The following is a 57,671-nucleotide window of genomic DNA, read 5'->3' on the forward strand; positions in this document are numbered from 1 at the left end:
AATCATCGTCAAATAGAATAGAATCCTTTAACTATTTTATCCATTAATACCCTTTATACCTATTATTTTCTATTATTATTAACATAGTATTCCTCTACATGATAGTTTATACAGGAAATCGCTTTCTATTACAGTAGTGAAATATTCTTGACGCAGGATATTAAAGTTCCTGTTATTGAATTGAGATTTTACTATGTTAGTATTTTCCCTGTTAGCAAAAATAAATATACCGCTAGCTACATAAGGAGGAATTTTTCTATGAAACTAAAAAAATCGATTATTTCTGTGGCTGCATTTACTACACTTGCAGTGTCTGGTGGAGCTAGCGCTTCAGCACAAGACATCGAAGTTAATAAAGGTGACACTTTATGGGGAATTGCGCAGGAATACGGTACATCAGTTGATCAACTCATGAAATGGAACAATTTAAATTCACACTTAATCTATCCTGACCAAGAACTCAAGGTATCATCCAAAGAATACTATACAGTTAAAAAAGGTGACACACTCTGGGGAATTTCTTCACAATATGGAATTTCCGTTGACAGTTTAATTGGCTGGAACGCACTTGAGAGTGACCTGATTGTCCCAGGACAAGAGTTAGTCATCAATTTAGAAGATAAAAAAGCACCTTCAGCTACTGCAAATACTTCTGAGCAAGCAGCAGCTCCTGCTCAAGAAGAAGAAACAGCAGAAGTAGCTCCAGAAGCTGAAGCGCCTGCAGCAGAACCAGCTGAGGCACAACCTGCTGAAGAAGAACCGGCAGCAGAACCAGCTCCACAAGAGGAAGCTGTAAAGGAAATCACTGTAGAAGCAACTGCTTACACGGCAAGTTGTGAAGGGTGCTCAGGTACGACAGCAACTGGCGTAAACCTTTTAGAAAACCCAGATGCAAAAGTAATTGCCGTAGACCCGGATGTCATTCCTCTGGGATCAAAAGTATATGTTGAAGGATACGGCTATGCAACTGCTGAAGATACAGGTGGAGCGATTAAAGGAAATCGAATCGATGTGTTCATCCCATCAAAAGATCAAGCAGTTGATTGGGGCAGAAAATCAGTTAACGTAAAAATCCTTGAAAGTAAATAATAGTTCGGAACCACTGAGAATTCATTCTCAGTGGTTTTTTGTTTTTCAATACATTTATAATTGCTTATCTCTTTAACACATGATGCAAAAGGAATAACTTTCTTAATAGTCTCTTCATTACCAATTTCCTTCTCATTCATCTCCGCTTTTCAACTAACATTTTCCTTCAAATGAAAGAGTTTGAAACAATTCCAGCTGAATCGACAGAAAACAAAAAATATTACATGCTTGTCATCTAATTGTTATCCGTTTATAAACACTTTGTTATATGTCTGAGGTAAGTCTATGTTACTATTTCAACTGTTGGTTTCATAGACCAAACACAAAAGGAGGAATTTCACAAGATGAAAAAAGTATTATTTTCCATATTTTCCTTCACAGTTTTTCTAACAATCGGACTTACTTCTGCCTCTGCAGATTCAGACGATACTGCAATGAATGATTATCATAATATAGAACAAGGCGATATTCTTTGGGAGATTGCAAATCGATATCATGTTTCGATAGATGAGGTTGGTACTCGCCAACAACTTTTAGAAGAAGGTTATACTGTGAATAACGTACAAGAAGAAGGACAAGCTGTTAAATCCGCTGATACGGAAACTTCAGGGGACAACGTTGTAAAAGAGGTTAACGTAACGGCTACGGCGTATACAGCATATTGTGAGGGGTGTATAGGCATTACAAAGACGGGGGTGGACTTAATCGAGAACCCTGATGCCAGAGTCATTGCCGTCGATCCAAGTGTCATCCCACTGGGGTCTAAGGTATATGTAGAAGGATACGGTTATGCCCGTGCGGAAGATACAGGTGGGGCAATCAAAGGAAAACGTATCGACATTTATATGGAAAAAGAAAAAGATGCCCTTAAATATGGTGTACAGGATGTCAAAGTGAAAATTATTGAAGAGTAACGAATAAGAAAGGACGCCGACTTAGGCGTCCTTTTTGTATCAATAAACTATTTCCCTTGAACTTCAGAACCTTTTCTAGCAGAAGGAGCTACGGACTTTATCTCAACTTCCTCACCCATTTGTTGTTGAGCTAATTTTTCAGCTGTTTCATGTTGCGATTTGTTTTGTTTGTTTTTCATGACTGGACCTCCCCCGTACATTCTTTTTATTAACATTCACCGATACATGAAAATTACTACAAGAACTTTATCCAGAATTCCCAATTAAAACTTCAAATGATTTAGAGGAAACCATTAATTATATCCTTCATAACGCCTATTCTCCCAACATAAATGTTAAGCCTTATTTGTCAAACCATGTTCGACTTAACGGATAAATAAAAGGAAGTTATTTCCAGTTTTCCATACAGAAAAATTCCTGAATGCACTTTCAAGTCAAAAAAAGAATTGGAATGAAAACGTTTAAATGACAAACACTATAAAAAAATATAATGGTTATCACTTGCAAAGTTAAACTTTTTTCTGATAGGGTAACAAATGTTGGTTTTATGAGAGTGTCGTGAGGGAATAGGTAATAAGTAATCATTCCTCCACTATCCTCAGAATGCACATATTCCCATCTGCATTAACTGAGACTCTTTCACGATGAAGATTATTGCCGCTGGTGTACATACTAAGACAAACACCCTTAATCCGGCTGTCGTTACCTTCATACAGAAAAGAGCAAAAAAACATTGAAAATGGAAAGGAGAATTTTATGAAGAGGATATCAAATGTTTTCTGGATTACCGTTGCATTGGTTGCAGCTTCTGTTGCCTATGGTGTCATCGCGCCAAAGTCATTCGAAAATGTAACAGCTGATATGCAAAGCTTTATTACCTCAACATTCGGTTGGTATTATCTTATTTTAGTAACAGTGATTGTTATTTTCTGCGTATTCTTGATCTTTAGTCCAATCGGAACGATTAGATTAGGAAAACCAGACGAAAAACCTGAATACACGAAAGGAACATGGTTCGCCATGTTATTTAGTGCAGGGATGGGAATCGGTTTAGTATTCTGGGGGGCAGCGGAGCCGCTGTCACACTATTTGACGCCTCCACTTGCTGAAGGTGGAACGAATCAGGCGATCAAGGAATCAATGCGTTATACGTTCTTCCACTGGGGAATACATGCTTGGGCGATCTATGCGATTGTCGCTTTAGCACTCGCTTATTATAAATTCCGTAAAGATGAGCCTGGTTTAATCTCAGCTACGTTGAGACCGATCTTTGGAGATAAAGTGAACGGTCCACTGGGAACGGTCATCGATGTACTGGCTGTATTCGCCACTGTTGTCGGTGTTGCCACAACGCTTGGGTTCGGTGCAGCACAAATTAACGGAGGACTTTCATATCTACTGGGAGTTCCAAACAATTTCACCGTTCAGTTCATTATCATTGCGGTTGTAACCGTCCTATTTATGATATCGGCATGGTCAGGATTAAGTAAGGGAATTAAATATCTATCTAATACGAATATGGTATTGGCAATTGCACTGTTCGTGTTAATGTTCTTTATCGGACCTACATTGCTCATCCTTAATATGTTCACTGATACAATCGGTGCTTATATCCAAAACATCGCTGCGATGAGTTTCCGGATTGCCCCATTAAATGAAGAGCATCGCGGCTGGATCAATGGCTGGACGATTTTCTATTGGGCATGGTGGATTTCCTGGTCTCCATTTGTCGGAATCTTCATCGCACGTGTATCACGAGGCAGAACCATTCGTGAATTCTTAATCGGTGTGCTCCTGCTGCCTGCTTTAGTCAGTTTCATTTGGTTCGCTACTTTTGGTACATCTGCCATTGAAATTCAACAAGCAGGAACAGATATATCAGGACTAAATACAGAAGAGGTATTATTTGCTGTATTTAATGGATTTGAATGGTCAACGATTCTTTCGGTCATTGCCATCACATTGATCGGAACCTTCTTCATTACATCTGCTGACTCAGCTACTTTTGTTCTGGGGATGCAAACAACTTATGGATCATTAACTCCGCCAAACTATGTGAAGTTAACTTGGGGACTTGCTCAGTCTACTGTTGCATTAATCCTGCTCTATAGTGGAGGACTACAGGCATTACAAAATGCATTAATTGTCGCAGCGTTGCCATTCTCAGTCATTATGGCGCTGATGATGCTGTCTCTGTATAAATCACTGAATCAAGAGAAGAAAGAGCTTGGATTATACATCAAACCTAAGCCAAGAAAAACAAAAGAACCTAAAGAGCACATGTAAATTCGTTTAGCGCCTGGAATTTTTCCAGGCGTCTTTTTTCATATCAAGCACTTCCCATCTAGACATTTTACTCATTTTCCGCCCCACCTTTATATGCAAAACCCACTGTTCATAGGCAATCTGTTCCTGGTGCATTTCATAGTTAAAAAGAGAATGATGATTTTAATTAACCTACAATTTGTCCTCTACATACATTAATATCGTAGTAAGATAACTGGAGGTGACTGATGATGTATGGATATGGATACCCTGGATATGGATATGGCTGCGGTGGTGGTGGCTACGCTGGTGGCTTTGCGTTAATCGTAGTTTTATTCATCCTATTAATTATCGTTGGAGCAGCGTTTGTTTGTTAATAATAAATGAATGATGGCTAGGTGACCTCAACTGAGTCAATGATTTCTCTACCAACATCCGGTGAAGAGAGAAGTGACTACTGGGGGGTCATCTTTTTTTATACATATTGATTGTCACAGAGTTGTTCTCGTATTAGAATACAAGAGGAATCAATACTCTTGTAAAGGATCGAGCCCCGATGACTAAAAAATTCGCACAAAAAAAGCGTCCCAGTAAGAAAAAACGATCCTCACCATTTAAGATCGTCCTTATACCCATCATCGTCATAGCTGTTTATTATGCCGTAAATAATGAAGAAACCACTTATAACCTGTCCTCATTGGGTAAAGAAGAGGTACCGTCCGAATATATTCCCATTTATAAAGCAGCTGAAGAGGAATACGGGGTACCATGGTATTTACTGGCTGCCCATCACCGGGTCGAAACAAAATTTTCCACCATGAAAACTCTTGTGTCTCCTGTGGGAGCAGAAGGACACATGCAATTCATGCCATGTACATTTGTCGGTTGGTCACACCCGAGTTGCTCAGGCTTAGGAAAAGGGAATATTCCACAAAGCCAAAAAACAGACCCTGAAGTCATTGAAAAGTATGGTGGTTATGGGGTCGATGCAAATGGAGATGGAATAGCCGATCCATTTCAAATTGAGGATGCAGTATTTAGTGCTGCAAACTATCTGGAACGAAATGGAGCGGCTGACGGAAAAATCGAACAAGCAGTATTTGCCTACAATCATAGCGACAAATATGTAGAAGATGTTTTGTACTATGCAGATCGATTTGTAGAAGATGAAGAAGAAGAGTCAGGCGAGGCTATGTAATTTTTAAATATATGGAGAAGAGCCGGAATGTAATATCGGTTCTTTTTTATTTTTTTAAACAGATTTGAAAAAAGGAGGGGCATATTCCCAATAACCCAATAATTATATACACTCCCATAATAAATTGATATGATAAGGTTCGTGAATTTTTACGTTTGGCAAAGGTGATTCAGATGAAAACGACAGAAATGATAGAAGAGTGGCAAATCGCTCTGGATATGGAAATACTACAACTAAAAAAACAGGAAACATCTGGAGTTATGATAGAGGAGGGCAGATGTATCCGCAAAGAAGAAAATGCCTATATTTATTGGTTCACCCTTAGTTATCCTGCGTCTTTACCAGAAGGAGGGGGCGTAGTTTTTAAGAGAAAGCAATCAAGAATCACAGGGGTTGTGATTAGTTCAGAGGATCGGGAGTGCATGATTGAGCTCGATCAATTCATTGGTGACACCATTTCTTATGGTCAAATATTGCATGCCCCATGGGAGATATTAGAGAAGTTAATAGAAAGATTAGACGAAGCAAAAGAGCGCCACGAAAAAACAGAGCGTATTCATCATGTGATGAATCCAATACAAGAAATACGGCATCCGAAGACTACGTTTAAAAACCCTTTACACGAAGCATATGTTCGCAGTAAGTATAATCCTGTTACCTATCTGTGGGGACCACCTGGAACAGGAAAAACCTATACACTTGCCAGAGTAGCTGCTTATCATTATTCTGAAGGAAAAAAAGTGCTGCTTCTTTCCCATAGTAATGCTGCAGTTGATGTCTTAATAGAAGAAATGCATCACTTTCTCAGCAGTCATGACCGGTGGAAGACAGGCGAAGTCATCCGTTATGGTACCAACCGGAAATCGTATAGTGAAGAAGTTACAGATTTAAGCGTGCTCCAATTATTAGAACAGCTTGACCCCAGCCTTGCAGAGGAGAAAGGAAAGGTCGAAACCTACCGGAGGAGGTTAAAAAATAAACTTGCTAAAACGTACTCAAGTTATGATTCAGAGAGGTTGTCTCAACTAGAGGTTCATTACCAAAAAATCAAAGAAAAGTTTAAACGAAGAGAAGGTGAACTTGTCATAGACGCAAGGGTCATCGGTACGACTCTATCTAAAGCTGCGATTGATGGCATTCTTTATGAAGAAGAGTTTGACCTTGTTATCGTGGATGAGGCGAGTATGGCCTATATACCTCAGATAGCATTTGCTGCATCCCTTGGTAAAAAGGTCATTATTTGCGGGGATTTCAAACAGCTCCCGCCTATTTCTACGTCCTTTCATCCGATGGTAACCAAGTGGCTGAAGGAAGACATCTTCCATTCGGCTCAGGTGGCACATGCCGTTGATAAGGGCAAGGACCACCCTCAGTTATTATTGCTTCCAGAACAGCGGCGAATGCATCCAAGCATTTCTGCATTTACCAATCACTATATCTACCATTCGAAGGTAGGTAATCACCATTCGGTAGAATTGATGAGAGCGGGGATTACAAATAAAATGCCTTTTCCTTCACATGGAGCGGTATTATTTTCACTCAATGAAGGTACCGAGTGGGCAGAGACTCAAAAAGGCTCACGTTGGAACGTCCTATCCAGTTTAGTGACGATCCATCTTACTCTGGAAGCGATCGAGGATGGGATGCAATCTATCGGGATCGTGACCCCCTACCGTGTCCAGGCCAAATGGTATAACCTGTTATTGGACGAATTGGTAAGGAACTCACATCCTCATTTGAATTTATACGCCGCTACGGTTCATGGCTTTCAAGGTTCGGAAAATGACATGATCCTTTTTGATCTCGTTGATGGAGCTTCCCATGGGAAACCGGGGGCACTCCTTACTCGGAAAGGAAGCGATAGGTTACTGAATGTAGCGATTACGCGAGCGAGAGGGAAGTTCGTTCTTATTGGCAACGATCAATTTATTCAGGAGAAGACCCATTCTTCCCAACCCATCCATCAGTTTATACGACATCTTCAAGAGGAAGGGCATAAGGGAACAAGTTCCTCACTCAGTCCTTCCTCGACTAAGAAAATGAAGTGGACTGATGTAAGTGATCGAAACAGACTGGTGAAAGATTTTAAGGCAGCTAAACAAAAAATCGTAGTGAACGTTGGACATGTGACAGATATCCCTCAAGAGATATTGATCATATTACGCAAAGTATCCACTGAGAAAAACGTCATTATCCAATGTAAGGACAGCAGCGCTTCCCAATCTGGAATCAGCTTCAAAATTAAAAAAGCAACAACTGATATTCCATTCATCGCCTTAGATGAAAAAGTCATCTGGTTCAATTCTTTTGCCAAAGAAAGGAACCGGTTTCCTTATCATGTGAGGATTTTATCGAAGAGAATCACTGGCCAATTCCTCAAACTGACTGAAGAGAAATAAGCGGTGGTCCTTTTGAAAGTTAGTAGCTTGAAATCTACTTCTCTCAAAAGGAGTCGCCGCTTAATTATTTTTCAACCAGTATACTCCATTTTTGCTTCGTCAGCACCCGACCAATTATTCTAGCTGATATCGAGTGAAGTCCTAACACCTCTATATACTTTTCCGCTTCACCCTCAGGCAAACTTACTAATAATCCTCCTGAAGTAATCGCGTCACATACAATCCACTGATCTTCCATGGTGATACTCGGATCATAGTGCACTTTGTCTTCAAGCCACTGATGGTTCGCTTTCGACCCACCAGGAATGACTCCTTTGGCTGCTAATTCCTTCGTCCCTTCTAATAGGGGAATGGAAGAGTATGAGAACTCTATGGACACATCACTGCCTTTAGCCATTTCAAAGGCGTGACCCATTAAGCCAAAGCCTGTTACATCTGTCACTGCATGCGGATGAAAGTCTTGTAAAACTTCTGCTGCAGATTTATTTAACATGCTCATGACTTCGATCACATCTTTTTCTTGGTCTGCCGACACCATCTTACGCTTAATACCTGTCGTTAAAATTCCTACACCCAGTGGTTTTGTAAGAACCATAACGTCTCCTTCTTTGGCACCGTTGTTTGTCCAATATTTTTTCGGGTGAACGATTCCAGTAACACTCAAACCGAATTTCGGTTCTTGATCGTCAATGGAATGGCCGCCGACCGTCACAGCACCAGCTTCGATTACTTTATTTTGTGCACCGGACAGAATTTCAGTAAGTATTTCACTTCCGAGCTTTTTGATTGGAAACCCTACAATGTTTAAAACCGTTTTAGGCGTTCCACCCATAGCATAGACGTCACTTAGTGCGTTTGCCGCTGCTATTTGACCAAATTGGTAAGGATCATCCACGATCGGGGTAAAATAATCTACGGTTTGTACCATAGCCAGATCATCTGTCAGTTGATAAATACCACCATCGTCAGATGATTCGCTCCCTACTAACAATGCTCCATTAAATGGTTGAGGGGGTAGTTGACGCAACACTTGCGTCAAGTCACTAGGACTAAGTTTGCAGCCTCAGCCAGCTTTTGAAGAAAGTTCTGTTAAACGGATAATTTCTTCCCTGCTCATTCACTTCACCCCTTTATGTATGAATATTCTAATTGTACAGGATAAAAATACAATCGGGCAAAGGAGAAGTGACGGATGGGTAAAAATCAGGAGGGGAGAAGGAGAATTTGCATTTGTAATTTTACTAAATTAGGCTTTCACCTTAAAAACAGGATTATTATTAGATGATAGGGATCAAAACAGCACTGCAGATAGAAAAAAGGTAAGTATTTGGAGAAAAATAGAAGCTATGGTATTATGCACACAGGAAAATATATAAATAAAGGAGGAACATAAGATGAAAAAGGTCTCGATTACAATTGAATTTTGCATGATGTGAAACTATGCACCTAAAGCCGCGAGTTTCGCGGAACAACTGTTTACCCATTTTCGTTCAGACATTAAAGAACTAAAGTTAATACCATCCTCAGGTGGCGCTTTTGAAATTTCAGTAGGAGGAGAAAAGGTTTATTCTAAATTAGATACAGGGGTGTTTCCTGACATAAACCTCATCATTTCTTCGATTGAATCCCTATAAACATGGTTAAAGGTCTGAATTTTTCACTTCAGACCTTTTCATCTATTTATAGAGGGTGGTTACTCATTAGATAACCCCTGAACTCGGATGACGAAGGAAGTGGGGGTGGGACATTCTTTTTTTGGGACATTGATTTCGATGGTATGATGCTCGATTGAGTAGGTGATTGCCCGTTGCTTTAAACAAAAGGGAAAGCGAATGGTTCGATTCCTCACCTTGATTTCGTCCTTCATCAGTATCGATACGATTAATTGAGTGTTATTTTTCTTAATGATTAATTCCTCTGGATGAATATTTTCTGTTTCAATTTCTACGATGAACGCTTCCGTTGTATCCAGAAAGTCGACTCTAAATTCTTGTTCATCCAATTGAACCGTAGCAGGATCCAATAGCCAATCCTTCATATTCTCCTCCCAGTTCTCTAAATAGAAATCCTCCCTTTCCTTGCTCATTTACACCTGACCCCCAACTTATTCTTTTACACATTGTATTCTTTCTAATTTAAATGGTGAGGGTGTTATAATCAGTATAAAGAATAAAGGAGGGTTCATTGTGAAACAACTCGTCAGACACATTCCGCCCATCTACCTACTACAACAATCCAATCAATTCCATACTCTCCTTAATAAGCATGACCTCACTAAAGAAAGAGGGACGGACCTATTAAAAGAGGTGATTACATGCTGTCGGAATTCCCTGCTAAATGAACAATGGCAAGGACCTCATCCATCAACAGACGAATTTGTTAAAGAAGTGTTTGCACAAGCGGATACCTTGATGAAAGAATCGCATTCTCTTTCTCTTCGCAAGGTTATTAATGCAACCGGAACCATATTGCATACGAATTTAGGACGGGCCAGATTGGGACAAGATGCCATTGAACATGTCCAAATGATTGCAGGTCACTACAGTAATTTAGAATACGATATTGAGGGGGGGAATAGAGGTTCGAGGCATACCCATGCTGAAAAGTTCATCTGTGAGTTAACTGGAGCGGAAGCGGCCATGGTTGTGAACAATAATGCAGCAGCTGTTTACCTTATTCTCACTGCCCTTGCGAAACATAAAAAGGTGATTGTCTCCAGAGGGGAGCTCGTGGAAATCGGAGGATCATTTCGAATTTCTTCCATCATGGAAGAAAGTGGTGCTCTGCTCTCTGAGGTTGGAACGACCAACAAAACCCACTTAAGGGATTATGAAGAAGCACTATGTGAAGAAACAACCATGATCATGAAAGTCCATCAAAGTAATTTTGTGATAAAAGGATTTACATCATCCGTTTCCACTGATGAACTTGTTCAGTTATCCCACCGACATCCCCATATCCTATATTATGAAGATTTAGGGAGTGGTGCTCTTTACGACTTTGAAAAAATGGGGATCGGAAATGAACCTGTGGTAAAGACTGTCATTGAAAAAGGGAGCGACCTCGTTTCTTTTAGTGGAGATAAATTATTAGGAGGGCCCCAGGCTGGTATCATTGCAGGAAAAAAACAATGGATTGATCAGCTTAAAAAGCATCAGCTGGCCCGGGTACTGCGTGTAGACAAAATGACACTGGCAGCTTTAGAGATGACACTCATGCATTACATAAAAGGGGAGGAACAGGATAAAAATCCGACCATTGCATCCATTACCCGCAAAAAAGAAGAGGTTTTTCAGCAATCTACACATTTCGTAGAAGAAGGCAATTCCCTGAAATCGAATTTCTTATTTAAAATAATTGAAGGAAAAAGCCAGATTGGTGGAGGGACGATGCCTGACGTTGAATTAGATACTTATCTCGTTTCAGTTACTCATGACAAATTGTCTGCCCAGGAAATTCATGAGAACCTTAGAAAAGGGAACCCTTCAATCTTAACAAGAATTCAAGAAGAAGCCGTTCTCTTTGATCTGCGGACCGTCTCCTTCCTTGAACAAATGGACATTCTCCATGCATTAGAGAATCTGCAATAGAGGATAAAAGGGAGTGCGGATTGTGTTATCACAACCCCTGCACTCCCTTATTTATTGGTTACATATCGTGATGGCTATGTTGCTTTTGGCGAGTATGGTTACGATTCTTCACTTTATGTGATCCACTTAAAGGTTCCTGCTGCCCAGACTGCTTCGGAGCATTTTTACGCATATCTTTGCTATCATTTTTGTTCATAAAGCATCCCTCCTGTTATTAGAATGCTTTGCTCTAAAACAGTTTATTCATGGGTATATTTTTCAGCCTATCTGACCATACTAAAAAAGCTAATTTCAGAATAAGGAGAGATTATCCATGCCTTACCATAAAGACAAACAACAAGCGTACCAAGCTGCAGAGCAAAGCGTTACTGAAATACAGAATACAATCAATGAACTTGTTTTAGATGGAGCGAGTTACGGTTCACAACTGGCTCATTTAAAGAATGAGGTAAACGAAGCGTATCAACAAATTGAAAATGCACTTGAAGTGGCATCTGAAACACAAAGAGCACAGCTCCAACAATTCAAATCAGACTTGTCTTCGATCGTCAATGAAGTAAATGAACAATCATAAAAAATCAGAAGAAACAAAACCCGCTCTGCTAAACATTCGCAAAGCGGGTTTTGTTTTTGGACAAACGGGGTAGGGGAAGAGAGATGAAGATATTTACATAAATGACGGTGATTAAACCAAACTGAGTATGTTTATAAACCTCGTTCGTTTAACCACCGATCATTTGAACTACTGATTGGTTTTGCGTTTTTTATTAAACTGACGTTGAGCTTCAGTTAATGGTTCATTTGAATATTCTTCATTGTACCCGGCACCTTTTCCTTGTGCCTTCGCTGCATTCATCCCGTTGATTACATGATTTGCTTTACGTTTAGCCATTGTAGGACACCTCCATATGGATAGAATGCCACCATCATCAATCCTTTATAAGAGGGAAAGGCTAGCAGATTTATTTTATCACGATAATATTTTTATGAAACTGACACGTTTTGACATGGGGGAAAATGTTGATTTACCAATATTTTTCTAGAAACCTAAAGGAGTTTATTATTTTAGATAAGAAAAACTTATCAAAAACAATAACTTTATTGTTATTTACTTATGTAATCGCTTGTATTAAGATGTAAATGTGAGAAAAGTTCGTTAGTTTTTTAGAACGAAAACTTTTCGACTTATTGTTTGATGTAGTTTAGAGGGGGAATTCGAAATGGCAAAGAACGATGTATTTAATGCACGATCTTCTTTCGAACTAGAAGGAAAACGTTATCATTACTATCGTTTAAAAGCGCTTGAAGAAGCAGGAGTAACAAAAATCAATCGTTTACCTTACAGTGTAAAGGTATTGCTCGAGTCTGTACTTCGTCAGTTTGACGGACGCGTGATCAACAAAGACCACGTTGAAAATTTAGCAAACTGGGGCTCAGCTGAAGTGAAAGATGCGGAAGTTCCATTCAAACCTTCCCGTGTCATCCTTCAAGATTTTACTGGGGTACCAGCAGTAGTTGACTTAGCGTCTTTACGTAAAGCAATGGCTGATATTGGTGGAGATCCACAAAAGATCAATCCTGAAATTCCAGTTGATCTTGTAATTGACCACTCCGTACAAGTAGATAAATATGGTACAGTCGGTGCTTTACAAGCAAATATGGATCTTGAATTCGAACGAAACGCTGAGCGTTATCAGTTCCTTAGCTGGGCTCAAAAAGCATTTGAAAACTATCGTGCTGTACCGCCGGCAACGGGTATCGTACACCAGGTTAACCTAGAGTATCTAGCGAATGTCGTTCACGCTGTTGAAACAACAGATGGCGATTTTGAAACATATCCGGATACATTGGTCGGTACTGACTCTCATACCACTATGATCAACGGTATCGGCGTGTTAGGTTGGGGTGTAGGTGGAATCGAAGCAGAAGCAGGAATGCTTGGTCAACCTTCATACTTCCCAATCCCGGAAGTTATCGGGGTAAAAATGACAGGTGAACTTCCTAATGGAGCAACAGCTACTGACTTAGCTCTTAAAGTTACACAAGTATTGCGTCAAAAAGGTGTAGTAGGGAAATTTGTTGAATACTTCGGAACAGGAGTAGCAACATTACCACTTGCCGACCGTGCAACAATTGCCAATATGGCTCCTGAATACGGTGCGACATGTGGTTTCTTCCCAGTTGATTCAGAGTCTTTAGACTACCTTCGTTTAACAGGCCGTGACGAAGACCACATCAAAATGGTTGAGGAATATTTAAAGAAAAATGATATGTTCTTCACTCCTGAAAAGGAAGAACCAACATATACAGATGTAGTAGAAATTGACCTTTCTGTAGTGGAACCTAACCTCTCCGGACCTAAACGTCCACAGGATTTAATTCCGCTATCTGATATGAAAGAATCTTTCAATAAGTCAATTACAGCTAAAGAAGGCGTTCAAGGCTTCGGTTTAGATGCGTCTGAAATTAATAAAACGGCAAAGTACACAACGGAAGATGGTAAAGATGTTGTTATGCCTACCGGAGCGATTGGTATCGCTGCCATTACATCTTGTACAAATACATCTAACCCTTATGTTATGCTGGGTGCTGGCTTAGTAGCGAAAAAAGCAGTAGAGCTCGGAATGAACGTTCCTGATTACGTAAAAACTTCTCTGGCTCCAGGGTCAAAAGTTGTAACTGGTTACCTTAGAGATTCAGGTTTACTATCTTACCTTGAAGATATCGGCTTTAACCTTGTAGGGTATGGTTGTACGACTTGTATCGGTAACTCTGGTCCATTACGTCCGGAAATTGAGAAGGCTGTATCAGACGCTGATTTACTCTTAACTTCAGTACTTTCTGGAAATCGTAATTTCGAAGGTCGTATTCATCCATTAGTGAAAGCAAACTACCTTGCTTCACCACCACTGGTTGTTGCTTATGCATTAGCTGGTACAGTGGACATTGATCTTCAAAAAGATTCTCTGGGTAAAGATAAAGACGGAAATGATGTATTCTTCAGAGACATCTGGCCTTCTCAAGATGAAGTCAAGGATGCTGTGAAATCTACTGTTACTCCTGAGTTATTCCGTAGAGAATACGAGCATGTTTTCTCTGAAAACGAGCGTTGGAACGAAATCAAAACAAGTAATGAGCCACTTTATAGCTTCGATGATCAATCGACATATATCCAAAATCCATCTTTCTTCACTGGATTAGCAACTACTCCAGAAGATATCCAAGGATTAAATGGACTGCGTGTTGTTGGTAAATTTGGTGACTCAGTAACAACTGACCACATTTCTCCTGCAGGCGCGATCGGTAAGGATACGCCAGCTGGTAAATACCTGCGTGCTAACAATGTTGAACCACGTGATTTCAATTCATACGGTTCTCGTCGTGGTAACCATGAAGTGATGATGCGCGGTACATTTGCAAACATTCGTATTCGTAACCAAATTGCTCCAGGAACAGAAGGTGGTTTCACAACCTACTGGCCTGACAATGAAGTTATGGCAATGTACGATGCTTGTATGAAATATCAACAAGATGGTACTGGACTAGTTGTTCTTGCAGGAAAAGATTACGGTATGGGATCTTCCCGTGACTGGGCAGCAAAAGGTACAAACCTTCTTGGTATCAAAACGGTTATCGCTGAAAGCTATGAGCGTATTCACCGTTCGAACCTTGTCATGATGGGAGTGCTTCCACTTCAATTCAAAAAGGGTGACAGCGCTGAATCTCTAGGTTTAACAGGTAGAGAAACGATTTCTGTCAATGTGACAAACGATGTTAAACCTCGTGATATCTTAACGGTTACAGCTGTAGCTGAAGATGGAACAAAAACAGAGTTCGAAGTACTGGCTCGATTTGATTCAGATGTAGAAGTAGACTACTACCGTCATGGTGGAATTCTACAAATGGTTCTACGTAATAAATTACAGGCATAAAGTATGCTTTCAAGCCCCGGGTCTTCCCGGGGCTTTTTTTGTGTTCAACAATTAAGGCTAAATATCACTTGAAATTCCATGACTAAATAGAGACAAGCTATCATAAGATGATAGTACTATCATTCCTATGAGAGGAGCACTCCTTTGAAATCTATCTTTGGCATGTTGCTTGTAACTTTATTAGTATTCACGTTCTATATGGAAAATAAGTCAGAGCCCACTTCTTTTTCAGAAAGCACGTTCGGTCAAGCTACTGAGTATGATCAATTAATCGATATAGAAGAAGGAGAGGTGTCGGAAACTACCCCTGCAGAGAACTATCCTGGCCCGAATGTCGGGGACAAGGCCATCGACTTTAAATTGGATACCCTTTCCGGGCAATCAATCACTTTATCTGAATTGAAGGGAAAGAAAGTGGTTCTCAATTTCTGGGCTACTTGGTGTCCACCGTGTAAAGAAGAAATGCCGATCATGCAGGAGTTCTATACGAAATACGGGAAGGACGTTGAAATCCTGGCAATCAATATCGATCCCCAATACAACGTAAAAGAATACCAAAAAGCAATGGGACTCACATTCCCGATCCTATTAGACAAAGACGACAAAATCAACAACGCATATGACATCCTAACAGTTCCAACCACCTTCATCATCAACGAACAAGGAATCATCACCCACAAACAAATCGGCGCCATCACCAGCCTTGAATCCTTCACCGCGCTAATCAAGTGAGGGACGGACCTTCAAACTGCTTTAATTATGAAATACCGTTGACTGGGGACGGACCTTCAAACTGCTTTAATTATGAAATACCGTTGACTGGGGACGGACCTTTAACTTTAGATTTTTCGAAATTCAATTATCCAATTCCCAAAATCCGTTCAGAAAAACCATCTCTACTATTGTGACCTTTGTTTAAAATATCTGACATTTGGATATACTACTTATAACAAACCACAATTGAGAGTGAGGGGATTGGATTGCGCAGACCGAGAAAAAAATCATTCGCGGATCTTGTGAAAGAAAACAAAAAGCAGCTTCTTCTAGATCAGGATGCCATTGACGCCATTGAAGAACGAATCGATGCCAGACTGGAAATAAAGCGCCCTATAGGCAAAGCCGAGTAAGGAATTACGAGGCTTATTTTTTTTTCCCCTGAAATAATACTGCCAATTATTACGCCTATTCTTCCTTCCCATTTTGGTAATCATACTAGTAAGGAGGGGAAGTTTATGAGTAATTCAAAGGGAAGTCCGAATCATTTTGCACCAAACCATATTGGTACTCAATCAAGAGCAGCAGGCGGAAACAAAGGAAAACAAATGCAAGATAAGTCAGGTAAGCATGCGCAAGTCATCCAAACTAAGGGTGAATAACACTTACCTATGGGACGATAAATGTAAAGGGACCGGCCTTAAGGTCCGTCCCTCAATTCAAATAGCAGGAGGAATGAAGGATGGCATGGGATAAACCGAATCCGGATGATCGTAGTGATAATGTAGAGAAGCTTCAAGGCATGGTTCAGCATACGATTGAGAATATGGAGAAGGCTGAGGAGTCTATGGCTTTCACAGACAGTGAAGAGCAGCTTCAGTCTATTAAAGCGAAGAATGAGCGTCGAAGAGAAAGCCTGGAAGCTTTCCGTAATGAAATCAAAGACGAGTCTCATCAAACAGAGCAATAACACCTGGAACCCGAACGGAGAAGGCTCTTAAGAGAACCTGTCTGTTCGGGTTCTTTCATCAATAAAACGTTAGCAGGCTTCACTCACTTTTAAGCCTATTTATTCAATGCCATCTCCAATCTATGTTAAAATGAATAAGGATACTGATTAGATGAAGAGGGTGTAAAGGATGCATATTGCTGAAAAAACCATAGAGGTACGATACGCAGAAACCGATCAAATGGGTGTTGTGTATCATGCGAATTATCTTGTATGGATGGAATTAGGAAGAACGCAGCTTATAGAAGATCTCGGCTTTAAGTACGCTGATATTGAAAAAGAAGGAATTCTATCTCCAGTTATAGATCTCAATGTCAGCTATAAATCACCGGTTCGATACGGTGAAAAAGCGTTTATAAAAACGTGGGTTGAAGAATATGATGGGCTCCGCATTACATATGCTTACGAAATCTATAATGGTCAAAACCAGCTTGCCATCACGGGACAATCGAAGCATGTTTGTGTCAAACAGGAAAACTTCCGTCCGATTTCCATCCGTAAACTGTTCCCTCATTGGCATGAAGCATACGAGAAGGCGAAGAAGTAGTGTATACATAATGGAGAGGTCCCTTGAAAAATATTTTAAAGAGGCAAGACGGAAAGGAAGATCTCCATGGCGTTCGGCTTAACCAAACACGAATTACACGCATGGAAGCAGCGTGTGAAGCGGGGAGAGATTGCCTTTCTCACTCACTATTGGCTAGATGACCGATTTCCTCATGCACGATCTGTCACGAAAGTGGGCTGCTGTGATCTCGATGCATTAACTCAGTGGGGAGATAAGTACGGGTTGAAAAAAGAATGGATCCATGAGAGGGAAGACGGTTTTCCTCATTTCGATCTACTGGGAGATATTCAATATGACATTCTTCATAAAGAGGGGCTCGACGACCATATCTCACGCTTCCTTAAAAGTAAATAATAAGGCTGGCGAATGCCAGCCTCTTCCATGAAACGTTACTTCTTGTACTCATATGAAGGTTCTTGAAGCTTATCGTCAAACTCGACGTATAAATCATGACCATCAAAAAACCATAAATCTCTCTCTTCAATAAAAAATTCCCTGTTCTCGATTTCAATTCGTTCACCGAGATCAACCGGTTCGTCTTTATTCACTCCTAATGAAAAACTATCATGCAGAGGACTGGAACCTCCATAGCGTACATAAAAACGAACTTGATCGCCTTCCTCTACAAGCATTTCGTTCATAAACCACGTTAGGGCTTCTTTTGAAATATGTATCTTCATCGATGAGACTCCTTTCTCTACAGGTATTCCTCCAGAGTGTTTCATGTTTCTTTACAAAGAAGGTTTCATTTCATATTATATACATAGAAAAGAAGGAACATCTACTAATACGCATAAAGGATGAGATGAATGAATACACAAGCATTATTATACTACATAGGTGCATTTATATTTGGCGGATTAAGTGTATTGACTTTCCTGCAATTACACGATGCGAAATATCAGATTGAAGCCGGCACCTTTATTATCATTGCTGCTCTCATTTATTATGGGATGGTCACTCTATTTTTTAAGGGCAGCCGTAAAACTTTCTTGATGGCCAACGCCTTATTGGCTGTATTAGCTCTTGGAGGCATATTCTTTAATTCATTGCTATTCGGTGGACATTAAAAAACGAGCTTCCCGTAGTGGAGGCTCGTTTTTTTCAACTTAGAAAATTAAGGTGTTAACACATGTCTAGATGACTTTAGAAATGTCACCTTCAGCCGGCCTCAAATTATTCAGGCAGGCCATTCACCATATGCGAGACCATTTCTTCTTCTGAATAACCAATCAGCCCATTCTTCTTAGCAAACTCCAGAGGGTAGATTCGGTAGTTATTGTAATGATTTTCTGAAACAAAGGTTGGCTGAAATTCAATGGAAGGGTACGCAATCTTGGAACTTCCCGGCTTCATCGTTTTTTCTACTTGAACCGTAACCATTCCTCCAATATCTTTGAAATCATCTTTCTGTCCTGAAAGAAAATTCCCTAATGAATAGATTACTACAGCATCCCTGCCATCGCTCGTTTTGTATGTTTGGATTGGCTGCAGAACGTGTGGATGATGGCCAAAAATGATATCAACACCATTTTCCGTTAACACATTTGCCAGTCTTTCCTGTTCCTCAGTAGGGAAGCGTTGGTACTCATTTCCCCAATGCAAACTCAATACGACTAAATCAACCTTCATACTTTTAGCTTTCTTGACTTCTTGAATCATGTTTTGCTCATCGATTAGATTGACTAAATAGTCTTTCCCTTTTGGCACAGGGATGCCATTTGTTCCATATGTGTATGAAAGCAGGGCAAAATTGATTCCATTTACATTGAAGGTACGAATTCGCTCCTTGTCTTCCTTACTTTTAAATGCACCCACATATGTCATGGATATCTTCTCATAATAGTCGATTGCACTCAGAAGACCTTTTTCGCCTTGATCCAATGAATGATTATTGGCGGTCGTGACAGCATCCACCCCCACGTCTTGTAAAGATTTCACAATCTCTTTCGGACTATTGAAGAGCGGGTAACTGGAAACGCCAAGTTCCACTCCAGCCGGGGTTGATTCCTGATTTGCAATTAGAAAATCAGGGGCAGCCAGCATGTCCTTTATAGGTGCAAACATAGGGCTGAAGTTATACCCATTTTCATCTTTTGCATCATTATATACTGTATCATGGAGAAGAATATCTCCGATGGCGGCAAGTGTTGCATTAGACTTTATCGATTTCCCTGAAGCTTGAACTTCTTTTGTTGTATGAAGCAAAGAGGAGAGGTTCTTATTCTGTTCTCCTTCAGCAGAGGTGTTCCAGTCTGCATATTGCTTATTTACAAGAAACCCGATCACTAAGAGTAAAGGAACACAAAGGAATACTCCTATCATTATTCGCTTTTTATTCATATTCATCATCCTTTATATATACACTACCTCTATTTTACAAAATAACAGGGGAAAGCGGGACATATTTATGAAAATATTGAGGAATATTCTCGTATTTTTGTGAAATTTGAATTATTTCGTTCAATCATGATCATATTTGTCTTTTTATATCCATCATCTTTCTCAAAGGGATGGAAGGCTATACCTATTTGATTTTCTAGCACCATAAAAAAAAGCCACCTCTACAGCCAGAAACTCTCCAATAGAATAAGGGAGAGTCTGTCTCTTAGGTCGCTTTTTTATTAGAGCCACTTGATTTTAGGTTCCGTTTTGTTTTTGATTCGGACAATATTCGCACGATGTCTATAAACAACGAAAATGGTCAGGATTCCTACGACAATAATGAGTGGTATATCTCCTGTGAAGATTGAGTACGTAAAGGCGAGCACTGCTGCTATCATAGAAGAGAGTGATACATACTTGGTTGCATACAAGCAAATAAAAAAGACTGCCAGTAAAATTAAAAATAAGATGTAATTATAGCCCAGAAGAACACCCGCAGAGGTTGCTACCGCTTTTCCTCCTCTAAAGTTTGCAAACACGGGATACATATGACCAATCACAGCAAATACCCCAGCCAATAACATATGTACATCACTTTCAAATAGCAAAGGTAAGAGAGTGGCTACCGTTCCTTTTAAAATATCCATGATAGTGACAATCATCCCGGCCTTCACACCCAAGGTTCTGAACGTGTTGGTTCCGCCAAGGTTTCCACTCCCGTGCTCACGGATGTCTTTTCCGTAGAATGTCTTCCCAATCAGTAACCCTGAAGGGATGGAGCCTAATAAATAAGCTAATACAAGTATAAGGGCAAAAATCATCATCACTGCTCCTTTTAAATAACTAATCCGTTCTTATTTTAACATGTTTTCCATAGGATGGGGAGAAAATAAGCAAAAAAATTAGTACCTGTTCATAAAAGTAGATAATATCTTTTATTACACTTAAAACTGATTCACAAAGTGAGAAGTATGTTAAAATAAACACACTTTACATAGTTGAAATGAAGGTGTACACATATGCAATTACTTTTATCGGCGTTTCAATGGGTGGCCTTTATGATCGCAGGCTCAATTGCCGCTCCCATTGCCATAGCTGACTTGTTTCAATTGTCTCAAGCAGATACGGCAGGGTTCATTCAGCGGACCATCTTTGTATTAGGAGCCGCCAGTCTTATCCAAGCATTGGTTGGTCATAAACTTCCCATTAATGAAGGACCGGCTGGACTGTGGTGGGGAGTTTTCGCCATCTATGCAGGTTTTTCAGGAACCCTTTACAACAGTCACGAAGAAGTGCTGACCGTTTTACAAGGGGGGATGATTGTTAGCGGTGTGATTTTCTTTATTCTGTCTGCAACAGGACTACTAAAGAAATTATCATCTTTATTTACACCAGCGATTACATTTATTTACTTAATGCTTTTGATTCTCCAATTAAGCGGATCTTTTATCAAAGGGATGTTCGGGATACAGCATGAAGGACAATCCCTTCAGCCATTTGTCTTATTAGGAAGTATCATAACCATCCTTTTGGCATTATACTTTTCCGGTCATAAACGAAAGTGGATCCAACAGTACTCCATTATTCTTGCCCTCATCTCGGGCTGGCTAGTCTTCATTCTCATGGGACTGAGTGAAAGCGTGACTGTTTCTGACAGCTGGTTTACATTACCGGATATGTTCGTCTTTGGAGCACCTGTATTCGATACCGGTGTCATTGTGACATCCATTTTCATTACATTCTTGTTAACGACCAATATGATTGCTTCCATTCGAGTGATGGAAGAAGTTATGAAGGCAAAGGGGCAGCCCACATATGAAAGGTTTACGAAGAGCGGCTTTGCTTCGGGACTGAATCAGCTGTTCGGTGGAATATTCTCAGCCATTGGATCTGTACCCATTTCCGGGTCTGCCGGGTTTGTTGCCGCTACAGGGATGTACTCGATTATTCCCTTTATCCTTGGGAGTGCGATCATTATGATCATCAGTCTGATCCCAAAAGTAATGAACCTATTCGCAAGTCTTCCAGCTCCGGTTGGCTATGCCGTTACAACGGTCATCTTCATCAAAATGGTCGGCCTTGCCCTCGGAGAGTACAGAAAAGAAGAGAACGTCGAAAGAATTCATTTTGTCGCAGGCATCTCTCTCATTATAGGGGTAGGAGCCATGTTTGTGCCCCCATCCGCTTTTAAAGACATGCCTGTAGTGGTCGCCTCCATATTGAACAATGGATTGATACTCGGAACCATCACAGGAATCATCGTAGAACAATATATTCTGTTTAAGAACAAACATCACACTGAAGCCAGCAAACAATAGTTTGCTGGCTTTTTCTTGTCTTTTACAGCAAGAAGTATCTTGTATGAGGAATCCACATTATTCATACACTAAAGCAACAAAGGCAATTTCTTGGACAACATGTTTACCTTTTGTATAATGAGGGTAACCCTTCTATGTTTAGAAAATTTTCTCAGTTCATAAAGCAGGTGGAAAAATGATTGAATTTAAGAATGTAACGAAAGTCTACGAAGATGGTACAGAAGCCATAAAGGGTATCAACCTGACGATTCCAAAAGGAAAACTTGTTGCCTTGATCGGACCAAGCGGATGTGGGAAAACGACCACGATGAAAATGATCAATAAGCTCATTTCTCCATCCAGCGGAACGATTCTCATTAATGGTAAAGATACTTCCCAAACCGATGAAGTGGAGCTCAGGCGTAATATCGGCTATGTCATACAGCGCATAGGATTGCTTCCACACATGACAATCGAAGAGAACATTAGCCTGATTCCCCGTTTAAAAGGATGGAAGAAGGAACAATATGAAGGCCGGGTTGATGAGCTTCTAAATCTAGTCGGACTTGAACCTAAAGTGTATCGTAAACGATACCCGCTTGAGCTCAGTGGTGGACAACAGCAACGGGTTGGCGTCATTCGTGCCCTGGCAGCTGAACCGCCTATCATTCTGATGGATGAACCTTTCAGTGCCCTTGACCCGATCAGCCGGGAGCAGCTTCAGGATGAATTGAAAAGCATTCAAAATACAATACATAAAACGATCGTGTTTGTCACACATGATATTGATGAAGCGTTAAAGATCGCGGATGAGATTGCAGTGATGCGTGATGGAGAAATTGAACAGATCGCTACCCCATCAGAGCTTTTGTCCCAACCTGCAAATGAATTCGTTCGGGCATTTATCGGTGAGGACCGCCTGAACGCTCGACAAACTCAGATGCAAGTAATCGACATGATGGAAGACAATACAAATTACGTGCACTATGAAGAATCGGAATATACTTTGATACCTTATGACGCTACGGTCCAGGAAGCTGCAAGAATACTACTTGAGACTGGAAAACCCTATCTCATGGTCATTAAAGACGGCAAAAAGACAGGAAGCGTCACGGCCAGAGGGATTCTTCGTGCAGTAGCCTCGGAAGGGAAAAAGGAGGCACGTTCGGTATGAATACATTTTCGCTATTGTTTATCAACACCATTTCAAATCGCTCGGATGCCATCTTAAACGGATTATTTGAGCACCTGTATTTATCATTCGTATCCATTTTCATAGCAATTGCCATCTCTTTGCCGCTGGGTATATACATATCACGAAAAAAGCAAACAGCTGAATTCTATATCGGAATAACAGCCATTTTCCAAACCATCCCCAGCTTAGCACTATTTGGTTTCCTCATTCCCCTATTAGGTACAGGCAGTATCACAGCGATTATTGCTCTGACCGTATATGCACTCTTACCGATTCTCAGGAACACGTACACAGGGATCATCGGTGTTGATGAGGGAGTCATAGAAGCCGGCAGAGGGATGGGGATGACAAACTCACAGCTTCTGTTTAAAGTGGAGCTTCCTCTCGCCCTGCCGTTCATTATGGCGGGTATCAGAACCGCAACTGTCTTAACGGTGGGAGTCGCGACGCTTGCAACCTTTGTAGGCGCGGGGGGACTAGGTGATCTCATTTACCGGGGACTATCCACCTGGAATAATTCTTTAGTACTTGCAGGGGCTATTCCTGCTGCCTTACTTGCACTTTCTTTCGACTTTTTATTAAAGCTTCTTGAAAGAATGACAACACCTAAAGGATTAAAAGCACGGAAATAAAGCATATTCAAAGGAGAGTAAGAATGAAAAAGATATTAAAACCATTTATATTATTAATTGCCCTATCCTTCGTGATCTCAGGTTGCGGAAACGGTGGGGGGAAAGACACCATTACGGTTTCAGGCAAGATGTGGACTGAACAGTTTATTTTAACGCAAATGATGGCTGAACTTCTCAAAGAGAAAACAGACCTGGATGTTAAAGTGGAAGAAGGACTGGGGGAAGTATCGATTTTGACGCCCGCTCTTGAAAAAGGTGACATCGACGTATATATCGAGTACACAGGAACCGGACTCGAAGCGGTGTTAAAAGAGCAGGCGAAGGAAGGGGCTTCAGCTGAAGAAATTCTATCTCAAGTCCGTAAAGGATACGAAGAAAAATTCAATGTGACATGGTTAAAACCACTGGGATTCGAGAACACGTATACCCTTGCTTATACTCAAGATCAGGACTTTGATGCCAAAACGTTCTCTGACCTTGTTCCCCTTTCGAAAGATTTAAGCTTTGGTGCGCCGCATCAATTCTACGAACGTGAAGGTGATGGGTACGATGCATTTGCAGAGGCATACGGTTACGAATTCAAAGCGAAAGAAAGCTTTGACCCGAACATTATGTATGAAGCAGTGAAGAACGGAGATGTAGATATTATTCCGGCCTTTACAACCGATGGAAGAATACAACGTTACAATCTCAAAACGACTACGGATGACAAAGGATTCTTCCCACCCTATGATGCTGCTCCTATCATCCGTCAGGAAGTTCTGGAAGAGCATCCTGAAGTAGAAGAAGTCCTGAATGAATTAGCAGGACAAATTTCTGAGGAAGAGATGAGTGAGATGAATGCCAAGGTGGATATGGATAAACAAGATCCCAAAGATGTAGCGCGTGAATTTCTCCTATCCAAGGGATTAATTGAAGAGTAAACGATCAAGAAGTGTCAGAAAGGATTAGGAGTAGCAACACGTCCTTTGTCCCTCTGACACTTCATTCTGTTTAGATGAATTTATAAAATTTTGAAAAATTAAAGGGAAATATGATATAAAAGAAGAATAGGTCTTAAGGAACAGTCAAGAATGAATGGATAAGGAACGATGAAGGAGTTGTAAGCATCTATGGAAAACCCATCCCGACAAGAAATTGGAAACATCCTTAAAAAATCAAAACGCATTGCGGTGATCGGATTAAGTGACAATCCTGCACGTACATCTTATATGGTCTCAAAAGCGATGCAGGATCAAGGCTATGAGATTATCCCTGTAAATCCAACCATTGATTCCGCATTGGGTGTTAAAGCGGTATCTTCTCTGAAGGAGATTGAAGGACCGATTGACATTGTCAATGTATTTCGCCGCTCAGAATTTTTACCAGAGATCGCGATAGAATTTGATGAAATCGACTCTAACGTGTTTTGGGCGCAACAGGGTGTAATGAATGAAGAGGCTTATCGCTTTTTGAAAGAACGTGGGTATACAGTCATTATGGATCGCTGTATTAAGGTTGAACATGCTTTAACCAAATAACTCTCACTCGTAACAAGCGGCTCTTACCGCTTGTTTTTTTTCGGGTCGACTTTTCTTCTTTCACCACAAAAAATCCGGTTCATACAGTAGAAAACAGTCTGTTTTCAAGGCTGTTCTAGGAAATTACATTTGCGAAAATCAAATAAAACGCTACAATAAGCAATAGTGGTTTACCTCAGAAATGATCAAAACAGGTAAACGAACAAACGTTCTTGTGTTATAGTTAACATATACATAACCAATACTACCGTACAAGCACTATTTACGGATAGAGAAGTTTTGAAAGGGGAATGTTCGTGGCCAACCAGAATAAGACCATGGATTACAATGATGATGCCATTCAAGTATTAGAAGGTTTAGAAGCCGTACGTAAGAGACCTGGAATGTATATAGGCTCTACAGATTCAAGAGGATTGCATCATTTAGTATACGAAATTGTCGATAATTCGGTGGATGAAGCATTAGCAGGCTTCGGAAATGAGATTATTGTAACGATACATAAGGATAATAGCATCTCTGTGCAGGATAAAGGACGCGGGATGCCTACTGGAATGCATAAGCTTGGCAAGCCCACACCTGAAGTCATCTTGACTGTGTTGCACGCAGGAGGGAAATTCGGTCAAGGCGGGTACAAGACCAGTGGCGGCTTGCATGGTGTAGGTGCCTCAGTCGTAAACGCCCTATCTGAATGGCTTGTTGTGACGATTGAAAGAGATGGAATGAAGTATGAACAGCGTTTCACAAAAGGTGGAAAACCGGAAACCACTCTTGAGAAAATCGGAAAAACAAAAAAATCCGGAACCTGTATCCATTTCAAACCTGACCCGGAGATCTTCAGTAATACCACCTATAATTATGAAACGCTATGTGAGCGTCTAAGGGAATCTGCATTCCTTCTTAAAGGATTAAAAATTGAAATCATTGATGAGCGTCATGATCAGAAGGAAGTCTTTCACTTTGAGAGCGGGATCCAGGCCTTTGTTCAATACTTAAACGAAGAAAAAGATGTGCTTCATAACGTAGCTTTCTTTGAAGGAGAAAATCATACCATCGAAGTGGAGTTCGCCTTTCAATTTAATGACGGGTTCTCTGAAAACATTCTGTCATTCGTGAACAATGTTCGTACTAAAGACGGAGGTACCCACGAAGCCGGAGCAAAGACCGCCATGACCCGTGTCTTTAATGAGTACGCACGAAAAGTTGGGATTTTAAAAGATCGGGACAAAAATCTTGAAGGGACCGACATTCGTGAAGGCCTTGCCAGTATCGTTTCTGTGCGTATACCGGAACATCTCCTTCAATTTGAAGGGCAGACGAAAGGAAAGCTCGGTACGAGTGAAGCACGTTCAGCCGTGGATGCGGTTGTTTCGGAGCACCTTCTATATTTCTTAGAAGAAAATCCCGATACAAGTTCCCTTCTTATTAAAAAATCCATAAAAGCCGCCCAAGCCCGGGAAGCAGCACGTAAGGCAAGGGAAGATGCGCGTAACGGAAAGAAACGAAAGCGATCTGAAACCGTTCTATCTGGTAAATTAACACCTGCTCAATCGAGAAATCCAGCCCGTAACGAACTCTATCTTGTGGAGGGGGATTCTGCGGGAGGTTCAGCGAAACAAGGTCGTGACCGTAAATTCCAAGCGATCCTTCCACTTCGGGGGAAAGTCATCAATACTGAAAAAGCCAAGCTTCAGGATATCTTCAAAAATGAAGAAATCAATACAATCATACATGCGATCGGTGGTGGAGTCGGTCCGGAATTCAACGTCGGCGACATCAATTACGACAAAATTGTCATCATGACCGATGCCGATACAGATGGGGCCCATATCCAGGTTCTTTTGCTGACCTTCTTCTATCGCTACATGAAACCATTATTAGAAGCGGGGAAAGTTTATATTGCACTTCCTCCTCTCTACAAAGTAAGTAAAGGTACAGGAAAGAAACAAAAGCTTGAATACGCATGGACGGATGAAGAGCTTCAAGGAGCCATCTCTAAAGTTGGTAAAGGGTATATGATCCAGCGCTATAAAGGTCTTGGAGAAATGAACGCCGATCAGCTGTGGGAAACGACTATGGATCCTGAAACACGTGCATTGATCCGTGTCCGCATTGATGATGCTGCACGGGCTGAACGTCGGGTGACGACTCTTATGGGAGATAAAGTAGAGCCGCGCCGTAAATGGATTGAAAGCAATGTAGCATTTGGATTAGAAGAAGATGGAAGTATTCTTGAAAATGAAAACATTACGGTCGCAGAGGAGGGGTAATACATGACAACTGTAGAAAGATATCAAGACTTACCTCTGGAGGAGGTACTTGGCGACCGATTTGGACGTTATAGTAAATACATTATCCAAGAGCGTGCATTACCTGATGCCCGTGACGGGTTAAAGCCCGTACAAAGACGTATCCTTTACGCTATGTACGTGGATGGAAACACACAGGAAAAAGGATTCCGAAAATCAGCGAAAACCGTTGGTAATGTTATTGGTAACTACCATCCACATGGTGATACATCTGTGTATGACGCCATGGTGCGTATGAGTCAAACGTGGAAAGTGCGTAAATATTTAGTCGAAATGCACGGAAATAACGGAAGCATCGACGGAGATCCGCCTGCTGCCATGCGTTATACAGAGGCTCGACTTTCTGCTATCTCCATGGAGCTCTTACGTGATATCGATAAAAAAACCGTGGACTTTGTACCAAATTTTGATGATACATCCAGTGAACCAACTGTTTTGCCTTCACGTTTTCCGAACCTTTTAGTTAACGGTTCTACTGGTATCTCTGCAGGATATGCAACTGACATTCCACCTCATCACCTTGATGAAGTCATTGATGCGACAATCATGCGTATGGAAAAGCCACAAAGCACGGTGGAAGATTTAATGACGGTCTTAAAAGGACCTGATTTTCCAACAGGGGGCATCATTCAAGGGGTAGACGGCATCAAAAAAGCCTACGAAACCGGAAAAGGAAAAGTGGTTGTTCGTGGAAAAGCTGATATTGAAAACATCCGCGGAAGTAAACAACAGATCGTCATTACGGAAATTCCTTATGAGGTAAACAAAGCGAATCTCGTCAAGAAAATGGATGAATTCCGTGTGGATCGCAAAGTGGAAGGAATTGCAGAAGTTCGTGATGAAACAGACCGCGATGGGATGCGCATTGTCATTGAGTTAAAGAAAGATGCAGATGCTACTGGCGTCTTAAACTACCTCTATAAAAACAGTGATCTTCAAATCGCCTATAACTTTAATATGGTTGCGATACATAACCGTCGTCCTAAACTAATGGGACTGCGTGAACTATTGGATGCTTATATTCAACATCAAAAAGAAGTAGTGACAAATCGTACCAGACATGATCTAAATAAAGCGAAGGATCGCCAGCATATTGTCGAAGGCTTAATGAAAGCTCTGTCAATATTAGATCAAGTTATAGCAACGATTCGTGCTTCGAAAGATAAACGGGATGCGAAGGATAATTTAATTCAGCAATTTCAATTTACTGAAGCACAGTCAGAAGCGATCGTCAGCCTACAGTTATACCGCTTAACGAATACAGACATCACTGCACTGCAGGCAGAAGCTGAAGAATTAGCGAGAACGATCGCTGAGTTAACGGCTATACTGGAAAGTGAAAACAAACTTTACAGTGTAATCAAAAAAGAATTAAAAGGCATCAAAAAACAGTTCTCTGATGCTCGCCGCACTAAAATTGAGGATGAGATTGAAGAAATTAAAATCAACCTTGAAGTACTGATCGCAAGTGAGGATGTCATGGTTACCGTTACCCGTGATGGTTACATGAAACGAACTAGTCTACGTTCCTATTCTGCTTCAAACGGGCAAGATCTCGCGATGAAAGAAACAGACAGACTCCTTGGTCAGTATGAGATGAACACGACTGATGTACTTTTAGTGTTCACAAACAAAGGGAATTACATCTATTGCCCTGTACACGAGCTCCCGGATATTCGCTGGAAAGACCTTGGTCAACATGTTGGAAACATCGTACCGATAGATCGCGATGAACAGGTTCTAAAAGCGATACCGATTAGAGAATTTGATCCATCCCAATATCTATTATTTGTAACGAAGAATGGAATGATCAAAAGATCTGAGCTTCCCCAATACAAAGCACAGCGCTACTCCCGTCCTCTAGTAGGAATTAATTTAAAAGGAGACGATGTGCTGGTCGATGTACACTTAACAGATGGTTCCTATGATATATTCATCGCTACACACTTAAGCTATGGTCTTTGGTTTTCCGAGGAAGATGTGAACATCGTCGGACCACGGGCAGCTGGTGTAAAAGGGATTAACCTTAAAGATGACGATTATGTTGTGTCAGGTAAGGTCATTAAAGACCCAGTGAAGAATTACATTTTCTTGGCAACCCAGCGAGGGGCTGTAAAGAAAATGAAATTAGCCGAATTCGAAAAGACATCCCGTGCCAAACGTGGAGTCATCATGCTGCGGGAGTTGAAATCAAACCCACATCGTGTGGTAAGAATAGAAGTGGTTAAAGATACAGATAAGGTAGGTCTGATCACGAAAAAGGGAATAACAGAAGAAGTGCTTCTTTCAGACCTTAGACCAAATGACCGCTATTCAAATGGGTCATTTGTGATTGATGAAGGGGTTAGCGGATCTGTTTGTGAAACGTGGGCGGAATCACTGCTACCCGAAACAAAAGAATAATATCCATTAAAACGACCAGAACTTTTTCTGGTCGTTTTTTTATATCCGTATGCTATCAAATGAATATATAATGTATATTCATTCGAAATTGTTGTACAATACCAGAGAAAAATTGTACAACAATTAATATTATTTCAACAATATGAATTTATCAGTTGAATAGACATCTGTTTTTTGATAGATTATAAAAGTGTCTGAATGGGTAAACATACATAGGATCATACATTATTTGTCATAAACACAAACATCTAGGGGGAACAATTATGGAGTTATTTACAAGTATAATAGGCACCTTAAATGACTATATGTGGTCATACATACTGATTGTGGCGCTTATCGGTCTCGGTTTATACTTCTCATTACGAACAAATTTCGCACAATTCCGTTACTTAAGAGAAATGGGAAGATTATTGACAGATAAAACAACGATCTCAGCAGAAGGAAAACGGGGGATCTCTTCCTTCCAGGCTTTCACCATCAGTACCGCATCCCGTGTCGGTACAGGAAACCTTGCCGGTGTTGCTACAGCGATTGCAGGCGGTGGACCAGGAGCCGTATTCTGGATGTGGCTGATTGCCCTTTTGGGTGGGGCAACAAGCTTCGTAGAGAGTACACTTGCACAAATCTATAAAGTGAAAGACGGAAAAGACGGCTACCGAGGTGGTCCCGCTTACTATATGGAAAAGGGATTGAATGCCCGTTGGATGGGAATCCTGTTTGCCATTATCATTACATTCTGTTTCGGCCTTGTGTTCAATTCGGTACAATCCAATACGATTTCTCTTGCAATGGAAGAAGCGTATTCATTTGATCGTTTGACTGTTGGTATCATTCTTGCCGTGTTAACAGCTCTTGTTATTTTCGGAGGGGTAAAGAGAATTGCCAGTGTAACTCAAATTGTCGTTCCAGTCATGGCGGTTCTATATTTGATTCTGGCATTCTTTATTCTAGTCACCAATATCACCATGCTGCCAAATATGTTTGTGATCATTTTCGAAAATGCATTTGGTATTCGTGAAGTAGCAAGTGGCGGAGTAGGGGCAGCCATCATGATGGGAATCAAACGCGGTTTATTCTCGAATGAAGCCGGTATGGGTAGTGCGCCGAACGCAGCCGCATCTGCTGGTGTCACTCATCCCGTTAAACAAGGACTAATACAAACACTTGGGGTGTTCACTGATACCCTGCTTATCTGTACAGCAACAGCCTTCATGATCATCCTGTCTGACCAATACACCACAGGGATCGATGGCATCCAGCTGACGCAGGCAGCCTTAAGTTTCCATGTAGGGGAATGGGCAGATACATTTGTCGCTGTCGCTATATTCTTGTTCGCCTTCAGTTCGATTATCGGAAACTATTACTACGGGGAAACCAATATTGAGTTTATTAAATACAGCCCGGTTACTCTATTCATCTACCGAATGGCCGTTCTTGGCATGGTGATTTTCGGAGCGGTTGTCAAACTGGATATTGTTTGGAGCCTGGCAGATTTATTTATGGGTCTCATGGCGATCATCAACTTAATCGCCATCACGTTATTAGCTAAAATCGCGATATCTGCACTAAAAGATTACCGAGAACAAAAGAGACAAGGGAAAGATCCTGTTTTCTACTCCAACTCTATTAAGGGGTTAAAAGGAATTGAAAGCTGGGAAGCAAAACCTGAAACAACAACAGAACAAAAATAATATGAATGGACCAACCTTTATGATGGGTTGGTCTTTTTTTACTTGTTTTATACTAAGAAAAATGCAAAAAAGAAACGATAATCATTACATAGATTTTCCTTCTTTGGTGAAAATAAAAGTGAATAATTTTCTAAAGAGGAGAGAGAACCATGAGAAAAGAATTACTATTTGCTTTCGGTGCTTTCTTTGTTATGTCCCTCCATGCCATTGCAGGAAACTTCTCCAGTGAACCAATGGAAAAACAGCCTGTAAATGAAATGACTGTCAATGAGTATACAAAAGATGTAACCGGCGATGGTAAAAAGGATACGATTACGCTTAAGGCGATTCCGTTTTCTCCTGATGCCCTATTTCTGAAACAAATTTGGGCGGATATTAAAACGTCTGAAGGAAGTAAGATTCGAATTGATTATGAAGGTGGTTATGAGCCGAAGATCCAATTCGTTGATTTAAATCATGATGGAATAAAGGATATGCTGTACTCATCCGCTACAGGGGGAAGCGGTGGCCTCTATAATGTAGCCCTCCATACGTTAGCAGATAATAAGCTGGTCGATATCGGATTACCTGAGCCGCTAACCATCCAGGCTCAATTTGAAGATGATTACAAAGCTTCCATTACCTTTGTAGATACAAATCAATCCTACACAGTCGATTTACGTGACCGAAAAGAAGACTATGATCGATTAGGGATATACACAAACGGAACCTTAAATGAACCTATGGAATTAATGGTTTTACCGTATGCATTTTTTGAGCCGACTAAAATCACCGGCAAACCTGGTAAGGGATTAAAAGGATATCAGCAAATAAGCGGTGCTTATAAGGCAGATGGCATCGGAACGGCCACATCTTATTGGTATTATGAAAATGATCAATGGAACTTGATGAAGATAAAGTGGAAAGCAAATAAATAGCTGAACCATTTCTAGGCTTTTATCATAATCTGTTGTAAGCCCATTTTTGTAAAGGAGGCTTACACATGAGTGAATTCAAGCCTGAAAAGCTAACTGTCACGTATTTACCTCCAGCTTCAATATTCAATCCCATTGATAACCGTAAGTATACATTGACCCATTCTGATACGACGGGTGAATTATTTTTAAGCGTTGGTTGTCACTTTGATTTAGAGAAGATCAATCCATCCATGAGGGACGAAGTATTAGGAGAATGGAGAAGAGACCTTGGTCAATACACTCTTGCGGGAACCGTGTATGTGAGTGGGGGAGAATATGACCAACAGCTATCCAACGTACGATTCATGATTTTCAAAAAGGAACTCCCATTGGCTTTAACAGCAATGGTAAACGGTGATAAGGGCTTCTACACGTACTATCCATGGCTGTTGGATGCACCCATCATCGTCTGCTTTGAATCTGTATTCCCGGAATTTCAGCAAACGCTTTATTTCGGGACACCAAGACAATATTTATTGAAATAGCGCTCAAGCATAAAGAGGTTCAGATTCAATGTGAACTCTTTATGCTTATTTTTGTGCAGCCTCACTACAAGTATGTATAAAGAGGGCGGCTTAGATGGAACAAGTGGGTGTATGATTAGATAGGGGTTAAGTAAGCCAGAGTGAAATGTTTAATAAAGTAGAAAATAATCGCAAAGAAATCGACTGACCAGGATGATATTATGTAAACTAACAAATAAGTATGAACGTGAACGCAGCTAACAAATGAAATAATACATTAAGAAGAAAAAACAAAACAGTATTGAAATCAACTAGTTAAATTATCAGATAATAAAAAGAAAATCCTTAAAAAATCATTTGATATCCTGATACAATAATTAAGATGCATGACCAGATTGAATGTATCATGAGCAGAATGAATTTAGGAACTGATAATAAACCAAAATAAATGAAAAGGATTAACCAAATTTAATTGTTGATGTACAGTGTCTCATTTTTATCTTTTGTCTCAATATTAACAGTATACTTGTGATATGATACTTAAATCAGTTATTTCACTTATGTTCCTATAATAAATATTATGTAAACTGTAAACTGGAAACGATCGTTGAGGAATCGATAACTTTATCCCCCCTCCACTTCTGATGCCGTGCGACACAGATTCTTCACATCGATTTAGTTAAATTCTTTATCATTCCTTAAATCAATTATCCCAATATCATCCCATTTGATTTGTAGATTATAAAGGCGTTTTACCATTTCAACTTAATTCCCTAGATATTTTTGAAACGGAAAATACCTCAGGACAAAAACAAATTCACCTGCATCTTTTTCCTCTCACGATAATAATTTCTTATCATAGGATATGGATAAGATTTATTCTCTTCATTCACAAATTGGTTAAGAAAGCTGTGATTTGACAAGATGAAAAACTGTAATGATGATTACTTCTCATTTCAAAATCTACAGGAAATTGGGATGTCATTTGACAAGGTCTTTGAACATATTGTAAAGTTCATGCGATTGGAGCCAAATGGTAACTATCGATTAATGGTAGGGACTGATTCTCAAGTTCATCAATCCCATACCACCTTCATAACAGGGATTGTGATATTAAATGAAGGAAATGGCGTGTGGGCATGCATAAGAAAAGTGTTAATCCCTAGGAGAATGCTGCAATTGCATGAGCGGATATCCTATGAATTGTCATTATCCGAGGAAATTGTTTCGTTATTTACTGAGGAAAGAAAAAATCAGTTAATTGATATAATCCTTCCGTATCTTTATGAAGGAGCTACATTTTCAATCGAGGGACATATTGATATTGGGGCCGGAAAACAGAATAAAACAAGCAAGTTTGTTAAGGAAATGGTCGCAAGGATGGAAGCAATGGGTGTCGAACCAAAAATTAAACCTGATGCCTTCGTCGCTTCCAGTTATGCCAACCGTTACACAAAATAAAAGGCTTACTATTACATTGTTCTCTAAATTAAAAATACCAAACAAGCGGAAATATTCCAGTCTGTATTGATGTTTAGTATACATCCATGGTTCTTTCTTCTCGGCTATTTCTTCTCATTCTCAAACAAATGAACATCTGCTCCCTCCTTATCTGATCAAAACACATAGAAATTAGGACTTCTGCCCAAGCACAGTGGACAAAGTTGCATAGTATAGAGTAAGTCGGGGTCTACCTTGACAATTTTATAGAAGATAGGGGGATTTATTATGTGGTTCCCATTTTTCAATCAGTGTGATAGAAACAGAAGAGATGATTTTCCTTGTTGTCGTTTTTGGGACAACTTAATGTTCATCCACTGTTCATGCGATGATGACTATGACGTTTGCGACATGCCAAGAAGAAGAGAATTCGAAGAACAAGAAGTGAAATGTTTTAAAATTAAGGACAAGCATGACTGTAAATGTCATAAAAAAGATCACCATCATCGTGATTGCGGATGTAAAAAGCATGGACACCCTTGTGGATGCCATAAGAAGGATCATCAACATAAATGTCATTGTCCTAAATGCAAACGCAATTTCTAAGTAAAAAACCTATACCACTGATAGTTTTATCTGATAAAGAGGTTATATACTCTCTATGAGCACGGGGGTCCCCGTGCTCAATTTTTTTCGTATAATTAAATATATTTTTAAGTTAACGCTTTTTAAAATCTTTGTTTTTCTCTGGTTTACGGGCATTTTCGCACCAACTTGCTTAATTCCACCAAAAAGAACAAGCGTTCGATTCGTGGTATCTGTTTTGAAAATCGACTAAATTCATTAAAAGTGAAAAACTTTACTATACATTGTCAACGCTTCGATCTGCTCCAAGTCCGGCTCGTATCCAATACCTGGCGCTTCAGGTACAACTATATATCCATCTTTCATTTCCACCTCAGGTTGAATGATATCCCGCTTCCAGTAATGAGAAGATGGTGCCGTATCCCCAGGCAGGGTGAAATTCCCCAATGACGTGATGGCAATGTTGTGAGTCCTTCCTATCCCTGATTCAAGCATCCCCCCGCACCACATAGGTATATTGTGCTCCACACATAAATCATGGATTTTCTTTGATTCCGTGAGACCTCCGACACGTCCGATTTTCAAATTAATGATCTTACAGCTTCCGAGTTCAATTGCTTTTCTCGCATCCTCAAAACTATGAATACTCTCATCTAAACAGATTGGCGTTTTAAGTTGAGACTGCAACTTTGCATGATCAATGATATCATCATGATCCAAAGGTTGTTCAATCATCATTAAATCGAATTCATCCAGAGCTTTGAGGGTTTCGATGTCATTTAGAGAATAAGCGCAGTTTGCATCGGCCATGAGTGGAATTTCAGGAAATTCCTGTCGAATCGATCTGATGATCCCGGTATCCCATCCTGGTTGAATTTTCACCTTGATCCGCTTATAGCCTTCTTTTAAATAATCTTCAATTTGTTTTAACATAAGTGTCTCGGATTGCTGAATGCCTACACTTACTCCTACTTCGATTCTGTCTTTGGTCCCCCCTAGTGCTTTTGCTAACGGGAGGTTGTTTTCCTTTGCATATAGGTCCCAAACTGCAGCTTCAATGGCCGCTTTTGCATTATTATTGCCTCTGATTTTCTTAAATTTGCCGGTCACCTCATCAGGATGTTGGACCGCTTCCTCCTTAAGAAGAGGGATCAAGTGGTCGCTCATCATATGCCAGTTGGTTTCCACCGTTTCTTCGTTATAGATCGGCTGTGTGATCGCGACCGACTCCCCCCATCCTGATATCCCTGAAGCTGATTTCACTTCAACGAGAATAATCGTTTTATCCGTTTCCGTCCCTACACTCGTCGTAAAAGGATGCAATAAATCCATCTTGATCTGTCTAAGAATGATTCGTTTAATTTCCATTATCATGATCACCTTTCTCCATGAGGTATAGGTATTGTCCGGGGTGTTCATTATCTTTGACTAGGTCTGTCACAATCCAGCCATGATTTAAGTAATGAGAAAAGACATCTCTTGTTTTTTTCCGCCAATCGATAGCAAGTGAAAGATTTTCCCTTTTGATCTCCTGAAAATGTCCCGGAACCGAAACGGAAATGTGATTTTGGCTTATGGTTAAATCCACCTTATCTACAAGCCACCCATGTTCACATTCTTTTAAATCAATAGCAGAATGAAGGTCATTCCCTGTCACACTATTACTCTTCGATTGACTTATCCACCATTCTACAAGAAACCGGTCCGTCGCTATTCCTGCATTTAATTGATCGGACATTTCTCCATATATATTGGGGATATACTTACGCACAACAGCACCTAGTTTATGTAAGTTCAGGTTACCGTTCACAGTTTCCAACGGATCATACGTCCAGGTGATGACATCATATCCCATCTCACCGGCTGTATTTTTTTGTGCTCGTTTCAACTTTTCTCCAATCCCAAATCTCCTGAAATCGGGATGTATCCCTAAACTATGGGATACAAGATACACCTTTTTCCCATCAAAACCGGGAAAACTATATTGAAAGCCGATAAGCTTCTCCTGATAATAGGCTCCAAGAATAAACCCGCCGTTCTTCACCACAGCTACACTCTGATTAACCGGTATAGAATCTTCAAAACTCCACACAAGTGACTCCAATTTTCTGACATCCTCTAAATCCTCTACATTGTGTAGCATCCGGATCTTCAATGATGATTGTTCTTCATGTTTCACGATCTCTACCTCCTCATATCCAGTCGTGCCGATCCGCTACTAATAACATCTCTATTAATATCTTTGTTCCATAAACCAGAGATTCTTGATTAAATTCCATTGAAGGATGATGCAATCCTGGTGAGAGACCACATCCAAGCCCAATCATAGTAGAAGATAAACCAGGATGATTGAGCGAATAAAAATGAAAGTCTTCTGCACCAGGAGAGATACATGCCGATGCCACATTGTCCTCTCCAAGAACCGAACGAATGGCTTCACGAGACAGCTCGATTGCCCGTGGATCCCTTACAGCCGCTGGTAGATATTCTTCCACTTGATAGGTGATGCCGGTATCCGTTTCTTGTTGTATACCTGAAATCACCTGTTCTGCCTTTTCCAATAATGCTGTCATGGTGTCATTCGATTCAGCTCTTAAATCGAAGGTGAAATGTGCATTTTCCGGAATGGAGTTGGATGATTCACCTCCGTGCAGCTCCGTGATCTTAATGGAATAATGATTGTTGACATTCAACCTGATCCGTTTGACCGCTTGAATTAATAAAGAGGCTGCCTCCAGGGGGTTATTCCCGTGTTCCGGCCTTGCTGCATGTGCAGGTATTCCTTTAATCGTTCCCTTAAGCGTAGCAGTAGAGCTATGAACGATGACGGGAGCAGCTATTCCATAAGGGACCTCCATTTCAGGTCGAAGATGAATCCCTCCAAGAAACTTAACATTATAGAGAACATTCTCTTCTATCATTTTCAGAGCCCCTGCTGCCTTTTCTTCAGCGGGTTGAAAGATAAAGCGAACCGTATGATTCAGTTTTTTTTCCGCAAGAGCAAGAGCAAGAGCTGTATACAAAACCATTGTACTATGGGCATCATGACCACAAGAATGATTCGGTTTAACCACCCCATCCACTTCTTGAAGCAATGCATCCATATCGGCACGAAGAGCAATTACCTCTGACTGCTCACCCTTTAATTCTGCAATAAATCCGTAGTGCCCTTCGTATGTTTTAACAGAAAAACCAGCCTCTGAAAGTTTAGTTTTTAAATAGCTGGATGTCTTTTCTTCCATCCAGCTCGGTTCAGCCAGCTGATGCAGCTCCTGATAGGTTTTTAGAATCTCATCATGATGTTCATCTACAAATTTCATTGTGTTTCTTCCTCCTATCAAAAAATCATATGTGCAATCACTACGACAATTGGTAGAGTAATACATGTCCGGATTAGAAAGATCAAAATCAAATCTACGATACTGACAGGCAGCTTCGAACCGAGAAGCAATCCACCCATTTCAGACATATAGATTAATTGTGTAACAGATACACATGCAATGACAAAACGGGTAAGTTCACTTTCAATTCCACTACCGATAACAGCAGGAAGGAACATATCGGCGAATCCGACGACCATGGTCTGGGCCGCTTCACTTGCTTCAGGAACTTGCATGATGGTAAGGATTGGTTCGAAAGGTTTCCCAAGATAGGTGAAAAAAGGTGTATACTCTGCTATCACTAATGCTACTGTGCCTATCGCCATAACGATCGGTAAGACACCAAGCCACATATCCAATACGTTCTGAACGCCTTCTTTCACGACAGAAACAGGTCCATTATTTTTTTTAGCCTTCGATACAGCTTGGTGAAAGCCCCATTTAACAACGGAGAAATCAGATGGAATCCCTGTTTCGTTCTTTAACTCAGTTCTTTCATAACCAGTATTCGGTTTTCTTGATAATGGTGGTATCCGTGGCATGATTAATGCAGCTACAAGACCGGCAAAGATAATCGTTGCGTAATAGTGAAGGAAATATTGCTCTAAGTTCAAGTAAGAAATGACCACAATCGTAAACGTAATGGAAACAACCGAGAAAGTAGTGGCAATCACAGCCGCTTCCCGTTTGGTGTAATACCCTTCTTCATATTGCTTAGTCGTCAGAAGAACACCTATTGTGCCGTCTCCTACCCATGACGCCAGGCAGTCGAGTGAAGAACGGCCCGGTAAAGTGAAAACTGGTCTCATCACTTTCAGCAATAAGGCACCAAAGAACTCTAATAATCCGAAGTTAAGAAGGAGCGGAAGGAGTAAACCAGCCAGTAGAAAATAGAATAGGAATCAGATCATAGATTAAGAGTCCACCCGTATTTTCTGAGAAAACCATCCCTGGTCCTAATTGATAAATCGTCATCACGGCAAACACTGTTCCAAGGACACGTGCAACAAGCCAAAACGGACTAATGATTAAAAGAGTGCTCAAATATCGACTTTTTGTAATAAGGGCTGGTTTGATCGTTATCGCTATGAGTGACCCTATGACAGAGAGCGCCATAATCATTACTGTCATAGCAGGGATAACTTCACCTAAATGCACATTAATTTGTCCGGCTAAATAAGCGACGGGAATCGTTATGCCAGTTTCTGTTGTAATCGGTACAATAAATAATAGGATTCCAATCAATGATGGGACCAGGAATTTCCATATGTCAATGGTAGTAAATGCTTTCGCTTCTATTTTTTCATTCGTTTGTGAGACCCCGTTCATACACTCTCCACCCCTCTGTTTTATTCAATAAATAACCCCTGATTTGTATATAATTGCTCTAGCTTCCTTTGCCGAATACTTATATTGTCTTGATCTCGATGTTGAAGACCTATTAAAATGATTTCAACTAAACTAACGACAGATGCAATTGAATGATGTCCTGAATTCATCCCTTCTTCGGTTGTGAGTGTAAGGTCAGAAATCTGTCCGATTGGTGATAATTGTCTATTGGTGATCGCAATGACATAAGAACCTCGTTTTTTTGCCTCCTCCACAAGCTCAATGGAATCTGTGCGGAAACGGGGAAACGAAAACATAACCACAGTGGAACGTTGATCCAAATCACATATATCTTCAGGTGAAAATCCTGCTGGACTAGAGAGGAATACATTTGCCCTGTATTGTTTTAACGTATAATACATCCAATACGCCGCTCCATAAGAACTCCCAAATCCACCAATATAAACTCGCTCTGATTGTATTAAGCGATCAATGGTTTTCCAAATTTCTTTCACGTCTAATTGACTCATTAGCTGCTCCAGGACGGATTTTTCTTTCTCAATGACCTTACTGAATACACTCTCCTCACCACCATCTGTAGAGGATGAAGGAATTGATTCATTTCCATTAACCTTCTTCTTCTCTAACCAATCCCTTCGCACCACTTCCTGCATTTCAGAATATCCTTTAAAGCCTAACGCATAGCCTAATCGGATCACAGTTGTTTCACTTACACCAACTTTCCTCCCCATCTGAAAAGCCGTGAGTATCGCTGCTTCACCTTGATGTTGAAGAATCAACTCAGCCACTTTTTTTTGTCCGGCAGATAAGGAAGTATAGTTTTCTTTAATGATTCGTGCAATCGATTTTTGAACCATGACTTCTCCTCTCTATTCATTGAAGGAAATCCTTCTTTTTTTTAGTATAGTGTATTATATACTTCATATTCAATGAGAAATTTTATAATTCTGATATTTCCAAGTAGAAAGAATGCAGTCGAAGCGAAATGCTTCCTTTTAAAAAGACTTCACAACCTGAAAATGGCGCCCGATATAAAATATCAGACGCCATTTTATGGAAAACTATTGAATGATCTCTTGTTTTTAAACTTAGTTACTTTCTTGAGATCCTTTATATTGTTTTGGTTTCTTGATAGGTTCCTTTGTTGGTTCTTTCACTGGTTCTTTGCTTGGTTCCTTTGCTGGTTCTTTACTTGGTTCCTTTGCTGGTTCCTTTGCTGGTTCTTTACTTGGTTCTTTACTTGGTTCTTCGATTTTTACTGGACCTTCTTTTTCAGGTTTTTGTTCTTCTCCCATGTCTTCTTCTTTTTCTTGACCTTCACCTGCTCCTTGGCCTTCACCTGCTCCTTGGCCTTCGCCTGCACCTTGACCTTCACCTGCTCCTTGGCCTTCGCCTGCACCTTGACCTTCACCTGCTCCTTGGCCTTCGCCTGCTCCTTGRCCTTCACCTGCTCCTTGGCCTTCGCCTGCTCCTTGGCCTTCACCTGCTCCTTGGCCTTCGCCTGCTCCTTGGCCTTCGCCTGCTCCTTGGCCTTCGCCTGCTCCTTGGCCTTCGCCTGCTCCTTGGCCTTCGCCTGCTCCTTGGCCTTCGCCTGCTCCTTGGCCTTCGCCTGCTCCTTGACCTTCGTTTTTACCACCTGATGGTGATGGGAACTTCAGTTTTGAGTAAGTATAGGTAATTGATTCAAACGTTTTATTATCCACTGCACCTGTAACTGGGAGTCCATGTTTTTTCTGAAAATACTTCACTCCCTGAACAGTGGTGCCATCATACTTACCATGAATTTTACCTGCGTAGCTCCCTATGGACTTAAGCATTCCCTGAATGACATAAACATCGGGTCCTTTTGCATCTTTACCAACAGCATTACTGACTGAAGACATGGAAAGGAGCAATATAAGAGCTAGAACAAAAGTGCCGAACCCCTTAATGATTTTATCCCCCAGGCTGCTTTTTTCTTCGTAAGATTTTTTGGTTAAAAACTTTTTCATTTCAGTACACCATCCTTATGTTGAAAGTTATAGTTACAAATCTTACTATCCCCAAAACATCTCGTCTCATGACTCGAATTGCGAACATTTTTTCAAATTATTTCTACCTGACGTTTATGTATTTTTGAAAAAAATAAATACTTGCATATATGAAATTTAAGGTAAATTCCCCATCACCCATTCTTAAAAAAAGATGTGAACAGAGAAAAAAACAAAAAAACACTTGAAAAATTCAAATGTTTTTTTGTCCGATACTTTCCACATAATATATTTTGATCATTCTTATCCTTGCAAACCGGACTGAAAGACAGTTGGACAATCCGTACGGGTAGGCTGATAAAAGCAATGACTTTTGAATCGGCCCGAATTTGCTTGATTATACCATTTACTTGGACAATTCCCCGCGGGCTTGAAAAACCACATGCTAAAACTTGCTGGATGTATCCGTCGACCATTGATTACTTTTCTAGCCATGTCGAGTTCGTTACTTCTTGCCCTTTGATAAAAGTATCCTTTTTGCGTAGCTTCGAACCCTCCAGGGCTTTGATAGACCATTTGTTTAATGCTTCTGATATTCTTAAAATCCAAACAATCACCTAATACCCGATTTACACCTACATTCCCGACCATCATCATCCCTTGATTTCCTTCACCCTCAGCTTCTGCTCTCATTAACCTGGCAAGAAGTTTAACCTCTTCTTCGTTATGCTTTATTAACGGCATTATATCACCCTTCCCCATATTCCTCATATCAATATATGGGCAGTCGGACTGTCCTATACTCAGTGCCTAATCGCCATTATCAGAAAATGTAAAGAAGGTCCTGCGAAAGGACCTTCGTTTTATCGCGAATTTTCTTTCCGAAAAATATTATCTCTAAGTAAAAACTTTTGAATCTTACCACTTGCATTCCGAGGAAGTTCTTCTACGAATATATATTCACGGGGACGTTTATAATCAGCCAACAAATCTCCATTTTTCAAAAAGAGATCGAGATCTTGCGAAGACAATGCAGGATTTTTGGACACAACAACGGCAATCACCTGTTCTCCCCATTTTTCATGAGGCTGACCAAGGACGGCTACATCTACAATATCGTCATGGGCGTGCAGTGCATCCTCTACCTCACGGGGATACACATTTTCTCCCCCTGATATCACCATATCATCCACCCGATCAGCGACGTATAGATACCCATCCTCATCCATATAACCTAAATCACTGGAGTGATACCAGCCTTTATACAATGCTCTTTCCGTTGCTTCTTTGCGATTGAAATATTCAAGCATTGTACAGGAACCGCGAACAATGATTTCCCCGACTTCACCAGGCTTACAAAGATCATCCGGTTCAGAAGGACCGTTTTCATTCGGTTTGACTACACGTATTTCATGATTATAGGCAGCCCTTCCTGCCGAGCCTGTCTTGGTTAACTGCTCATCCTGAAGGAGGAAGGTAACTGCCGGACCCATCTCAGTCTGACCATAGGCTTGTATCAAGTCAATCTTCATTTTCTCATGGAGAGCCCTCACAAGGACTGGTGCCATCGGGGCTGCTCCGTATAGACCGATCCGTAAAGAAGAAGTATCATAATCATCCACCCCGTGTTGCAGAAGCATGTTCCACATTGTTGGCGCGGCAAAAAAAGAACTGACCTTTTCCCGCTCAATCACTTCCAATACGGTTTGCGGTTGAAACTGATGAACGATAATATTTTTCGCTCCCGCTTGAACGCGCGGAAGAAAGCAGCAATGAAGCTCGGCACAATGAAACATAGGTGCTGTAACAAGTCCTATATCATTTGGTGTCAGTCCTATTACAGATGTACAAATCAAGCTTTGCTCAGCCATATCTCTATGCCTGTGAAGCACACCCTTTGGCCTCCCGGTAGTCCCGCTCGTATACATGATCGCATATGCGTCTGTTTCTTCTACCAGGATGTCTATTAAGTCATTAGAACATGAATTCACAACACCTTTATAACTTTGAGAAAAGGTAGGGGCATCTTCTCCAACATACCAAAAAAGGGTCTGTGGAAAGACTTGTGAAATCTGCTCAATTGGAATGGTGAGAGCTTCTTCAAAAATCACTACCTTTGGTTCGGCATCTTCTAAAATGTAGTGTATTTCTTGAGCCTTTAACCGGAAATTAATTGGGTTAATCACCGCACCAATCTTTCCACAAGCAAAGTACACAGATGCTAACTCCAGCGTATTATATAAATACGTCGAAACCCGATCTCCTTTTTTCACACCAGCCTTTAGCAACGCATTGGCTACACGATGAACTTCATCCTGCCACTGTGCAAATGTTAATCGGGTACCTGTTTTCTCTTCTACAATCGCCTCCTTGTTCCGAAATTTTTCTACCGTTTGATCAAAAATGGATCCTGTTGTTGCGTACATATTTCTCCCCCTTTAATGAAGTTATTTATACCAATTTCAGCAATATTCCCTAATCAATTATGTTCGAGATTGTTGTCCGTATACCCTCCTTTAATATCTGATAATTCAGAAATATATCCATAAAGAAAAACGTCACCTTCTACTTGAGAAATGGTGACGTTCTTTCTACAACAATAATTACGACGCTTTCTGCTCATTCAACACAACATTGAGCTTACGTTTAGAAAACACGTTAAAAAACATATTCAGTCCAATGGCTGTTATACTTCCTGCAACAATCCCGTTATCCGTCAAGATTCGGATGCTGGATGGCATCTGAGCAAATAATTCAGGAACAGCGGTTACTCCTAATCCCATTCCAACTGAACAGGCGATAATCAATAGATTTTCTTGAGATGCGAAATTCACATGGCTAAGCATTTTAATCCCATAAGCTACGACCATCCCGAACATGGCCACCATCGCCCCTCCCAATACTGAAGCAGGAATCACTGTCGTTAAAGCACCAATCTTTGGTACCAATCCAAGGATCACGAGAAATGCTCCTGTTGCATAAATTACACTGTTTCTCTTCACACCCGAAAGCTGGATCAAGCCTACGTTTTGTGAATAAGCGGTATAAGGGAATGCATTGAATAATCCACCAAGTACGATTGCCAGCCCTTCAGCACGGTAGCCCCTTGATAAATCCTCTTCTGAAACCTCTTTATCGCTGATATCAGCGAGAGCAAAATAAACACCTGTTGATTCCACTAAACTCACCATCGCTACAAGGATCATGGTTAGAATGGCTGTTATCTCAAATGTCGGCATTCCAAAGTAGAAAGGTTTTGCCATATGAAACCAGGATGCATCCCCAACCGCACTAAAATCTACTTTGCCTAAAACAAATGCAACGATTGTTCCTGCCATCAATCCCAGTAAAATGGAGACAGAGCGAACAAAACCGGTAAAGAATTTATAGAGGATTAAAATAAAAAATAACGTACCAAAAGCAAGAGACAAATTTTCCAATGAACCGAAATCAGCACTCCCTTGTCCCCCTGCCATATTGTTCATGGCTACTGGAATCAAGGTAATCCCTATGATTGTTACTACAGAGCCAGTGACTACAGGAGGGAAGAAACGAACCAGTTTCCCAAAGTACTTACTGATTAGAACGACGAATAAACCTGAAACCAGAATGGAACCATAGATCGCTGAAATACCATACTGGCCACCAATCGCGATCATTGGCCCTACTGCCGTAAACGTACATCCGAGTACGACCGGAAGTCCTATCCCGAAGAAACGATTCTTCCATACTTGCAATAAGGTTGCGATCCCGCACATGAAGATATCTATGGAGACCAGATAAGTGAGCTGTTCTCCCGTTAATCCTAATGCTCCTCCTACAATCAGCGGAACGATGACCGCTCCCGCATACATAGCGAGTACGTGCTGAATCCCGAGTGACGCCAGTTTAATAGGTTGATTTTTCATTATACCCGCGCCCCCTCTTGCTTGAATGTCACTTTCCCATTTTCAAGGGATTGGATTTCCGCTAATGATTCAACTCTGTATCCTGTTTCACGAACGAGCTTGCCTCCGTCTTGGAAGGACTTTTCAATAACAATCCCGATTCCGGCAACATTTGCGCCTGCTTGCTTAACTAAATCGATTAATCCCAGGGCCGCTTGTCCATTTGCCAAGAAATCGTCAACCAATAGGACACGATCATTTTCTCCTATGTATTTACTGGAAACAGAGATTGTGTTTTCTTCCTGCTTCGTGTAGGAGTAAACCTTCGATGTAATAACCCCTTCTGAAAGGGTTAACGATTTACGCTTACGTGCAAATACAAGTGGAACATTCAATTGAAGAGCAGCCATCCCGCCAGGAGCAATTCCGGACGACTCAATGGTCAACACCTTCGTAATTCCCAGATCTTTGAAACGACGTGCAAATTCTTTCCCGATTTCCATCATCAATTCAGGGTCCACTTGATGATTCAGGAATGAATCTACCTTTAATACAGTACCTGAAAGGACGACACCTTCATCTTCAATTTTATTTTTTAATAAATTCATATTCAAAACGCTCCTTTACTGTAATAAAACCTGGAAGTCTACAAAAAAAACCCAAAGGCTATTGTTCTCTTGATAGAGTGAGACAATGACCTTTGGGTTAGGCAAAGAGCGTCCGAATTGACGGACAATCCATTGCTCACTCATAGTCGAATCATTTACGGTAATCCGGTAGAAACTCGCGAGCCATATCCCCGCTATTATATGAGTGTGCTTCTTTTCGGTTTATAATACGGATTATATCGGTTCTTTTCGATTTTGTAAAGACGTATTTCTTAACGATTAGGATACTTTTTTCCTTTTTCGTTCGTGTTTGATGAATTCACGACAATGCATGTCACTAACCAGTGAATCCTTTTCAATGGTAAGCGCACATTTGGATATGACCCAGTAGTGTTTCCGTATGAGGACGTGAGCTCAACCGAAGTGGGTCAATCAGGAGATATTCCGGACTTTATTAATCACGTTAAAGCGACAATCAGAAGGTCATCGGTGAAAACACAGGCTGAAGCTACGCAAGAATCTTCCAGTTTCGCCGACGAAAACGAACGTTTTGCATCGAAAGCTGTCATACTTGACGAGCGGTATGGAATAAATTGGAGAAGGTGATGCGAAGTATGTCGCAAGTCCTACAAACACAACGAGAGGGGAACGGAATATGAAAAAATTAATGGCGGTTGGGTTGGTGTTACTATTAATGACGGGGTGCATGAACGTAGAGACAAGCGAAGAGGAAAGCAAAGCAGCGCCGCCGAAGGTTGAGGAGAAGGCGGAGAAAACTGAGCCAAAAGCGCCAAAGGACAACACCGCAGATTACGACAAGGCAGTTGCGAACATGCTCAGCGGACTGTCGACCACGATGTCTGATTTTAGTCAGACCTTAATCGAAGGTTCATCCGATCCGTTGCTTATGGTATCTGCAGAATATCAGCAAGACCTACAGTACATTTGTGATAAGCTATACACCGACATTCAGGAGTTTAAATCGCTGGACATTCCGGCTGATCGAAAGGAATTGCACGACCGCCTATTGGATGCGCTTAGTCACTTCGAGATAGTAGCAACGGATACTCCGGGGGCAGTAGAGAACCTGGATGCGAACCGGCTGACCGAGTTGACTGGAGACATGACTGTCGGTAACGAAAAACTTGTAGATTTGACAAACGACCTGAGCGAGATGATGCAATGACGAAAAAGCCCGCCACTCAAATTGTGACGGGTTGTTTTTATTGCTGTTCCAAAGCCGAAGATAAGATTTCATGATTTACGACATACCCATGCGTCTCTCTTATTAGCCAACGGAATTAATCCGAAAGGTTATACAGGAACGCTTTGGACATGCGAAAATAGATACGACGATGAACATATACTCGCATGTATTCCCGTCAATGCAAGGTGAAGCTGCAGACAAAATTGACGCCTTCTTAAAGTATTCATCCACTTTACACCCGTTCAGAAAGTTCCTTTAATAGCTTCTTTTTCTCCCCATCAGATAAGTCTGATGCCTTGATTTCTTTTCTCTTTGAGGCAATGAAACCAAGCTTTTCTATATAGGAATCATCAAATGGTTGGAAGATTTGATCGGTAAGCTTTTTAGCTAAGAATGGACTTGCTCCGCCGGTTGAAACGGCAATCGTTAAATTCCCTTTCTGCCTATAGGAGACCATCTGCATATTTCCGCAATCACCGTCATCCACCACGCATAAAAGTTGGTTTTCCTCAGAGTGTATTTTCACCTGTTCATTCACCCATCGTTCATTCGTGGCAGCGATGACGATAAAAGCATCTCGTAAATCATCTCGTTCCACTTCTCTTTTGATCCATAGAATCCTTTTTTCTTCATGTAATGCTTGAATTCCATCAACAGCTTCAGGACTGATGACTTTTATCATCGCTCCTTGCTCTAGAAATACAAAGAGCTTCCGATAGGCCACTTTCCCTCCGCCTACAATCGTAACTTGTTTTCCGTTTACATCAATCATGACTGGCAGCATAGGATTCTCCTTTAACGCTGAGGGTTTCATTCACACGGTCCAGGAATGCTTCTTCCACAAGGGGGTCATACCCTAAATAATCACCCAGAATGATATGCGCATTTTCCGTTTGGCTGATCTTCCTTTCAATTCCTTTCATGAGTAAACCGGTAAACAGCAAGTAAGGAATGAAAATGACGTTTCCATTTGTATTTTTTACAGATTCCAACGTGTCCAAAAAGCTTGGTGAGGCTGCTGTTAAGTAACAGGTCCTTACATCTGCTAACTTAGCCTTGGCTTGCACAAGTTCAGCAAGAGCTCCTAAATCCTTTGAAACATCGGGGTCTGAACTTCCTCTCCCTATCAATACGGCGACGGTCGAAGAGTCAATTGAAGCAGCATCGCGTATTTTCTTTATAACACTTTCAGCCATTTTATCGTGAACCCCAATGGGCTTACCATACGTTACCGTAATCCAGGGGTAGGCTTCTTGACAGTTTTGAATTTCATCTGGAATGTCTTTTTTTGCATGAACCGCAGTCAGAAGGAGAAGGGGAACGACGGAAACGTGTGAAGCCCCTTTTTCCACGCATGCTTTAAACCCTTCTTCAATGGAAGGTGATGCAAGTTCAAGAAAGCTTATTTCCTGGATTTCCGCTTCCACTTGATTCTGGCACCTTTTAATAAAATCTATGGCTTCTTCACGGGCTTTTCTAATACGACTTCCATGGCACACGTATAAGATTGCGTGTTTCATTTAAAGTGCCTCGCTCATGATCGATTTCTTTTCAAAGGTTTCTTCAAACCATCGAATCTTCTCCCGGAAACGGACCACTTCTCCTACGATGATCATGCTTGGATTCTCGATCTTTTCTTCTTTCACTATATCGTTTATCGTTTCCAGAGTCCCTGTCACGGTTCTTTGCACTTCTGTTGTTCCCCAGTGGACAAGTGCCACAGGAGTATCCTTGCACTTCCCATATTGAATGAGCTTTTCTTTAATGTAAGGGAGATTCCCCACCCCCATATATATTGCCAGGGTATCGATTCCTTTGGCCAGACTCTCCCATTTTTCATCTTCTTGTTGATTATTTTGTTTATGCCCTGTGACAAAGGCGACACTTGAACTGGATTCCCGGTGTGTAACGGGAATCCCTGCATAGGCAGCCGCTGCTATACCTGAAGTGATACCGGGGACGATTTCAAAGGGAATTCCTTTCTTGGCAAGTGCTTCTGCTTCTTCTCCTCCCCTTCCAAATACGAAGGGGTCCCCTCCTTTTAATCTCACCACTACCTTTCCGCTGGCAGCATAACGCACGAGAAAATGATTGATTGTTTCTTGTTTCATCGTATGATAGTTTGGCAGTTTCCCGCAGTATATCAAATCGGCTCCTTTTTTCGCATAGGTGAGAAGCTCTTTATTCACCAGACGGTCATATAATATGACGTCTGCTTTTTGTATTGATTTCAATGCTTTTAATGTGATTAATTCAGGATCTCCAGGACCCGCTCCCACCAGGTAAACTTTCCCCATCCATTATTCCTCCTTAAGATTTAATGATTGTTTCCTGTTCATGCAGAACAAACCCTGCACCATTTCCCCGGATTCTACGTTTCTCGTAAAGAGAGATGTCTACCACATCAGGTTTTTTCAAAAAATACTTCTCAAGTTCTATTTCTACTAGATCAAAGGCCAACTCATCTGATTCAGCCGCGACTACGACAATCGTGACAAAAACGCGAGTAGTGACTTCAAATCGATACAAATTCATCCCCTGTGCCTCCTTAAGCTTCCTGAAGTAATTGGTCTAACGATTCTTGAAGGGGAGCGGTACCAACCCGGTTGATATAGTCAAAAAAGGCTTCTCCCGGTTCTTTTGTTTGTTTAAAATGAAGGAGCAATTGCTTGACCACCCCTGTCAGTTTGCCGGCCTCCACTTTCCCTTTTAATTTTTCATTCAGTTTTCCACCGTCCTGAAGAGTTCCTCCTACGTATATTTCAAATGCTTCGATCATCTTCTTATCTTTCGTTCTCATTTTAATTCCTTGAAGCCCGATATCTGCGATTTGTCGTTGACCGCATGAATTCGGGCATCCGACCATGTGGATTCTGACAGGGACATCCAATGAAAGTTCCTGATCCAATTGATTGGCGATTTGTCTCATCCGTTCCTTCGTTTCCACTAAAGCTAAATTACAATATTCGATTCCTGTGCATGATACGGAATATCCGATGAAGGATAGGGGACTTGTTGAAATGCGATCAAAGATTTTCTCAGAAAGCAAAGCATCAACGTGTTCATCTGGTATATTTGGAATGATGAGATTTTGAGAGTTACAGTTTCTCAGTTCTCCATTACCGTATTTCTTGGAAATCTTCGCAAGCTCATATACTTCATCAGAATTTAAGCGCCCAACCGGTACATTCAGCCCCACATAATTGAGTCCCTCCTGTTTCTGTGGATGTACTCCGTAGAAATATCCCGCATTCCAACCTTCCACGGCATCCACTCCCGCAGGTAAAAGCTCAACATACTGTAATAGCGTTTCCTTGAATTTCTCTGGACCCCAATCTGCCATTAAGAATTTCAACCGGGCCATATGTCTTTTTTCCCGATAACCGAAGTCGCGAAAAATCGTGGTGACGGCTATCGCAACTTCCTTCACTTGGTGAGGAAGGATAAATACATCCAACTCCTGGGCGAGGAATGGTCTTGCGGCCAATCCTCCACCAACCTTCAGATGGAAGCCGACTTCTTCTTTACCGTCTATCAGCTTTTTTGCCGGAACAAAGGAAACACAATTGATTTCAGCATTCGACGCATTCTTGATATTTGCGGAGATTGCTACTTTATATTTTCGAGGTAAATTTGAAAAATCTTCGTTGTGCTGGAAGAAATCATATACGTCTTTCACAATGCTCCTTGTATCGAAAAGTTCATCAGGGTCGATTCCTGCCAGGGGATTCCCGACGATATTACGTGTGATATCACCACATGCACCGGCAGAAGACAATCCGACCTTCTCCAGACGATTAAAGATGTCGGGAATCTGTTCAATCTTCAACCAGTGAAATTGGATCGCCTGGCGGGTGGTGATGTCATAAACGTCTCTTCCATACTCTTTACAAATGGCAGCAAGTTCCCGTGCCTGTTCATAGGTCAGGATGCCCGACGGGACGTTCACTCTCATCATGAAATAGCCGTCTTCCTTTGGTCTTTGTAAATACAAACCTGCCCATTTAAACTTATCCCACTCTTCTTTCGGAATCGAAGAGAATCCGTTTTCCGCATAGTATGGGATATCTTCAAAGATAGACAACCCGTCTTTTTCCAATTTCCATTGTTCCGTTTTATTCAATTTTTCATTTGACTCCCATGATTTTGAATATGCCATGCTTTTCTCCCCCTATATAAGCTGTTTTTGATTCAATACAGTTAGTAAGTACTCCACGCATTCTTCAATTGAATGTTTTTCTGTATCCAGTACCACTTCCGGTTTTTCAGGTTCCTCATAAGGAGCACTGATTCCTGTGAAATGAGTGATTTCCTCTTTACGGGCTTTTTTGTACAATCCTTTTGGATCACGTTTTTCACATTCTTCTAACGAACAATGCACATATACTTCGATAAATTCATCAGTCTCCACTAAATTTCGTACGAGAGCACGGTCTTCCCTGTAAGGTGAAATAAAGGCCGTCAGCACAATTTGTCCGCTATCGATGAAAAGTTTGGACACCTCACCGATTCTCCGGATATTCTCCTTACGATCTTCTTCCTTGAATCCCAAATCATGATTTAATCCATGACGGACATTATCTCCGTCCAGAACATAGACTTGTTTCCCTAGTTGGAAAAGGGAGTGAGACAATGCATTGGCGACACTCGATTTCCCTGAAGCGGATAAACCCGTGAACCATAAAATAAAGCTTTGATGTCCATTTTTATTTCGTCTCTCCTGTTTCGTTACTGCGGTTTCATGCCATACGATGTTTTCTGTTTTCTCATTCAACCCCGTACCCTCCTTAACTCGTTTGTCCAGCTTCTTGTTTTAGACCTCTAATTAACACTTCGATCACTTCAGGGCGACTGAACGTTGAAGGGGGAACTTCCCCGTTGCGGAGCATCCCTCTTACTTTTGTCCCTGACAAAATAACGTGATCGTTCTTATCATGAGGACATGTTTTCGTAGTCGCCATCCCTTCGCACCTCTCACAGTAAAAACTATGCTCGAAGCGGAGAGGGGTAATCCCTATCTCACTTTCACTGAACTGATCAAATATTTTCTGCGCATCATAGGTACCATAATAATCGCCAACACCTGCATGATCTCTCCCGACGATAAAATGCGTGCATCCATAATTTTTTCGTACCAGTGCATGGAAGATGGCTTCCCTTGGACCCGCGTACCTCATGGCAGCAGGGAAGACTCCTAAAAACACACGATCTTTAGGGTAATAGTTCTGTAACAGAACTTCATAACTCTCCATTCTGATGCCCGCTGAGATATCATCTGCCTTTGTTTCGCCAACCAAGGGATTTAAGAAGAGTGCATCCACGGTCTCCAATGCCGTTTTCTGAATATACTCATGGGCCCTGTGAACAGGATTTCTCGTTTGAAATCCGACAATCGTTTTCCATCCCTTTTCCTTAAACAACTTTCTGGTTTCACTTGGGTCAAATGTATACTCGGTGAAAGGTTTGGAAAGACGTTTAATAAGACTGATTTTCCCACCTACGTACACATCTCCCCGTTGGAATAATTTCTTGACACCTGGATGATCCGCGTCGGTCGTTCCGTATACGAGAAGAGCTTCTTTCTGTTTATCCGGTTCATAAATATCCTCTACTTCAATGAGTCCATAGGTTTCTCCCTTATAAACAAGACGGCTCTTTAAGCCTTTCTTTACGACTCCTGCTTTTTCTTTTGCTATGGGCAGGGTAATCGGGATACTCCATACATTGCCGTTTCGCAATCGTAATGTTTCCACCACCTGGTGATAATCTACTTCGGTCAAGAATCCATTTATAGGGCTGTAAGCACCTATTCCAATGAGTTCCAAATCACTTAACGCGGTTTCGTCTAAAGGGATTTCATGGAGAATATCCTCATAAGATTCTTCTGGTAAATATGATTGAACAAGTGTTCCTCCGTGGGGCTGTAAACTCATCATTTATCCTCCTTAACATATAGTTTTAATCGGAATTAAGATTAAATTCCGCCTCCGTCTTCGTGAACGGATCGCCTTTCTTCATTGATCACCCGCATAAGGGATAATGCTCCCACAGTTGCGATAATGACGCTTATTGGAACCACGATCGAATACATATCGCTATCGATCACGAGCTTTACTAAAAAATATGAAATACTGAGTGAAATCAAAGGGGATACCACCCATATTTTGACGATTTTTTTGACAATTTTCTTTTGCAGCATATGTTTGCCGTTCTTCGCCATCCCGAGGCCAATGATAGAGGACGAAGTAACCTGAGTCAGCGGGATCGGTAATCCATACAGTGAGCTCACCATCACAAGGATCGCTCCTGTAGAGGAAATGACAATTCCTTCGGCTTTTGAATATTGTGTAATTTTTTTCCCGTTTGTTTCCACTACTTTTTTCCCCAGTAAGACAGCTCCGAGGGCAACGAATAAACCTCCCAGCCAAATCCCCCGCGAGGGAGACATTAAGCCCGCACCCACTAATGGACCGACGGCGTTGGCTACATTATTCATCCCTGCCGAAAAGGCTTCAAAGAACCCAGCGATGATCAAAAGGTATGCAAGCCACTTTTTTTCAAAATGGAAACCGCGCTTTTCAAGCTTTACTAAACCTATACCGAATACCCACGTAACTCCGAAGGCAATGACCGGGACAATCACCCAGAATGACATGATCGTTAAGAGTGACTTCACATAAAGAACTTGATATGCGACTCCGACTCCTACAACCGCTCCGACCGTTACTTCACTTGTAGACAGCGGGATCCCGATCACATTTGCCAGAAACAAGGAGATGGTGGCGGATAACAATATGATGACCACGATTTTGATGGAGAGTACATGTTGAGGGATAATCCCTGAACTTATGGTTTTAACTACTTCTCCTCCACCTAATACCGCCCCGCTCAGGACACCGGCTGAGCAGATCCATAATGCAACCCTGATGTTCTTTATGGCTCCTGCACCATACGCAACACCCATCGATGCTGCCGCTCCACTGGCACCAATGTTCATAGCGAAAAACAAACTTATGATCAGGGCGAATACTTCAAACAAAGAATGTCACCTCTTTTAATGAAGACCGCATTCGGTTTTCCCTTTTCCTTTCCATCTTCCGGAGCGGAGATCATTGATGTCTATGGCTTTCGTTGTGCAATGAAAGCATCCGATACTTGGATACCCCTGATCATGAAGTGGATTATAGGATAGGTTATGTTTATGGACATACCTCCAAATCTCTTTCCAGGTCCAGTGAATCAAAGGGCAAATCTTAACCGATTGAAACTTATCATCTTTATTGATGAATTCAACCTGACTTCTTGTCGGTGATTGCTCCCTTCTTAATCCTGAAATCCAGGCATTTCCTTTGGATAAGGTTTCTTTTAAAGGGTCGAGCTTTCGAATTTGACAGCATTGGTTCGGATTTCGCTCCCACAACTTATCACCATATGTTTCTGCTTGCTCTTGGATCGTCAATTCAGGCTTTTTCATATGAATGGTAATACCCGGATACTTTTCCTTCACCTTTTCAATCGTTTCGTAGGTTTCTTTGAAATGAACACCTGTATCAAGAAATACTATGGTTGCTTCAGGCTGTACTTTGGTTAGGAGGTCGATTAATACGATCCCTTCTATTCCAAAACTGCATGCATATACGACTCTTTCACCATAATGATCATACGTCCACTCAAGTACGTTTACCGCTCCTTTATAGACCGGATCAATTTCAAATTGGACTGATGGTTTTTTCCAAGTTTGATAGGTTAACATGATACACCCCTTTCCCGCTCATCCAAACAAAAAGAGGCGATAACAAGATATAGGGATTTCCTTTATCTGTGTTATGCGCCTCTAGTTTGTCTAGTCAGCTTATTTAATTCGCACTTTCTCGTTTTTCTCCAATTGAATGACTTTACCGTCCTGAACCACAATGGTAATTGACCCGAAACTCATCGTCTTCAACATCGAAGTGATCTTATCCACTACTACATCATACTGTGCTTCTTGATTATTTTCTTTAGTCACATGATTCCCCCAATTTTCATCTTATCCAGAAAAATCATGAATGAAAAAAACAACCTTCCATTTTGGAAAGTTGTTCAGGTAAGAATACCTTATCTTCCAAAATGACTTCACATTTTGCTGGAATTAGCACCTTACATAACGTAGGTTGCTGGGCTTCGCGGGGCCAGATCCCTCCACCACTCTGGATAAGAGTTATTAATTTTAATATTCTAAATAATATCACATTCTGCTGGGAAGTCAACCCGAGTTTTTCTATCGGATTTAAGTATTTTGACTTATTTTTCTTGGAAATCCTTCATTCTCTTTATTTCTATTCGCTTTATGAAAGCTATAGGACACTATTTTTACAAGAATGATCAAAATAATTGAAATATCAATTTACCGTCAATCACTTTCTTCTGGTCCTGATTGACGGCAAAAACTTTAAAATGCAAATGATCATCCTGTTTTTCTGATACTTCTGCAATCAATGTAATGACATCGTCCAAAAAAACCATCCCTTTAAAGCGGACGGTATACTCTTTGATAAATCCTTCTTCATAATGATCACTAAAAAGCTTGGAGACATTACCCATTGACCACATGCCATGGGCAATGACACCTGGAAGACCCAATTTATGTGCCTCATCATCAATCGTATGAATGGGATTATAATCCCCGGATGCGCCTGCGTATTTGATTAAGTCGATTCTCGAGACTGGAGCTAATTCAACAATGGGAAGCGTTTCACCTATATTAAAGGATGATAGTTTAGTCATTTTCCCAACCTCTCTCTGACCGCTTCAGTGATAATGACGATCGCTTCGGAGGTGAAAATCCTACTCCCTCCTGAGTCTTCTCCGATATCTTCTATTACAAGAAAGCCAAGTGTTCCACCCGACCCTTTCCGCTCATAGTAATCTTTTATCTCTGTATAACACTGAATACATTCCCCGACCTTTAGTGGTCTTTCATAATGAAAAGATTGTTCCCCATGAATTAATCCGACGTTAGGTAAATGAAAACTTTCAATCGTTCCATAGTCGAACACTCGTGGAAAAGTAGGGGGAGCAATATTCCCCCTGTATCTGGACCTTTTTCCTGCTTCTTCATCCACATATATGGGATGTGGATCACCGATGGCTTCGGCAAACTTATGAACCGCTCCTTTTTCCACACAATTTTCTATGGAAGTTGAGCGTTTACCGATATAAGATTGAAACATATCCTTCACCTCTTTCTCCCATTAGGCTTTAGGCCCTCCAGCTACGTAGAGGATTTGTCCATTAACGAATGACGATCTTTCATCCGCAAAAAACGCCACTGCATTCGCTATATCTTCCGGTTGTCCGCTTCTTCCTACCGGAATGCCTTGAAGACTCGCTTCCACCAGTTGTTCAAAGGTTATTCCGATCCGTTTTGCCGTTTCTCTAGTCATTTCCGTTTCGATAAATCCTGGGGCGACAGCATTGGTCGTAATACCCAGAGGACCAAGCTCTATTGCTAGAGTTTTCGTTAAACCTTGAAGACCTGCTTTAGCCGTAGCGTAATTTGCCTGTCCCCGGTTACCGAGTGCAGAGGTAGAAGAGATATTGATAATTCGGCCATACCCGTTCTTCACCATATATCCTTGCGCTGCTTTCGCTACGTTAAATGATCCTTTCAAATGCACATCCATGACCGTTTGCCAATCTGTATCAGTCATTTTAAACAGCAGGTTATCTCTGATG

The 57,671-nt window shown here is 41.0% G+C and carries 59 protein-coding genes, 4 pseudogenes and 2 riboswitches (1 of these 65 only partly in view); of the genes and pseudogenes, 32 read left to right on the forward strand and 31 right to left on the reverse strand.

Going from position 1 to position 57,671, the window contains the following annotated elements:
* Positions 1-258: 258 nt before the first annotated feature.
* Positions 259-1,089, forward strand: a complete 831-nt coding sequence (locus FZC88_RS05135) for a 3D domain-containing protein (protein ID WP_148968984.1) — start codon at positions 259-261, stop codon at positions 1,087-1,089.
* A 344-nt stretch (positions 1,090-1,433) separates the two neighbouring features.
* On the forward strand, positions 1,434-2,003 hold the full coding sequence (locus FZC88_RS24645) for a 3D domain-containing protein (RefSeq protein WP_148968983.1): 570 nt from the start codon (positions 1,434-1,436) through the stop codon (positions 2,001-2,003).
* Between the two features lie 47 nt (positions 2,004-2,050).
* Here the strand turns inward: FZC88_RS24645 and FZC88_RS24355 are convergent, their stop codons facing one another.
* A complete protein-coding gene (locus FZC88_RS24355) occupies positions 2,051-2,182 on the reverse strand; it encodes a hypothetical protein (protein ID WP_262371702.1) in 132 nt (43 codons plus the stop codon).
* A gap of 577 nt (positions 2,183-2,759) precedes the next feature.
* On the opposite strand from FZC88_RS24355, the gene FZC88_RS05145 reads away from it, so the two are divergent.
* From FZC88_RS05145 to FZC88_RS05160, 4 genes and pseudogenes are all read left to right on the forward strand, one after another.
* A complete protein-coding gene (locus FZC88_RS05145) occupies positions 2,760-4,289 on the forward strand; it encodes a glycine betaine uptake BCCT transporter (RefSeq protein WP_148993897.1) in 1,530 nt (509 codons plus the stop codon).
* 275 nt (positions 4,290-4,564) lie between these two features.
* A pseudogene (locus tag FZC88_RS24360) lies at positions 4,565-4,645 on the forward strand (YjcZ family sporulation protein); the annotation flags it as partial.
* A 179-nt stretch (positions 4,646-4,824) separates the two neighbouring features.
* Entirely contained in the window at positions 4,825-5,466 is a 642-nt protein-coding gene (locus tag FZC88_RS05155; RefSeq protein ID WP_148993898.1) for a lytic transglycosylase domain-containing protein, read from the forward strand.
* 173 nt (positions 5,467-5,639) lie between these two features.
* Complete coding sequence (locus FZC88_RS05160) at positions 5,640-7,865, forward strand: AAA domain-containing protein (RefSeq protein ID WP_148993899.1); 2,226 nt, start codon at positions 5,640-5,642, stop codon at positions 7,863-7,865.
* A 64-nt stretch (positions 7,866-7,929) separates the two neighbouring features.
* Here the strand turns inward: FZC88_RS05160 and selD are convergent, their stop codons facing one another.
* The gene (gene selD / locus FZC88_RS05165) at positions 7,930-8,982 is read right to left on the reverse strand and encodes a selenide, water dikinase SelD (protein ID WP_148993900.1); all 1,053 of its coding nucleotides are present in this window, start codon (positions 8,980-8,982) and stop codon (positions 7,930-7,932) included.
* Positions 8,983-9,313: 331 nt separating this feature from the next.
* On the opposite strand from selD, the pseudogene FZC88_RS24715 reads away from it, so the two are divergent.
* Positions 9,314-9,499, forward strand: a pseudogene (locus tag FZC88_RS24715) (Rdx family protein); the annotation flags it as partial.
* 59 nt (positions 9,500-9,558) lie between these two features.
* Here the strand turns inward: FZC88_RS24715 and FZC88_RS05175 are convergent.
* A complete protein-coding gene (locus tag FZC88_RS05175) occupies positions 9,559-9,951 on the reverse strand; it encodes an Hsp20/alpha crystallin family protein (protein ID WP_148968978.1) in 393 nt (130 codons plus the stop codon).
* A 100-nt stretch (positions 9,952-10,051) separates the two neighbouring features.
* Between FZC88_RS05175 and selA the strand changes: the two genes are divergently transcribed.
* The gene (gene selA / locus FZC88_RS05180) at positions 10,052-11,455 is read left to right on the forward strand and encodes an L-seryl-tRNA(Sec) selenium transferase (RefSeq protein ID WP_148993901.1); all 1,404 of its coding nucleotides are present in this window, start codon (positions 10,052-10,054) and stop codon (positions 11,453-11,455) included.
* A gap of 58 nt (positions 11,456-11,513) precedes the next feature.
* Here selA and FZC88_RS05185 read toward each other — a convergent pair whose 3' ends face one another.
* Positions 11,514-11,651, reverse strand: coding sequence for a small acid-soluble spore protein P (locus FZC88_RS05185; RefSeq protein WP_148968976.1), 138 nt, complete (start codon positions 11,649-11,651; stop codon positions 11,514-11,516).
* A gap of 117 nt (positions 11,652-11,768) precedes the next feature.
* Between FZC88_RS05185 and FZC88_RS05190 the strand changes: the two genes are divergently transcribed.
* Positions 11,769-12,029, forward strand: a complete 261-nt coding sequence (locus FZC88_RS05190) for a hypothetical protein (protein WP_148993902.1) — start codon at positions 11,769-11,771, stop codon at positions 12,027-12,029.
* A 168-nt stretch (positions 12,030-12,197) separates the two neighbouring features.
* Here the strand turns inward: FZC88_RS05190 and sspO are convergent, their stop codons facing one another.
* A complete protein-coding gene (gene sspO / locus FZC88_RS05195) occupies positions 12,198-12,347 on the reverse strand; it encodes a small acid-soluble spore protein O (protein WP_113967856.1) in 150 nt (49 codons plus the stop codon).
* A gap of 328 nt (positions 12,348-12,675) precedes the next feature.
* Between sspO and acnA the strand changes: the two genes are divergently transcribed.
* From acnA to FZC88_RS05230, 7 genes are all read left to right on the forward strand, one after another.
* On the forward strand, positions 12,676-15,387 hold the full coding sequence (acnA, locus tag FZC88_RS05200; protein WP_148993903.1) for an aconitate hydratase AcnA: 2,712 nt from the start codon (positions 12,676-12,678) through the stop codon (positions 15,385-15,387).
* 144 nt (positions 15,388-15,531) lie between these two features.
* Entirely contained in the window at positions 15,532-16,119 is a 588-nt protein-coding gene (locus FZC88_RS05205; protein ID WP_148993904.1) for a peroxiredoxin family protein, read from the forward strand.
* Between the two features lie 248 nt (positions 16,120-16,367).
* The gene (locus FZC88_RS05210; protein WP_113967859.1) at positions 16,368-16,514 is read left to right on the forward strand and encodes an FbpB family small basic protein; all 147 of its coding nucleotides are present in this window, start codon (positions 16,368-16,370) and stop codon (positions 16,512-16,514) included.
* Between the two features lie 105 nt (positions 16,515-16,619).
* Positions 16,620-16,763: an acid-soluble spore protein N gene (locus tag FZC88_RS05215; RefSeq protein WP_044336998.1), complete on the forward strand. Its 144-nt coding sequence runs from the start codon at positions 16,620-16,622 to the stop codon at positions 16,761-16,763.
* Positions 16,764-16,843: 80 nt separating this feature from the next.
* The gene (tlp, locus tag FZC88_RS05220; protein ID WP_148968971.1) at positions 16,844-17,071 is read left to right on the forward strand and encodes a small acid-soluble spore protein Tlp; all 228 of its coding nucleotides are present in this window, start codon (positions 16,844-16,846) and stop codon (positions 17,069-17,071) included.
* Between the two features lie 169 nt (positions 17,072-17,240).
* Positions 17,241-17,657: an acyl-CoA thioesterase gene (locus FZC88_RS05225; RefSeq protein ID WP_148993905.1), complete on the forward strand. Its 417-nt coding sequence runs from the start codon at positions 17,241-17,243 to the stop codon at positions 17,655-17,657.
* A 66-nt stretch (positions 17,658-17,723) separates the two neighbouring features.
* The gene (locus tag FZC88_RS05230; RefSeq protein WP_148993906.1) at positions 17,724-18,032 is read left to right on the forward strand and encodes a hypothetical protein; all 309 of its coding nucleotides are present in this window, start codon (positions 17,724-17,726) and stop codon (positions 18,030-18,032) included.
* Between the two features lie 35 nt (positions 18,033-18,067).
* On the opposite strand, the gene FZC88_RS05235 is transcribed toward FZC88_RS05230, so the two are convergent.
* The gene (locus tag FZC88_RS05235) at positions 18,068-18,358 is read right to left on the reverse strand and encodes a HesB/YadR/YfhF family protein (protein ID WP_148993907.1); all 291 of its coding nucleotides are present in this window, start codon (positions 18,356-18,358) and stop codon (positions 18,068-18,070) included.
* Positions 18,359-18,487: 129 nt separating this feature from the next.
* Here FZC88_RS05235 and FZC88_RS05240 point away from each other — a divergent pair, with 129 nt between their 5' ends.
* Positions 18,488-18,748, forward strand: a complete 261-nt coding sequence (locus FZC88_RS05240; RefSeq protein ID WP_148968967.1) for a hypothetical protein — start codon at positions 18,488-18,490, stop codon at positions 18,746-18,748.
* A gap of 106 nt (positions 18,749-18,854) precedes the next feature.
* On the opposite strand, the gene FZC88_RS05245 is transcribed toward FZC88_RS05240, so the two are convergent.
* Both FZC88_RS05245 and plsY read right to left on the reverse strand, forming a co-directional pair.
* A complete protein-coding gene (locus FZC88_RS05245; RefSeq protein ID WP_148993908.1) occupies positions 18,855-20,021 on the reverse strand; it encodes a CapA family protein in 1,167 nt (388 codons plus the stop codon).
* Between the two features lie 281 nt (positions 20,022-20,302).
* On the reverse strand, positions 20,303-20,884 hold the full coding sequence (gene plsY / locus FZC88_RS05250) for a glycerol-3-phosphate 1-O-acyltransferase PlsY (protein WP_148969316.1): 582 nt from the start codon (positions 20,882-20,884) through the stop codon (positions 20,303-20,305).
* 198 nt (positions 20,885-21,082) lie between these two features.
* Between plsY and FZC88_RS05255 the strand changes: the two genes are divergently transcribed.
* From FZC88_RS05255 to FZC88_RS23850, 12 genes are all read left to right on the forward strand, one after another.
* A complete protein-coding gene (locus FZC88_RS05255; RefSeq protein ID WP_148993909.1) occupies positions 21,083-22,381 on the forward strand; it encodes a purine/pyrimidine permease in 1,299 nt (432 codons plus the stop codon).
* Positions 22,382-22,556: 175 nt separating this feature from the next.
* Entirely contained in the window at positions 22,557-23,534 is a 978-nt protein-coding gene (locus tag FZC88_RS05260) for an ABC transporter ATP-binding protein (protein WP_148993910.1), read from the forward strand.
* Entirely contained in the window at positions 23,531-24,187 is a 657-nt protein-coding gene (locus FZC88_RS05265) for an ABC transporter permease (protein ID WP_148968963.1), read from the forward strand. Before FZC88_RS05260 ends, FZC88_RS05265 begins: the two co-directional genes overlap by 4 nt.
* A 23-nt stretch (positions 24,188-24,210) precedes the next feature.
* The gene (locus FZC88_RS05270; RefSeq protein WP_148968962.1) at positions 24,211-25,110 is read left to right on the forward strand and encodes an ABC transporter substrate-binding protein; all 900 of its coding nucleotides are present in this window, start codon (positions 24,211-24,213) and stop codon (positions 25,108-25,110) included.
* Positions 25,111-25,299: 189 nt separating this feature from the next.
* Positions 25,300-25,707 carry a CoA-binding protein gene (locus tag FZC88_RS05275; RefSeq protein WP_148993911.1) on the forward strand — a complete coding sequence of 136 codons (408 nt, stop codon included), beginning with the start codon at positions 25,300-25,302 and terminating at the stop codon, positions 25,705-25,707.
* Between the two features lie 296 nt (positions 25,708-26,003).
* Positions 26,004-27,974 carry a DNA topoisomerase IV subunit B gene (gene parE / locus FZC88_RS05280; RefSeq protein ID WP_315633596.1) on the forward strand — a complete coding sequence of 657 codons (1,971 nt, stop codon included), beginning with the start codon at positions 26,004-26,006 and terminating at the stop codon, positions 27,972-27,974.
* Positions 27,975-27,977: 3 nt separating this feature from the next.
* Positions 27,978-30,416: a DNA topoisomerase IV subunit A gene (gene parC / locus FZC88_RS05285; RefSeq protein ID WP_148993913.1), complete on the forward strand. Its 2,439-nt coding sequence runs from the start codon at positions 27,978-27,980 to the stop codon at positions 30,414-30,416.
* A gap of 263 nt (positions 30,417-30,679) precedes the next feature.
* On the forward strand, positions 30,680-32,107 hold the full coding sequence (locus tag FZC88_RS05290; RefSeq protein ID WP_148993914.1) for an alanine/glycine:cation symporter family protein: 1,428 nt from the start codon (positions 30,680-30,682) through the stop codon (positions 32,105-32,107).
* Positions 32,108-32,256: 149 nt separating this feature from the next.
* A complete protein-coding gene (locus FZC88_RS05295; protein WP_148993915.1) occupies positions 32,257-33,024 on the forward strand; it encodes a hypothetical protein in 768 nt (255 codons plus the stop codon).
* A gap of 65 nt (positions 33,025-33,089) precedes the next feature.
* On the forward strand, positions 33,090-33,548 hold the full coding sequence (locus tag FZC88_RS05300; RefSeq protein ID WP_148993916.1) for a staygreen family protein: 459 nt from the start codon (positions 33,090-33,092) through the stop codon (positions 33,546-33,548).
* 957 nt (positions 33,549-34,505) lie between these two features.
* A complete protein-coding gene (locus FZC88_RS05305; protein ID WP_397541168.1) occupies positions 34,506-34,988 on the forward strand; it encodes a ribonuclease H-like YkuK family protein in 483 nt (160 codons plus the stop codon).
* A gap of 451 nt (positions 34,989-35,439) precedes the next feature.
* Positions 35,440-35,577, forward strand: coding sequence for a hypothetical protein (locus FZC88_RS23850; RefSeq protein WP_187443505.1), 138 nt, complete (start codon positions 35,440-35,442; stop codon positions 35,575-35,577).
* A 233-nt stretch (positions 35,578-35,810) separates the two neighbouring features.
* Here the strand turns inward: FZC88_RS23850 and menC are convergent, their stop codons facing one another.
* The 10 genes and pseudogenes from menC to FZC88_RS05355 form a co-directional block, all read right to left on the reverse strand.
* Positions 35,811-36,920, reverse strand: a complete 1,110-nt coding sequence (gene menC, locus FZC88_RS05310; RefSeq protein ID WP_148993918.1) for an o-succinylbenzoate synthase — start codon at positions 36,918-36,920, stop codon at positions 35,811-35,813.
* The gene (locus FZC88_RS05315) at positions 36,910-37,731 is read right to left on the reverse strand and encodes a GNAT family N-acetyltransferase (protein WP_148993919.1); all 822 of its coding nucleotides are present in this window, start codon (positions 37,729-37,731) and stop codon (positions 36,910-36,912) included. Before FZC88_RS05315 ends, menC begins: the two co-directional genes overlap by 11 nt.
* A gap of 13 nt (positions 37,732-37,744) precedes the next feature.
* The gene (locus tag FZC88_RS05320) at positions 37,745-38,872 is read right to left on the reverse strand and encodes an amidohydrolase (protein WP_148993920.1); all 1,128 of its coding nucleotides are present in this window, start codon (positions 38,870-38,872) and stop codon (positions 37,745-37,747) included.
* Positions 38,873-38,889: 17 nt separating this feature from the next.
* Positions 38,890-40,261 (reverse strand): annotated as a pseudogene (locus FZC88_RS05325) (YjiH family protein).
* A 20-nt stretch (positions 40,262-40,281) separates the two neighbouring features.
* Positions 40,282-41,139, reverse strand: coding sequence for a MurR/RpiR family transcriptional regulator (locus FZC88_RS05330; protein WP_148993921.1), 858 nt, complete (start codon positions 41,137-41,139; stop codon positions 40,282-40,284).
* Positions 41,140-41,370: 231 nt separating this feature from the next.
* Positions 41,371-42,273 (reverse strand): peptidoglycan-binding domain-containing protein, encoded by a 903-nt coding sequence (locus FZC88_RS05335; protein WP_148993922.1) that lies wholly within the window; start codon positions 42,271-42,273, stop codon positions 41,371-41,373.
* 282 nt (positions 42,274-42,555) lie between these two features.
* Positions 42,556-42,996, reverse strand: coding sequence for a cell wall hydrolase (locus FZC88_RS05340; RefSeq protein WP_148968948.1), 441 nt, complete (start codon positions 42,994-42,996; stop codon positions 42,556-42,558).
* 119 nt (positions 42,997-43,115) lie between these two features.
* Positions 43,116-44,678, reverse strand: a complete 1,563-nt coding sequence (locus tag FZC88_RS05345; RefSeq protein ID WP_148993923.1) for a fatty acid--CoA ligase — start codon at positions 44,676-44,678, stop codon at positions 43,116-43,118.
* A 177-nt stretch (positions 44,679-44,855) separates the two neighbouring features.
* On the reverse strand, positions 44,856-46,160 hold the full coding sequence (locus FZC88_RS05350) for a nucleobase:cation symporter-2 family protein (protein ID WP_148993924.1): 1,305 nt from the start codon (positions 46,158-46,160) through the stop codon (positions 44,856-44,858).
* The gene (locus tag FZC88_RS05355) at positions 46,160-46,747 is read right to left on the reverse strand and encodes a xanthine phosphoribosyltransferase (protein ID WP_148993925.1); all 588 of its coding nucleotides are present in this window, start codon (positions 46,745-46,747) and stop codon (positions 46,160-46,162) included. Before FZC88_RS05355 ends, FZC88_RS05350 begins: the two co-directional genes overlap by 1 nt.
* Positions 46,748-46,870: 123 nt before the next feature.
* Positions 46,871-46,972: riboswitch (purine riboswitch) on the reverse strand.
* A 183-nt stretch (positions 46,973-47,155) separates the two neighbouring features.
* Between FZC88_RS05355 and FZC88_RS05360 the strand changes: the two genes are divergently transcribed.
* From FZC88_RS05360 to FZC88_RS24365, 3 genes and pseudogenes are all read left to right on the forward strand, one after another.
* On the forward strand, positions 47,156-47,353 hold the full coding sequence (locus FZC88_RS05360) for a hypothetical protein (protein WP_148993926.1): 198 nt from the start codon (positions 47,156-47,158) through the stop codon (positions 47,351-47,353).
* Positions 47,354-47,402: 49 nt separating this feature from the next.
* Positions 47,403-47,933 (forward strand): hypothetical protein, encoded by a 531-nt coding sequence (locus FZC88_RS05365; RefSeq protein WP_148993927.1) that lies wholly within the window; start codon positions 47,403-47,405, stop codon positions 47,931-47,933.
* A 54-nt stretch (positions 47,934-47,987) separates the two neighbouring features.
* A pseudogene (locus FZC88_RS24365) lies at positions 47,988-48,213 on the forward strand (tyrosine-type recombinase/integrase); the annotation flags it as partial.
* Here the strand turns inward: FZC88_RS24365 and FZC88_RS05375 are convergent.
* The 13 genes from FZC88_RS05375 to fabG all read right to left on the reverse strand — a co-directional run.
* A complete protein-coding gene (locus FZC88_RS05375; RefSeq protein ID WP_187443355.1) occupies positions 48,187-48,738 on the reverse strand; it encodes an NAD(P)-dependent oxidoreductase in 552 nt (183 codons plus the stop codon). The pseudogene FZC88_RS24365 and the gene FZC88_RS05375 sit on opposite strands and share 27 nt — an antisense overlap.
* Positions 48,719-49,474 (reverse strand): sirohydrochlorin chelatase, encoded by a 756-nt coding sequence (locus tag FZC88_RS05380; RefSeq protein WP_148993929.1) that lies wholly within the window; start codon positions 49,472-49,474, stop codon positions 48,719-48,721. The genes FZC88_RS05375 and FZC88_RS05380 overlap by 20 nt, the downstream gene beginning before the upstream one ends.
* Positions 49,475-50,251 carry a uroporphyrinogen-III C-methyltransferase gene (cobA, locus tag FZC88_RS05385; protein ID WP_148968940.1) on the reverse strand — a complete coding sequence of 259 codons (777 nt, stop codon included), beginning with the start codon at positions 50,249-50,251 and terminating at the stop codon, positions 49,475-49,477.
* A gap of 13 nt (positions 50,252-50,264) precedes the next feature.
* Positions 50,265-50,489 (reverse strand): DUF3906 family protein, encoded by a 225-nt coding sequence (locus tag FZC88_RS05390; protein ID WP_148968939.1) that lies wholly within the window; start codon positions 50,487-50,489, stop codon positions 50,265-50,267.
* 13 nt (positions 50,490-50,502) lie between these two features.
* A complete protein-coding gene (locus FZC88_RS05395) occupies positions 50,503-52,113 on the reverse strand; it encodes a nitrite/sulfite reductase (protein WP_148993930.1) in 1,611 nt (536 codons plus the stop codon).
* Between the two features lie 12 nt (positions 52,114-52,125).
* Positions 52,126-52,728 (reverse strand): adenylyl-sulfate kinase, encoded by a 603-nt coding sequence (gene cysC / locus FZC88_RS05400; RefSeq protein WP_148993931.1) that lies wholly within the window; start codon positions 52,726-52,728, stop codon positions 52,126-52,128.
* Between the two features lie 13 nt (positions 52,729-52,741).
* Positions 52,742-53,887, reverse strand: a complete 1,146-nt coding sequence (gene sat, locus FZC88_RS05405) for a sulfate adenylyltransferase (RefSeq protein WP_148994292.1) — start codon at positions 53,885-53,887, stop codon at positions 52,742-52,744.
* A gap of 41 nt (positions 53,888-53,928) precedes the next feature.
* Complete coding sequence (locus FZC88_RS05410) at positions 53,929-54,951, reverse strand: inorganic phosphate transporter (RefSeq protein WP_148994293.1); 1,023 nt, start codon at positions 54,949-54,951, stop codon at positions 53,929-53,931.
* 57 nt (positions 54,952-55,008) lie between these two features.
* Complete coding sequence (locus tag FZC88_RS05415) at positions 55,009-55,707, reverse strand: phosphoadenylyl-sulfate reductase (protein ID WP_148993932.1); 699 nt, start codon at positions 55,705-55,707, stop codon at positions 55,009-55,011.
* 99 nt (positions 55,708-55,806) lie between these two features.
* Complete coding sequence (locus FZC88_RS24370; protein ID WP_397541174.1) at positions 55,807-55,920, reverse strand: YezD family protein; 114 nt, start codon at positions 55,918-55,920, stop codon at positions 55,807-55,809.
* A gap of 128 nt (positions 55,921-56,048) precedes the next feature.
* Positions 56,049-56,154: riboswitch (SAM riboswitch) on the reverse strand.
* Positions 56,155-56,318: 164 nt separating this feature from the next.
* Positions 56,319-56,720, reverse strand: a complete 402-nt coding sequence (locus tag FZC88_RS05425; protein ID WP_148993933.1) for a MaoC/PaaZ C-terminal domain-containing protein — start codon at positions 56,718-56,720, stop codon at positions 56,319-56,321.
* Positions 56,717-57,166 (reverse strand): MaoC family dehydratase N-terminal domain-containing protein, encoded by a 450-nt coding sequence (locus tag FZC88_RS05430; RefSeq protein WP_148993934.1) that lies wholly within the window; start codon positions 57,164-57,166, stop codon positions 56,717-56,719. The genes FZC88_RS05425 and FZC88_RS05430 overlap by 4 nt, the downstream gene beginning before the upstream one ends.
* 21 nt (positions 57,167-57,187) lie before the next feature.
* Positions 57,188-57,671, reverse strand: the 3' portion of a protein-coding gene (gene fabG, locus FZC88_RS05435) for a 3-oxoacyl-ACP reductase FabG (protein WP_148993935.1). It continues 275 nt past the right edge of the window; only the last 484 of its 759 coding nucleotides appear in the window; its start codon lies off the right edge, out of view; the stop codon is at positions 57,188-57,190.

Source organism: Rossellomorea aquimaris, assembly GCF_008180865.1.
Lineage (GTDB): Bacteria > Bacillota > Bacilli > Bacillales > Bacillaceae_B > Rossellomorea > Rossellomorea yichunensis.

Bases quoted from the DNA above. Each gene is read 5' to 3' on its own strand.
- FZC88_RS05410 (WP_148994293.1), bottom strand. From the start codon at position 54,951: ATGAACATTGGTGCCAGTGGAGCGGCAGCATCGATGGGTGTTGCGTAT.
- FZC88_RS05160 (WP_148993899.1), top strand. From the start codon at position 5,640: ATGAAAACGACAGAAATGATAGAAGAGTGGCAAATCGCTCTGGATATG.
- FZC88_RS05375 (WP_187443355.1), bottom strand. From the start codon at position 48,738: ATGCTGCCAGTCATGATTGATGTAAACGGAAAACAAGTTACGATTGTA.
- FZC88_RS05290 (WP_148993914.1), top strand. From the start codon at position 30,680: ATGGAGTTATTTACAAGTATAATAGGCACCTTAAATGACTATATGTGG.
- FZC88_RS05430 (WP_148993934.1), bottom strand. From the start codon at position 57,166: ATGTTTCAATCTTATATCGGTAAACGCTCAACTTCCATAGAAAATTGT.
- FZC88_RS23850 (WP_187443505.1), top strand. From the start codon at position 35,440: ATGACTGTAAATGTCATAAAAAAGATCACCATCATCGTGATTGCGGAT.
- FZC88_RS05245 (WP_148993908.1), bottom strand. From the start codon at position 20,021: ATGAATAAAAAGCGAATAATGATAGGAGTATTCCTTTGTGTTCCTTTA.
- FZC88_RS05380 (WP_148993929.1), bottom strand. From the start codon at position 49,474: ATGAAACACGCAATCTTATACGTGTGCCATGGAAGTCGTATTAGAAAA.
- FZC88_RS05240 (WP_148968967.1), top strand. From the start codon at position 18,488: ATGAATACACAAGCATTATTATACTACATAGGTGCATTTATATTTGGC.
- FZC88_RS05135 (WP_148968984.1), top strand. From the start codon at position 259: ATGAAACTAAAAAAATCGATTATTTCTGTGGCTGCATTTACTACACTT.
- sat (WP_148994292.1), bottom strand. From the start codon at position 53,887: ATGAGTTTACAGCCCCACGGAGGAACACTTGTTCAATCATATTTACCA.
- FZC88_RS05425 (WP_148993933.1), bottom strand. From the start codon at position 56,720: ATGACTAAACTATCATCCTTTAATATAGGTGAAACGCTTCCCATTGTT.
- FZC88_RS05330 (WP_148993921.1), bottom strand. From the start codon at position 41,139: ATGGTTCAAAAATCGATTGCACGAATCATTAAAGAAAACTATACTTCC.
- sspO (WP_113967856.1), bottom strand. From the start codon at position 12,347: ATGGCTAAACGTAAAGCAAATCATGTAATCAACGGGATGAATGCAGCG.
- FZC88_RS05155 (WP_148993898.1), top strand. From the start codon at position 4,825: ATGACTAAAAAATTCGCACAAAAAAAGCGTCCCAGTAAGAAAAAACGA.
- FZC88_RS05265 (WP_148968963.1), top strand. From the start codon at position 23,531: ATGAATACATTTTCGCTATTGTTTATCAACACCATTTCAAATCGCTCG.
- FZC88_RS05255 (WP_148993909.1), top strand. From the start codon at position 21,083: ATGCAATTACTTTTATCGGCGTTTCAATGGGTGGCCTTTATGATCGCA.
- FZC88_RS05295 (WP_148993915.1), top strand. From the start codon at position 32,257: ATGAGAAAAGAATTACTATTTGCTTTCGGTGCTTTCTTTGTTATGTCC.
- acnA (WP_148993903.1), top strand. From the start codon at position 12,676: ATGGCAAAGAACGATGTATTTAATGCACGATCTTCTTTCGAACTAGAA.
- FZC88_RS05390 (WP_148968939.1), bottom strand. From the start codon at position 50,489: ATGAATTTGTATCGATTTGAAGTCACTACTCGCGTTTTTGTCACGATT.
- FZC88_RS24645 (WP_148968983.1), top strand. From the start codon at position 1,434: ATGAAAAAAGTATTATTTTCCATATTTTCCTTCACAGTTTTTCTAACA.
- FZC88_RS05215 (WP_044336998.1), top strand. From the start codon at position 16,620: ATGAGTAATTCAAAGGGAAGTCCGAATCATTTTGCACCAAACCATATT.
- FZC88_RS05175 (WP_148968978.1), bottom strand. From the start codon at position 9,951: ATGAGCAAGGAAAGGGAGGATTTCTATTTAGAGAACTGGGAGGAGAAT.
- FZC88_RS05305 (WP_397541168.1), top strand. From the start codon at position 34,506: ATGTCATTTGACAAGGTCTTTGAACATATTGTAAAGTTCATGCGATTG.
- FZC88_RS05415 (WP_148993932.1), bottom strand. From the start codon at position 55,707: ATGTTAACCTATCAAACTTGGAAAAAACCATCAGTCCAATTTGAAATT.
- FZC88_RS05190 (WP_148993902.1), top strand. From the start codon at position 11,769: ATGCCTTACCATAAAGACAAACAACAAGCGTACCAAGCTGCAGAGCAA.
- FZC88_RS05270 (WP_148968962.1), top strand. From the start codon at position 24,211: ATGAAAAAGATATTAAAACCATTTATATTATTAATTGCCCTATCCTTC.
- FZC88_RS05340 (WP_148968948.1), bottom strand. From the start codon at position 42,996: ATGCCGTTAATAAAGCATAACGAAGAAGAGGTTAAACTTCTTGCCAGG.
- FZC88_RS05235 (WP_148993907.1), bottom strand. From the start codon at position 18,358: ATGAAGATACATATTTCAAAAGAAGCCCTAACGTGGTTTATGAACGAA.
- FZC88_RS05395 (WP_148993930.1), bottom strand. From the start codon at position 52,113: ATGGCATATTCAAAATCATGGGAGTCAAATGAAAAATTGAATAAAACG.
- plsY (WP_148969316.1), bottom strand. From the start codon at position 20,884: ATGATTTTTGCCCTTATACTTGTATTAGCTTATTTATTAGGCTCCATC.
- FZC88_RS05225 (WP_148993905.1), top strand. From the start codon at position 17,241: ATGCATATTGCTGAAAAAACCATAGAGGTACGATACGCAGAAACCGAT.
- menC (WP_148993918.1), bottom strand. From the start codon at position 36,920: ATGGAAATTAAACGAATCATTCTTAGACAGATCAAGATGGATTTATTG.
- FZC88_RS24355 (WP_262371702.1), bottom strand. From the start codon at position 2,182: ATGAAAAACAAACAAAACAAATCGCAACATGAAACAGCTGAAAAATTA.
- FZC88_RS05260 (WP_148993910.1), top strand. From the start codon at position 22,557: ATGATTGAATTTAAGAATGTAACGAAAGTCTACGAAGATGGTACAGAA.
- FZC88_RS05320 (WP_148993920.1), bottom strand. From the start codon at position 38,872: ATGAAATTTGTAGATGAACATCATGATGAGATTCTAAAAACCTATCAG.
- FZC88_RS05230 (WP_148993906.1), top strand. From the start codon at position 17,724: ATGGCGTTCGGCTTAACCAAACACGAATTACACGCATGGAAGCAGCGT.
- FZC88_RS05300 (WP_148993916.1), top strand. From the start codon at position 33,090: ATGAGTGAATTCAAGCCTGAAAAGCTAACTGTCACGTATTTACCTCCA.
- FZC88_RS05350 (WP_148993924.1), bottom strand. From the start codon at position 46,160: ATGAAAAATCAACCTATTAAACTGGCGTCACTCGGGATTCAGCACGTA.
- FZC88_RS05145 (WP_148993897.1), top strand. From the start codon at position 2,760: ATGAAGAGGATATCAAATGTTTTCTGGATTACCGTTGCATTGGTTGCA.
- FZC88_RS05185 (WP_148968976.1), bottom strand. From the start codon at position 11,651: ATGAACAAAAATGATAGCAAAGATATGCGTAAAAATGCTCCGAAGCAG.
- FZC88_RS05275 (WP_148993911.1), top strand. From the start codon at position 25,300: ATGGAAAACCCATCCCGACAAGAAATTGGAAACATCCTTAAAAAATCA.
- FZC88_RS05345 (WP_148993923.1), bottom strand. From the start codon at position 44,678: ATGTACGCAACAACAGGATCCATTTTTGATCAAACGGTAGAAAAATTT.
- tlp (WP_148968971.1), top strand. From the start codon at position 16,844: ATGGCATGGGATAAACCGAATCCGGATGATCGTAGTGATAATGTAGAG.
- FZC88_RS05355 (WP_148993925.1), bottom strand. From the start codon at position 46,747: ATGAATTTATTAAAAAATAAAATTGAAGATGAAGGTGTCGTCCTTTCA.
- cobA (WP_148968940.1), bottom strand. From the start codon at position 50,251: ATGGGGAAAGTTTACCTGGTGGGAGCGGGTCCTGGAGATCCTGAATTA.
- parC (WP_148993913.1), top strand. From the start codon at position 27,978: ATGACAACTGTAGAAAGATATCAAGACTTACCTCTGGAGGAGGTACTT.
- FZC88_RS05365 (WP_148993927.1), top strand. From the start codon at position 47,403: ATGAAAAAATTAATGGCGGTTGGGTTGGTGTTACTATTAATGACGGGG.